The organism is Salinisphaera shabanensis E1L3A (assembly GCF_000215955.2).
Taxonomy (GTDB): domain Bacteria; phylum Pseudomonadota; class Gammaproteobacteria; order Nevskiales; family Salinisphaeraceae; genus Salinisphaera; species Salinisphaera shabanensis.
This window is the reverse complement of the sequence record NZ_AFNV02000007.1, coordinates 57,672-115,342: the sequence shown is the minus strand read 5'-3', so window position 1 is coordinate 115,342 and position 57,671 is coordinate 57,672. Positions and strand designations below refer to the sequence as shown.

Annotated in this window: 55 protein-coding genes (2 of these 55 cut by a window edge); 35 read left to right on the top strand and 20 right to left on the bottom strand. The window is 61.3% G+C overall.

The genetic code is table 11. The features are described from left to right. The 8 genes from SSPSH_RS06000 to SSPSH_RS05965 all read left to right on the top strand — a co-directional run. Positions 1-210, top strand: partial view of a L,D-transpeptidase family protein gene (locus SSPSH_RS06000; protein ID WP_021031486.1) — the 3' end only. The gene continues 318 nt to the left of window position 1, outside the view; only the last 210 of its 528 coding nucleotides appear in the window; the start codon falls outside the window, past its left edge; it ends in the stop codon at positions 208-210. Between the two features lie 39 nt (positions 211-249). After that, a complete protein-coding gene (locus SSPSH_RS05995; protein ID WP_006915076.1) occupies positions 250-1,233 on the top strand; it encodes a cation efflux transmembrane domain-containing protein in 984 nt (327 codons plus the stop codon). A gap of 85 nt (positions 1,234-1,318) precedes the next feature. Then, positions 1,319-1,729, top strand: a complete 411-nt coding sequence (locus tag SSPSH_RS05990) for a M67 family metallopeptidase (protein ID WP_021031485.1) — start codon at positions 1,319-1,321, stop codon at positions 1,727-1,729. 104 nt (positions 1,730-1,833) lie between these two features. Continuing rightward, the gene (locus SSPSH_RS05985; RefSeq protein ID WP_006915074.1) at positions 1,834-3,534 is read left to right on the top strand and encodes a proline--tRNA ligase; all 1,701 of its coding nucleotides are present in this window, start codon (positions 1,834-1,836) and stop codon (positions 3,532-3,534) included. 107 nt (positions 3,535-3,641) lie between these two features. After that, a complete protein-coding gene (locus SSPSH_RS05980; protein WP_006915073.1) occupies positions 3,642-4,262 on the top strand; it encodes a lytic transglycosylase domain-containing protein in 621 nt (206 codons plus the stop codon). Positions 4,263-4,334: 72 nt separating this feature from the next. Beyond that, on the top strand, positions 4,335-4,700 hold the full coding sequence (locus SSPSH_RS05975; RefSeq protein WP_006915072.1) for an ArsC/Spx/MgsR family protein: 366 nt from the start codon (positions 4,335-4,337) through the stop codon (positions 4,698-4,700). Next, the gene (gene wrbA / locus SSPSH_RS05970) at positions 4,697-5,314 is read left to right on the top strand and encodes an NAD(P)H:quinone oxidoreductase (RefSeq protein WP_006915071.1); all 618 of its coding nucleotides are present in this window, start codon (positions 4,697-4,699) and stop codon (positions 5,312-5,314) included. Before SSPSH_RS05975 ends, wrbA begins: the two co-directional genes overlap by 4 nt. Beyond that, entirely contained in the window at positions 5,314-5,664 is a 351-nt protein-coding gene (locus SSPSH_RS05965) for a DUF2069 domain-containing protein (RefSeq protein WP_006915070.1), read from the top strand. The genes wrbA and SSPSH_RS05965 overlap by 1 nt, the downstream gene beginning before the upstream one ends. Before the next feature lie 24 nt (positions 5,665-5,688). On the opposite strand, the gene SSPSH_RS17800 is transcribed toward SSPSH_RS05965, so the two are convergent. Genes SSPSH_RS17800 through SSPSH_RS05955 form a run of 3 tightly spaced genes read right to left on the bottom strand, consistent with a single transcriptional unit; the run spans position 5,689 to position 7,457 of the window. Continuing rightward, positions 5,689-5,913, bottom strand: a complete 225-nt coding sequence (locus tag SSPSH_RS17800; RefSeq protein WP_021031484.1) for an HdaA/DnaA family protein — start codon at positions 5,911-5,913, stop codon at positions 5,689-5,691. After that, positions 5,888-6,376 (bottom strand): DnaA ATPase domain-containing protein, encoded by a 489-nt coding sequence (locus tag SSPSH_RS05960; RefSeq protein WP_021031483.1) that lies wholly within the window; start codon positions 6,374-6,376, stop codon positions 5,888-5,890. Before SSPSH_RS05960 ends, SSPSH_RS17800 begins: the two co-directional genes overlap by 26 nt. Positions 6,377-6,404: 28 nt before the next feature. Beyond that, positions 6,405-7,457, bottom strand: coding sequence for an AI-2E family transporter (locus tag SSPSH_RS05955; RefSeq protein WP_006915068.1), 1,053 nt, complete (start codon positions 7,455-7,457; stop codon positions 6,405-6,407). A 366-nt stretch (positions 7,458-7,823) separates the two neighbouring features. On the opposite strand from SSPSH_RS05955, the gene purM reads away from it, so the two are divergent. From purM to SSPSH_RS05940, 3 genes are read left to right on the top strand one after another with little or no spacing between them, the layout of a single operon-like run. Continuing rightward, positions 7,824-8,867, top strand: a complete 1,044-nt coding sequence (purM, locus tag SSPSH_RS05950; protein ID WP_021031482.1) for a phosphoribosylformylglycinamidine cyclo-ligase — start codon at positions 7,824-7,826, stop codon at positions 8,865-8,867. Further along, entirely contained in the window at positions 8,864-9,556 is a 693-nt protein-coding gene (gene purN / locus SSPSH_RS05945; protein ID WP_021031481.1) for a phosphoribosylglycinamide formyltransferase, read from the top strand. The genes purM and purN overlap by 4 nt, the downstream gene beginning before the upstream one ends. Continuing rightward, complete coding sequence (locus tag SSPSH_RS05940) at positions 9,525-10,286, top strand: DUF3108 domain-containing protein (RefSeq protein ID WP_006915066.1); 762 nt, start codon at positions 9,525-9,527, stop codon at positions 10,284-10,286. Before purN ends, SSPSH_RS05940 begins: the two co-directional genes overlap by 32 nt. Here SSPSH_RS05940 and dcd read toward each other — a convergent pair. Next, positions 10,283-10,849 carry a dCTP deaminase gene (dcd, locus tag SSPSH_RS05935; RefSeq protein WP_006915065.1) on the bottom strand — a complete coding sequence of 189 codons (567 nt, stop codon included), beginning with the start codon at positions 10,847-10,849 and terminating at the stop codon, positions 10,283-10,285. The two genes, SSPSH_RS05940 and dcd, sit on opposite strands and share 4 nt — an antisense overlap. A gap of 120 nt (positions 10,850-10,969) precedes the next feature. Here dcd and SSPSH_RS05930 point away from each other — a divergent pair, with 120 nt between their 5' ends. Next, positions 10,970-11,977: a zinc-dependent alcohol dehydrogenase family protein gene (locus tag SSPSH_RS05930; protein ID WP_006915064.1), complete on the top strand. Its 1,008-nt coding sequence runs from the start codon at positions 10,970-10,972 to the stop codon at positions 11,975-11,977. 7 nt (positions 11,978-11,984) lie between these two features. On the opposite strand, the gene SSPSH_RS05925 is transcribed toward SSPSH_RS05930, so the two are convergent. Next, the gene (locus SSPSH_RS05925; RefSeq protein ID WP_006915063.1) at positions 11,985-12,299 is read right to left on the bottom strand and encodes a DUF1127 domain-containing protein; all 315 of its coding nucleotides are present in this window, start codon (positions 12,297-12,299) and stop codon (positions 11,985-11,987) included. A 138-nt stretch (positions 12,300-12,437) separates the two neighbouring features. Here SSPSH_RS05925 and SSPSH_RS05920 point away from each other — a divergent pair, with 138 nt between their 5' ends. Then, positions 12,438-13,310 carry a LysR family transcriptional regulator gene (locus SSPSH_RS05920; protein WP_021031480.1) on the top strand — a complete coding sequence of 291 codons (873 nt, stop codon included), beginning with the start codon at positions 12,438-12,440 and terminating at the stop codon, positions 13,308-13,310. 42 nt (positions 13,311-13,352) lie between these two features. On the opposite strand, the gene apbC is transcribed toward SSPSH_RS05920, so the two are convergent. Continuing rightward, complete coding sequence (gene apbC / locus SSPSH_RS05915; protein WP_006915060.1) at positions 13,353-14,444, bottom strand: iron-sulfur cluster carrier protein ApbC; 1,092 nt, start codon at positions 14,442-14,444, stop codon at positions 13,353-13,355. A 121-nt stretch (positions 14,445-14,565) separates the two neighbouring features. Here apbC and metG point away from each other — a divergent pair, with 121 nt between their 5' ends. From metG to SSPSH_RS05865, 10 genes are all read left to right on the top strand, one after another. Continuing rightward, positions 14,566-16,647, top strand: coding sequence for a methionine--tRNA ligase (gene metG, locus SSPSH_RS05910; protein ID WP_006915059.1), 2,082 nt, complete (start codon positions 14,566-14,568; stop codon positions 16,645-16,647). Between the two features lie 188 nt (positions 16,648-16,835). Further along, positions 16,836-17,492: an RnfABCDGE type electron transport complex subunit B gene (locus SSPSH_RS05905; protein ID WP_006915058.1), complete on the top strand. Its 657-nt coding sequence runs from the start codon at positions 16,836-16,838 to the stop codon at positions 17,490-17,492. Positions 17,493-17,559: 67 nt separating this feature from the next. Further along, positions 17,560-18,207 (top strand): endonuclease III, encoded by a 648-nt coding sequence (gene nth, locus SSPSH_RS05900; protein WP_006915056.1) that lies wholly within the window; start codon positions 17,560-17,562, stop codon positions 18,205-18,207. Beyond that, positions 18,204-18,869: a fumarylacetoacetate hydrolase family protein gene (locus tag SSPSH_RS05895; RefSeq protein ID WP_006915055.1), complete on the top strand. Its 666-nt coding sequence runs from the start codon at positions 18,204-18,206 to the stop codon at positions 18,867-18,869. Before nth ends, SSPSH_RS05895 begins: the two co-directional genes overlap by 4 nt. Continuing rightward, positions 18,866-19,576 carry a phosphoglycolate phosphatase gene (locus SSPSH_RS05890; protein ID WP_021031479.1) on the top strand — a complete coding sequence of 237 codons (711 nt, stop codon included), beginning with the start codon at positions 18,866-18,868 and terminating at the stop codon, positions 19,574-19,576. Before SSPSH_RS05895 ends, SSPSH_RS05890 begins: the two co-directional genes overlap by 4 nt. Positions 19,577-19,671: 95 nt before the next feature. Then, positions 19,672-20,781, top strand: coding sequence for a hypothetical protein (locus tag SSPSH_RS05885; protein ID WP_006915052.1), 1,110 nt, complete (start codon positions 19,672-19,674; stop codon positions 20,779-20,781). Beyond that, positions 20,771-22,096, top strand: coding sequence for a hypothetical protein (locus tag SSPSH_RS17795; RefSeq protein ID WP_006915051.1), 1,326 nt, complete (start codon positions 20,771-20,773; stop codon positions 22,094-22,096). The genes SSPSH_RS05885 and SSPSH_RS17795 overlap by 11 nt, the downstream gene beginning before the upstream one ends. Before the next feature lie 141 nt (positions 22,097-22,237). Further along, on the top strand, positions 22,238-23,893 hold the full coding sequence (locus tag SSPSH_RS05875) for a phosphoenolpyruvate carboxykinase (ATP) (protein ID WP_006915050.1): 1,656 nt from the start codon (positions 22,238-22,240) through the stop codon (positions 23,891-23,893). Positions 23,894-24,144: 251 nt separating this feature from the next. Next, a complete protein-coding gene (locus SSPSH_RS05870; protein ID WP_006915049.1) occupies positions 24,145-25,173 on the top strand; it encodes a putative solute-binding protein in 1,029 nt (342 codons plus the stop codon). Between the two features lie 16 nt (positions 25,174-25,189). Then, positions 25,190-25,792 (top strand): helix-turn-helix domain-containing protein, encoded by a 603-nt coding sequence (locus SSPSH_RS05865; RefSeq protein WP_006915048.1) that lies wholly within the window; start codon positions 25,190-25,192, stop codon positions 25,790-25,792. Between the two features lie 97 nt (positions 25,793-25,889). Here the strand turns inward: SSPSH_RS05865 and SSPSH_RS05860 are convergent, their stop codons facing one another. From SSPSH_RS05860 to SSPSH_RS05850, 3 genes are all read right to left on the bottom strand, one after another. Beyond that, on the bottom strand, positions 25,890-26,720 hold the full coding sequence (locus SSPSH_RS05860; RefSeq protein WP_021031478.1) for a BamJ family beta-barrel-assembly machinery protein: 831 nt from the start codon (positions 26,718-26,720) through the stop codon (positions 25,890-25,892). 79 nt (positions 26,721-26,799) lie between these two features. After that, positions 26,800-28,146, bottom strand: coding sequence for an MFS transporter (locus tag SSPSH_RS05855; RefSeq protein ID WP_006915046.1), 1,347 nt, complete (start codon positions 28,144-28,146; stop codon positions 26,800-26,802). Between the two features lie 255 nt (positions 28,147-28,401). After that, on the bottom strand, positions 28,402-29,610 hold the full coding sequence (locus SSPSH_RS05850; RefSeq protein WP_006915045.1) for an argininosuccinate synthase: 1,209 nt from the start codon (positions 29,608-29,610) through the stop codon (positions 28,402-28,404). Positions 29,611-29,784: 174 nt separating this feature from the next. Between SSPSH_RS05850 and rnt the strand changes: the two genes are divergently transcribed. Continuing rightward, positions 29,785-30,441 (top strand): ribonuclease T, encoded by a 657-nt coding sequence (gene rnt / locus SSPSH_RS05845; RefSeq protein ID WP_006915044.1) that lies wholly within the window; start codon positions 29,785-29,787, stop codon positions 30,439-30,441. A 166-nt stretch (positions 30,442-30,607) separates the two neighbouring features. Further along, entirely contained in the window at positions 30,608-31,429 is an 822-nt protein-coding gene (locus tag SSPSH_RS05840; RefSeq protein WP_021031476.1) for a lysophospholipid acyltransferase family protein, read from the top strand. On the opposite strand, the gene phaZ is transcribed toward SSPSH_RS05840, so the two are convergent. From phaZ to SSPSH_RS05825, 3 genes are all read right to left on the bottom strand, one after another. Further along, the gene (gene phaZ, locus SSPSH_RS05835) at positions 31,380-32,285 is read right to left on the bottom strand and encodes a poly(3-hydroxyalkanoate) depolymerase (RefSeq protein ID WP_006915042.1); all 906 of its coding nucleotides are present in this window, start codon (positions 32,283-32,285) and stop codon (positions 31,380-31,382) included. The genes SSPSH_RS05840 and phaZ overlap by 50 nt on opposite strands. Positions 32,286-32,472: 187 nt before the next feature. Next, positions 32,473-33,321 (bottom strand): alpha/beta fold hydrolase, encoded by an 849-nt coding sequence (locus tag SSPSH_RS05830; protein WP_006915041.1) that lies wholly within the window; start codon positions 33,319-33,321, stop codon positions 32,473-32,475. Continuing rightward, positions 33,305-35,011 (bottom strand): PHA/PHB synthase family protein, encoded by a 1,707-nt coding sequence (locus tag SSPSH_RS05825; RefSeq protein ID WP_006915040.1) that lies wholly within the window; start codon positions 35,009-35,011, stop codon positions 33,305-33,307. The genes SSPSH_RS05830 and SSPSH_RS05825 overlap by 17 nt, the downstream gene beginning before the upstream one ends. 149 nt (positions 35,012-35,160) lie before the next feature. Between SSPSH_RS05825 and SSPSH_RS05820 the strand changes: the two genes are divergently transcribed. From SSPSH_RS05820 to SSPSH_RS05810, 3 genes are all read left to right on the top strand, one after another. After that, entirely contained in the window at positions 35,161-36,534 is a 1,374-nt protein-coding gene (locus tag SSPSH_RS05820; RefSeq protein WP_006915039.1) for a YihY/virulence factor BrkB family protein, read from the top strand. Positions 36,535-36,576: 42 nt separating this feature from the next. Further along, positions 36,577-38,232 (top strand): AMP-binding protein, encoded by a 1,656-nt coding sequence (locus SSPSH_RS05815; RefSeq protein ID WP_006915036.1) that lies wholly within the window; start codon positions 36,577-36,579, stop codon positions 38,230-38,232. A gap of 132 nt (positions 38,233-38,364) precedes the next feature. Next, a complete protein-coding gene (locus SSPSH_RS05810) occupies positions 38,365-40,023 on the top strand; it encodes an AMP-binding protein (RefSeq protein ID WP_006915033.1) in 1,659 nt (552 codons plus the stop codon). Positions 40,024-40,387: 364 nt separating this feature from the next. Here SSPSH_RS05810 and SSPSH_RS05805 read toward each other — a convergent pair whose 3' ends face one another. From SSPSH_RS05805 to minC, 4 genes are read right to left on the bottom strand one after another with little or no spacing between them, the layout of a single operon-like run. Further along, positions 40,388-42,019, bottom strand: a complete 1,632-nt coding sequence (locus tag SSPSH_RS05805) for a GMC family oxidoreductase (RefSeq protein ID WP_006915032.1) — start codon at positions 42,017-42,019, stop codon at positions 40,388-40,390. Positions 42,020-42,061: 42 nt separating this feature from the next. After that, the gene (gene minE, locus SSPSH_RS05800; RefSeq protein ID WP_006915031.1) at positions 42,062-42,328 is read right to left on the bottom strand and encodes a cell division topological specificity factor MinE; all 267 of its coding nucleotides are present in this window, start codon (positions 42,326-42,328) and stop codon (positions 42,062-42,064) included. Positions 42,329-42,334: 6 nt separating this feature from the next. After that, the gene (gene minD / locus SSPSH_RS05795) at positions 42,335-43,141 is read right to left on the bottom strand and encodes a septum site-determining protein MinD (protein ID WP_006915030.1); all 807 of its coding nucleotides are present in this window, start codon (positions 43,139-43,141) and stop codon (positions 42,335-42,337) included. Between the two features lie 3 nt (positions 43,142-43,144). Next, a complete protein-coding gene (minC, locus tag SSPSH_RS05790) occupies positions 43,145-43,903 on the bottom strand; it encodes a septum site-determining protein MinC (protein ID WP_006915029.1) in 759 nt (252 codons plus the stop codon). A gap of 118 nt (positions 43,904-44,021) precedes the next feature. Here minC and SSPSH_RS05785 point away from each other — a divergent pair, with 118 nt between their 5' ends. The 7 genes from SSPSH_RS05785 (at position 44,022) to SSPSH_RS05755 (ending at position 54,418) form a co-directional block, all read left to right on the top strand. Then, positions 44,022-45,479 carry a circularly permuted type 2 ATP-grasp protein gene (locus SSPSH_RS05785; protein WP_006915028.1) on the top strand — a complete coding sequence of 486 codons (1,458 nt, stop codon included), beginning with the start codon at positions 44,022-44,024 and terminating at the stop codon, positions 45,477-45,479. A gap of 2 nt (positions 45,480-45,481) precedes the next feature. After that, positions 45,482-46,408 carry an alpha-E domain-containing protein gene (locus SSPSH_RS05780; protein WP_006915027.1) on the top strand — a complete coding sequence of 309 codons (927 nt, stop codon included), beginning with the start codon at positions 45,482-45,484 and terminating at the stop codon, positions 46,406-46,408. A 42-nt stretch (positions 46,409-46,450) separates the two neighbouring features. Further along, positions 46,451-47,521 carry a zinc-binding metallopeptidase family protein gene (locus SSPSH_RS05775; RefSeq protein WP_006915026.1) on the top strand — a complete coding sequence of 357 codons (1,071 nt, stop codon included), beginning with the start codon at positions 46,451-46,453 and terminating at the stop codon, positions 47,519-47,521. 37 nt (positions 47,522-47,558) lie between these two features. Then, complete coding sequence (locus SSPSH_RS05770) at positions 47,559-48,440, top strand: DMT family transporter (protein ID WP_006915025.1); 882 nt, start codon at positions 47,559-47,561, stop codon at positions 48,438-48,440. Continuing rightward, complete coding sequence (locus SSPSH_RS05765; RefSeq protein WP_006915024.1) at positions 48,437-49,318, top strand: alpha/beta fold hydrolase; 882 nt, start codon at positions 48,437-48,439, stop codon at positions 49,316-49,318. Before SSPSH_RS05770 ends, SSPSH_RS05765 begins: the two co-directional genes overlap by 4 nt. Positions 49,319-50,068: 750 nt before the next feature. After that, complete coding sequence (locus tag SSPSH_RS05760) at positions 50,069-53,410, top strand: Ig-like domain-containing domain (protein ID WP_006915022.1); 3,342 nt, start codon at positions 50,069-50,071, stop codon at positions 53,408-53,410. 78 nt (positions 53,411-53,488) lie between these two features. Beyond that, positions 53,489-54,418 carry an OmpW/AlkL family protein gene (locus SSPSH_RS05755; RefSeq protein ID WP_006915021.1) on the top strand — a complete coding sequence of 310 codons (930 nt, stop codon included), beginning with the start codon at positions 53,489-53,491 and terminating at the stop codon, positions 54,416-54,418. Between the two features lie 396 nt (positions 54,419-54,814). Here SSPSH_RS05755 and SSPSH_RS05750 read toward each other — a convergent pair whose 3' ends face one another. The 4 genes in view from SSPSH_RS05750 to SSPSH_RS05735 are tightly spaced (at most 25 nt apart) and all read right to left on the bottom strand, a layout consistent with a single transcriptional unit that may run on beyond the window. Beyond that, entirely contained in the window at positions 54,815-55,369 is a 555-nt protein-coding gene (locus SSPSH_RS05750) for a PqiC family protein (protein ID WP_021031473.1), read from the bottom strand. Beyond that, a complete protein-coding gene (locus SSPSH_RS05745) occupies positions 55,366-56,349 on the bottom strand; it encodes an MlaD family protein (protein ID WP_006915017.1) in 984 nt (327 codons plus the stop codon). Before SSPSH_RS05745 ends, SSPSH_RS05750 begins: the two co-directional genes overlap by 4 nt. Before the next feature lie 25 nt (positions 56,350-56,374). Beyond that, complete coding sequence (locus SSPSH_RS05740; RefSeq protein ID WP_006915015.1) at positions 56,375-57,172, bottom strand: ABC transporter ATP-binding protein; 798 nt, start codon at positions 57,170-57,172, stop codon at positions 56,375-56,377. A 3-nt stretch (positions 57,173-57,175) separates the two neighbouring features. Beyond that, positions 57,176-57,671 carry the end of an MlaE family ABC transporter permease gene (locus SSPSH_RS05735; protein WP_006915013.1) on the bottom strand. It continues 647 nt past the right edge of the window, so only the last 496 of its 1,143 coding nucleotides appear in the window; its start codon lies beyond the right edge, outside the window; its stop codon occupies positions 57,176-57,178.

Sequence of the window (57,671 nt, the reverse complement as noted above, 5' to 3'; positions counted from 1 at the left end):
ATCTCGTATCCGAACGCGCGGGACCGCGCGCATGCGTCTGCGCGCGGCGTGGACCCCGGCGATCTGATCATGATTCACGGCCAGCCCGATTACGACGATCGCGAGCGCGAAGGCGACTGGACCAACGGCTGTATCGCTGTCTCCAACGAAGCCATCGATACGATCTGGAAGCGTGTCACCGACGGCACACGCATTCATATCTATCCGTAAGCACCGAACAGCGTCGGGCGCGGGCACTAACATGCCGGAATGACACACCACGAACCGCGCCACCCGAATGGCTTGCCCCGCGACAAACAGCAAGCGCTGGCACGCGCCTGCCGTATCGAATGGCTCACGCTGGTTCTGCGCATCAGCGTAATCGCCGCGCTCTATCTTGCGCTGGGCACGACTCAGGCGCTCACGGCCATCTGGCTGAAAAGCCTCTGGGCCTTGTTGCCGCCGGTGGCTTTCCTCGTGGCCTGTCGGGTCGAGCGTTTGCAACCGCGGCCGCGTTTTCCTTTCGGCTTTTATCGGGCAGGCACCATCGCATTCTTGAGCGGCGCGCTTGCGCTGTCTGCGATGGGCCTGTATCTGCTCTATGTGGGTTTGCGCAGCCTGATGACGCTCAAGCACCCGGCTCTTGGCTCGTGGTGGTCGACGCCGGCGCTAGACTGGTCGGGCTGGCCTGTGCTCGCCGCACTGGCCTACAGCATGCTGGTACCGGTCGTCGCCGGGCGTTCACGCCAGCGTCTGGCTATCGCTCTGCACGACAAGGGGCTGTATGCCGACGCCACCATGGGTCGCGCGAGCTGGCTGGCCGGCGGCGCGGCCATCGTGGGTGTGCTTGGTATCGGGCTTGGCCTGTGGTGGGCGGATTTCATTGCCACACTGATCATCGGCGCCGATATCCTGCGTCACGGTTTGCGGCATTTGTATACCGCAGTCTGTGACCTGATCGACGAAGTGCCACGCAAACTGGGCACAAATACGATCGACCCGCTCGGCGCGACGATACGGAATCATCTGGAGTCGCAGCCCTGGGTATCAGACGCGCGGGTGCGCCTGCGTGAAGAAGGCCGCCGGCTGACCGGCGTTGCGTTCGTGTGTCCGCACACCGACACCGATGCGCTGGTATCAAGACTGGCGCGCGCCCGTGCCGATATCGAAGCGCTCGACTGGCGTCTGCTGGATTTCGAATTGGTACCGGTCAACGCCAACCGCTGTGCGAACGCCATTTACACACCGCGCTGACTTGAGCTCGCGCGCCCGCGCGCCGTCTCTCGTGCCGATAGGATGCGGGCGCTATCATGCGCGTCGATTTAATAAGGAATTAGGCGTGACCCCTGTAAAAATGAGTCGGATGCTGGCCACCCGCTTGCTTTTCGAAGCACAAAAACAGCCGGACGTCGAAGTCTGCGGTTTTCTGAGCCAACGCGACGGCGTGCCTTACGACATCTACCCGGTGGCCAACGTGGCGGCTGAGCCCGCGCGGCGCTTCGAAATGGATCCGGCAGGCCAGGTCGCCGCACTCAGGAACATGCGCGAGCGTGGCGAGGGAATGCTGGCGATCTATCATTCGCACCCCAGCGCACCGCCCGGGCCTTCCGTGCATGACCTGGCGGGCCTGGGTTACCCGGAAGCGCTGTATCTGATTATTTCGCTCAATATCAAAGGGGTGCTCGAGATGCGCGCGTGGCAGCGTGAAGACGACACCATGCGCGAGCGCGTGCTCACCATTCTGGACTGAGCGTCGGCGCGAAAGCACAGCGATCTTCAAGGCTTTCGGTCACCCGCCGCGCTTTTTTGTAGAATCGCGGGCTGATTCGTTCACCGACCCGACCGGCCCTGCCCATGCGTCTATCCGCTTTCGCCCTGTCCACCACCAAGGAAACCCCGGCCGATGCCGAAATCGTGTCGCACCAGCTGATGCTGCGTGCCGGCATGATCCGCAAACTCGGCGCCGGCCTGTATACCTGGACGCCGCTGGGCATTCGGGTCTTGCGCAAGGTGGAAAACATCGTGCGCGAGGAAATGGACGCGGCCGGCGCACTCGAAGTGCTCATGCCGGCCGTACAGCCGGCCGAACTCTGGCAACAAAGCGGACGCTGGGACGCCATGGGCGATCTCATGCTGCGCATGACCGATCGCGCGGAACGCCAATACTGCTTCGGGCCCACGCACGAAGAAGTCATCACCGACTACGCCAAGCGCGATATCAGCAGCTACAAACAGCTGCCGGTCAATTTCTACCAGATCCAGACAAAATTCCGCGACGAGATCCGGCCGCGCTTCGGCCTGATGCGCGCACGCGAATTCATCATGAAGGACGCCTACTCCTTCCATATGGACGACGCGGACCTGGACCGCGAATACCACGTCATGCGCGCGGCCTATGCACGTATTCTCGATCGCATCGGGCTGGATTATCGCGTGGTCGCAGCGGACTCCGGTGCGATTGGTGGCGCCAAATCCGAAGAGTTTCATGTGCTCGCACAGACCGGTGAAGACGAACTGGCGGTCGCCGAGAACGGCCGTTACGCGGCCAACGTCGAAGCGGCCCTCACCATGGCCAGCGAGACACCGCGCCCGGCCCCGGGCGGCGAATTGCGCAAGGTGGATACCCCCGGCGTGGCCACCATCGCCGATTTGTGCGCCGCACTCGATCTGCCGGCCGAAACCACCGCCAAGGCGATCGTGGTCATGGGCGACGACGACAAGCCGGTGCTCCTGGTGCTGCGCGGCGATCACAGCCTCAACGAAATCAAGGCCGAAGGCATCGACGGCATCGCCACGCCACTGCAATTCGCCGAAGAATCCGTCATCCGCGAACATTTCGGTGCCGGCCCTGGCTCGCTCGGCCCGGTGAACGTCAACGTGCGCGTGATTGCCGATTACGCCGTGCAGAACGCTGCAGACATGGCCGTGGGCGCGAACTATGACGGTGCCCACTTCGTGAACTTCAACTGGGGCCGCGACGCGATAGAGCCCGAGTTTGCCGACCTGCGCAACGTGGTCGCCGGCGACCCGAGCCCGGACGGCTCGCCGCTATCGATTCTGCGCGGCATCGAAGTCGGCCACGTATTCCAACTGGGCGACAAGTACAGCCGCGCGCTCGAGCTGAGCGTGCTGGACGAAAACGGCAAGTCGATCACACCGCAGATGGGCTGCTACGGCTTTGGCGTATCCCGTATCGTCGCCGCCGCGATCGAGCAGTGCTTCGACGATGCCGGCATCTGCTGGCCGACGGCGATCGCGCCGTTCGAGCTGGTCATCATTCCCATCAAGGCCGACAAATCCGCTGCAGTGCGCAAGGCCTGCGACAACCTGTATGCCGAATGCCGCAATGCCGGCATCGATGTCGCCCTCGACGATCGCGGCCTGCGTCCCGGACCGATGTTCGCGGATGCCGAGCTCATCGGCATTCCGCATCGCGTGGTCATCTCCGATCGCGGGCTCGAGGCGGGTACGCTCGAATACAAGGGCCGCCGCGACAGTGACAACAGCCAGATCGAATACAGCCTTGAAGCCTTGCGGCAAAAGTTGGGCCGCTAGGCGCCGATAACGTCGAGGATCGCCTACGATCAGCGCGTTCGTTCACGCGGCATCGGTGCACGCGGCGCGTATGGAAAAACGAGCCAGGCCGACGGGGGAATCAGACTTTGTCCGAGACGTATTCGCTAGCGCGCGCGGTCGCGTGGCTCGTACGGGTGCTGTTGCCCAGCGTAGTCTGGGCCGCAATGTTCGTGGGCTCCCCCGCGCACGGCGCTGCAGCCCAACCTGAAGCGGTGGATCCGGCTCTGCGCCGGGCGTTGATGAGCGCCGTACACGAGTCGGCCACGTTCTCGAATCGTTTCGAAGCCGAAGTCTGGTTGCTCGACATGTCGACCCGCCTGGAACGTCTCATGCCGGATGTCGGCCGGCGCATGGCTCTGCTCAAGACCGTACACGCCGAGTCGACGCGCGCCGGGTTGGACCCGCAGGTGGTGCTGTCGTTAATCCAGGTGGAATCTGCTTTCCAGCGTTTTGCGGTATCGTCGGCAGGCGCAATCGGGCTCATGCAGATCATGCCGTTCTGGATCGACGAAATCGGGCGGCCCGACGACAATCTCTTCGATATGCGCACCAATCTGCGCTACGGCTGCACGATTCTGGCGTTCTATCTCGACAAGGAAAACGGCGATCTCACCCGCGCCCTGGCCCGCTATAACGGCAGCCTCGGCCAGTACTGGTACCCATCGCGGGTCGCAAGCGCCTTGCAGGCACGCTGGTACGCCCGCTGATCGCAAGCCCGGCGTTGCGTTGTTGGCGCACGCGTCGCAGGATGAGCCGCCCATTCCAACCCCGTCGCCGTCATGCGTTTGTATTACAACCCGCGTTGTTCCAAGTCACGCACGGCGCTGTCCCTACTCGAGGACGCGGGACAGGTGGTGGAAGTCGTGGATTATCTGAAAGCGCCGCCTGGCGCCGCCGAACTCGCCAGCCTGATCGAAGCGCTCGATACGGCACCCGCATCGCTTGTACGTACCACCGATACCGCCTTTGCCGACAGTGGCTACACTGAAAACACACTCGATCGGGATAGCGTAGTAACGCTGCTCGTCGCCCAACCGGCGCTGATGCAGCGCCCGCTACTCGTCACCGATACCGCAGCACTCATCGCTCGCCCACCCGAGCGCCTATTCGAACTCATCGATTCCCGTCAGGACACGCATTCATGAGCAGCACTTCCACGAGCAACGAGATTCTCGTGCTCTATTACAGTCGCAACGGCGCCACCGCCGCACTCGCGAACGAAGTCGCGCGCGGCATCGCCAAAGCCAAACCTATGCAGGCTCGCGTACGCACGGTGCCCGAAGTCTCGCCCGATTCCGAGGCCAGCGCGCCATCGGTGCCTGAACACGGCGCACCCTATGCGACCCACGACGATCTCGAGGACTGTGCCGGCCTGATCATCGGCTCGCCGACACGTTTCGGCAATATGGCCGCGCCTTTGAAGTATTTCATCGATACGCTGTCAGGCCAGTGGCTGTCGGGCACACTCGCCGACAAGCCTGCGGCAGTGTTCACATCGACAGGCAGTCTGCACGGCGGTCAGGAAACCACACTGACGAGCATGATGTTGCCGTTGCTGCATCACGGCATGCTGATCGTCGGCCTGACCTATACCGCCGACAATCTGCTGGCCGAAACCGACAGCGGCGGCACCCCGTACGGTGCCAGCCATGTATCCGGCGTGATCGGCGACAAGGCGCTCACCGATATCGAAAAGCAGCTCGCCCGCAATCTCGGCGAGCGTGTCGCACGTACCGCACTCAAACTGGGCGATCCCTGATGCGCTGGTCTCGTTATGCCCTGCTACTCGCCGTAATTTCCAATATTGCGCTGATCGTGAGCCTGTTCTGGATTGCCGGCGTTCATACCACCGAGCGGCTACTACTGGCAGGGATCTTCAGCCTGCCCCTACTGGCCTCGCTCAACGGGCTGGCGCGTGCACGCATTTATACCGCGGCCTGGGCCTCAATGGCCGCCCTGTTCTATATGGCCTATGCGATGGTCGAATATATTTCCGGCGTCGCCACTCTGGCCGTGGACCTGTGCCTGGGCGCCAGTATCGCGATGTTCGTGGGCACCGTGGTGTTCGCCAAATGGGATGCGCGCGAACGCGAAGCGACACGCTCTTAAGGCCGCAAAACGGCCCACAGGAAATCAGCCCAGAATCTGTTTGACGAACGGAATGGTCAGCCGTCGATGGGCAGCCAGTGAGGCGTGATCCAGCGTATCGAGTGCGCGCATCAGTGCCGGCACGTCGCGCTCGCCGTGGCGCAGCAGCCAGCGGGCTGTCGCATCGGGCATTTCCATACCGCGCTGGGCGGCACGCTCGACGAGCAATGCATGCTTGTCGGCATCATCGAGTTCGGTGGTCGCGATCACCCCGCCCCAGACCAGTCGGCTGGCCAGATCGGGGTAGCGCCAGACCCAGTTCCGCCGGCGGCTGTCGATCGGCTGCCAGCAAACGTCCGCCGCGCGCGCGCAGTCCGTCGGTGAGACTCAATAGCGCGATTTCAGCGTCGCGGTCGCCTGCGATCGCCGCTACATCGTCGATACAGACACAGTCCATATCCTGTAACCCGGCCAGTAGCGACTCGGCTTGATCGGCGACCTGATCCAGCGGCACATAGACACTGCGATCGCCGGCATCGCCGGCTGCACGACACACCGCCTGGAGCAAATGCGTCTTGCCGCTGGCTTCGGGGCCGTGCACGAACAGGCGCTCGCTGCGGCCATCGGCAATCTGGGTCACGGCTGCGCGTACGGGCGCATTCGTTTCGCCCACGAATGCGTCGAGCGTCGCGCTCTGCGGCAGCTGAACCCCCAGAATGAGCTGTGTCGCCATTATCGCGACCTCGTCGAACACACAGACATCAATGGTCGAGATAGGCTCGGCTGGAGCGCCATTGTCGACCACCGTAGCGCACGATCACAGCCACGGCCGCGGCCACCGGCAAGGCAATGAGCACACCGACGAAGCCCAGGATCTGACCGCCGGCCAGTACCGCGAAAATGACCCACACCGGATGCAGGCCGATGGCATCACCCAGCAGCAGCGGCTGCAGAATCACCTGTTCGAGCACCTGACCGATACCGAAGACGATGAAAACCCAGACCAGCTGGAACGGGTCGCCGGTCTGTACGAGCATCGCAATGCTCGATACCAGCAAGCCGCTGATTACGCCAACATAAGGCACGAAGCTCACCAGCCCCGCGCCCAGACCGATCACCAGCGCCAGATCGAGGCCCGCCAGCCACAGACCGACGATATAAATCGAGCCGAGCACGGTCATCACCAGAAGCTGGCCACGGATGAACTGGCCCAATACCTGGTCGGTTTCCTCGGCGAGTTCGGTGATCGTGCCGACATAGCGGCGCGGCAACTGCGACTTGATCCAGGCGACCATGTGGTCCCAGTCGCGCAGCAGATAGAACATGATCACCGGGATGAGCAGCAGGTTCATGGCGATCGCCATGAGCGCGGTACCCGAAGAAAACGCTTTCTTGGCGACTGTAGAAGCAAAGCCGCCCGCGGTGCCCCAGTTGTCGGCAATCAGGGTCTTGATCGACTCCACGTCGAGCGACTGGCCATTACGCCCGAACGAACCGAGATACGGCGCGGTCGTCTGCTGAATCCAGTCCAAATAGCGCGGCAGGTTCTGTACCAGCGTATTGAGCTGCTTTTGCAGTGGCGGCAACAGCAGCAACATCAGAAGAGACAGCACCACTGTAACTACGGCAAAAACCACCACGACCCCGCCGGTGCGCGACATGCGCATCCGTTCGAGCCGATCGACGATGGGATCGCAGACATACGCCAGGCCGGCGCCGATGAGAAACGGCGTGAGGATCGAGCCCAGCAGCCAGATCGTGAAGACGACGAACGCGAACACGCCAATCGCGACATTGCGCTGGCTTTTCACCATGACGGGTATCCGGTCGATCGATTCATCGATATGCCATTCACGCTACCGGCGCGGCACATGAAAATGCGGGCGCGCGCGCCGCGATCCTGACTCCTGTGGTGTTGCACGAATACCTCGGCATGAAAACGACGATAACGGCCCCTCAACCCTGAAAATCCCAGCGCCCGATGACACGATGCGCGTGGTCGCGACACGGCAGCCACGGCCCGTACAGAGACACCCGGTTCGTATGCCGGCCACGTTGCGCAAAACAGTAATAATCGATACGACCCACACCGCTGGCAACAGGGCTGGATACCCGCGTTACAATAACATGCGCTGCCCGGCCCGACGGGCTCAATCTCTTTCAACCGTGAGCGATTCCACGTGAGCCAACGCCCTTCTCTGACTTATGCCGACGCCGGCGTGGATATCGATGCCGGCAATCGTCTGGTCGACGAAATACGCGGCCCGGTCGAGGCCACCCGCCGGCCCGAAGTGATCGGCGGACTGGGCGGTTTCGGCGGCCTGTTCGAGCTGCCGGTCGACCGCTATCGGCGCCCGGTGCTCGTCTCCGGCACCGATGGCGTGGGCACGAAGCTGCGCCTTGCGATCGATGCACACCGTTTTGACGGTATCGGTATCGATCTGGTCGCCATGTGTGTAAACGATGTGCTGGTGACCGGCGCGGAACCGTTGTTCTTTCTCGACTACTACGCCACGGCCCATCTCGACGCCGCCGTTGCCGCGCCGGTCATCAAGAGCATCGCCGAAGGCTGTCGCCAGGCAGGCGCGTCGCTCATCGGCGGCGAAACAGCCGAAATGCCCGGCATGTATGCCAGCGGTGATTTCGATCTGGCCGGCTTCTGTGTGGGCGTGGTCGAATACGATGCCCGTATCGACGGCAGTCGCCTGAGCGAAGGTAGCGTCGTGCTTGGGCTGGCCTCTTCCGGCGCGCATTCCAACGGCTATTCGCTGGTACGCCGTATTCTGGATGTGGCCGGGGCGACACTGGAAACCCGTCTCGGCGACCAAAGCCTGGCCGATGCGCTGCTCGCGCCGACTCGTATTTATGTAAAAGCGATTCAGGCGTTGCTTGCGCAGGTCGACGTGCAGGCCATGGCGCATATCACTGGCGGCGGTCTGGCCGAGAATTTCGCGCGCGTGATTCCCGACCATCTGGCCGCCACCATCGAACGCAGCGCCTGGACGCGCCCGCCGGTCTTCGACTGGCTCGCCGATGCAGGCAATGTCAGCGAAGCGGAGATGGATCGCACCTTCAACTGCGGTATCGGCTACTGCGTCGTGGTGCCAGCCGACCAGGTCGCCCAGGCCATCGATGTACTCACCGGGGCGGGCGAGCAGGTTTTCGAACTCGGGCGCATCCACGCGCGCGAAAACGCCGAAGACGACGCCGTTCGCCTGGTTTGAGTATCGCCCGCCCCGACAGCACGAGCGAAAAGGCTCGCCTGGTAGTGGTCATTTCCGGGCGCGGGCGCAATCTGCAAGCGATCATTCAGGCAATTGAAGCCGGTGAGCTCGCTGCCGAGATCGCGCTGGTGATCAGCAACCGCGCCGACGCGCCGGGCATGCAGATCGCACGTCTGGCCGGCCTCAACTGTGTCTGTATCGAACCGCGCGGTTTCAATCATCGCGAGGATTTCGATCGCGCGCTGGCTGCCCGTATTGCCGCTGCCCGTCCGGACTGGGTGGTGCTCGCTGGCTTCATGCGCATATTGAGCCAGGCCTTCGTCGAACGCTTCGAAGCGAAACTGATCAATATTCATCCTTCGCTGCTGCCGCTCTATAAAGGGCTGAACACGCACGAACGCGCACTGTCGAATGGCGACGCGCGCCACGGCGCGAGCGTGCATTTCGTTACCCCCGACCTGGACGACGGGCCGCTTATCCGTCAGGGCAGTATCGCGATCGAATCAGACGATACGCCGGATACGCTGGCCGATCGCGTGATGGTCGAGGTCGAACAACGTCTTTACCCGGCCGCGCTTGCAGAACTGGTCGCCGGCCGCGTGTATTTCAAGGATGGCGTGGTATGGCGTGACCATGGCTTACAGGATCGCTGCCCGCATGACGAATACGACCGGCTGGCGCTTTCATGACCGCCGCTGTAAACGATACGGCGCGCTGTGCCTGCTGCTCGTTGCCATGCTGGATTCCCCCATCGCCGGAGCCGATGTGATGCAAACCTTCGATGCCCAGTTCAAGGTGAAACGGGGCGCAGTAACGCTTGGCACCACCCGCTTTTCGCTGTCCCGCGAGGGCGCCGACAACTGCTACGTATTCCGCGGCGAAGCCAATCCGAACGCCATCGTGCGTGTCTTCGTTGGCCAGGTGATCGACGAAAGCCGATTCTGTATCGAAAATGGCGTGGTACGACCGCAGCGCTTTGCGCACCATATGGAAGGCAATACCGACGACAGCTATAGCCTAGAGTTCGACTGGGCAAGCCACGAGGTCGTATATCGCAGCGAAGCCGGCGCCACGAAAAACCTGACCCTCGGCGAAAGCGCATTCGATCCGTTATCGATCCAGATTGCGGCGCGCCGCTGGGTGGCCGAACACCCCCAGCCCGACGCCGCGGGCGAACGCGATTTCGTCCTGATCGATGAAAAGAAACAAAAGACCTATCGCCTGCGTGCCAGCGACGGCGGTCGCATCAAAACACCCGCCGGACGCTACGACACGGTCAAGATCGAGCGCATAGACGACCCCAAGCGCGGTCTGCGCTTCTGGCTGGCCCCCGATGCCGACTGGATACCGATCCAGGTCGAACACGAAAAACCCAAGACCGGCGTTTTCCGTATGCAGATCACCGCGCTCGATCGCTAGGTGCGCGGCAACGTGACCCCGCGCTGGCCCTGATACTTGCCGCCCCGATCCTTGTAGGACGTTTCGCAAATTTCGTCCGATTCCAGAAACAGCATCTGGGCGACGCCTTCATTGGCGTAGATCTTGGCCGGCAAGGTCGTCGTGTTGGAAAACTCCAGTGTCACGTGGCCTTCCCACTCCGGCTCCAGCGGCGTGACGTTGACGATGATGCCGCAGCGCGCGTAGGTCGACTTGCCCAGGCAAATGGTGAGTACGCTGCGCGGAATGCGGAAGTACTCTACCGTCGAGGCCAGCGCGAAGGAATTGGGCGGGATGATGCAGGTGTCGCCTTCGAAATCCTGAAAGCTCTTTTCATCGAACGCTTTCGGATCCACCACCGCCGTATTGATGTTGGTGAATATCTTGAAATGCGGCGAGCAGCGCACGTCGTAGCCATAGCTCGATACACCGTAGGACACGATTCGCCCCGTCTCATTTTCCTTCACCTGGCCGGGCTCGAACGGCTCGATCATGCCCTGTTCGGCCGCCATGCGGCGGATCCATTTATCGGATTTGATACTCATCGACTCGACTCTGCGCGGCGGGCAAAGCGCGCAGTTTAGGGCCTACGCCCGGGCTGAGCCAGCTGCCCTGATCGCGTATCATTGACCCGTCAATGAATCAAACGCTTTCAGGAGCCTAATATGCAGGTCCAGCTCATTCGCGAATTCGGCGCGCCCGATGTATTCGAGTCCGCCGAGATCGATACACCCACGCCGGGCGCGGGCCAGTTGCTGGTACGTCAGATCGCCTCCAGCGTGAACCCGGTCGATACGAAGCTGCGCGCCGCAGGCCCGCCGATCGCGCCGGAACTGCCCGGCGTGCTCGGCTGCGATGTGGCCGGCATAGTCGAGGCGGTCGGCGAAGGCGTCACCCGCTTCAAGGCTGGCGATGCCGTTTATGGCTGTGCCGGCGGACTGCGCGGGCGCGGCGGTGCTTATGGCGAATATATCGCGGTCGATGCCGCCTTCATGGCGTTCAAGCCGGATGCGCTGGATTGGCGCGAAACTGCGGCCCTGCCGCTGGTGACCATCACCGCCTGGGAAGCGATGGTCGATCGCACCCGCATCGCGCCCGGGGATCATGTGCTCATCCACGGCGGCGCCGGTGGCGTGGGTCATATCGCCATTCAGCTGGCCAAGGCGCAGGGCGCACGTGTGGCCGCAACGATTTCCTCAGCGGCCAAAGCTGATATCGCGCGCCGCATGGGCGCCGACGAGACCATCAGTTATCGTGAGGAAAGCGTCGAAGACTATGTCGATCGCCTGACCGCAGGCCGCGGCTTCGATGTGGTCTTCGATGCCACCGGCGGCTCGGATATCGCCACCTCGTTTGCGGGCGCGCGAGTCAACGGCCAGGTCGCGACCATCGTGTCGCAGTACGAGGCCGACCTCACGCCCATGCATACCAAGAGCCTCACGCTGCATACCATCTTCATGCTCACCAGCATGCTGCATGGCGTGCACCCCCAGCACCACGGTGAGATTCTGACCAAGGCCGCGGCACTTGCCGCGACCGATCAGCTCAAGCCTTTGCTCGACGATCGCCGCTTCACGCTCGGCGATGTAGCAGCTGCGCATTCGCATCTGGAAGCGGGCGCGGCCGTCGGCAAGATCGTGATCGATATCGCCGACGAGGCGCGCTCGTTGTAAAAACCTGTCAACGGCTCGGCCCATCGCCGAGCCGTTTTTCACCCGGTGGTACACAGGCCGCCGTCGCTGACGACCGCTTCAAGGCTTGCAGCTGCTGGTGCAACTCAGCACGGCTGTAGCCCAGATCACGAAGGATACGATCGTCGCGCTCGAGTAGCTGTCGCAGACTTCGGCTCGGACGCCGGCGTTCGAGCCACCGGTCCAGCCGCGCGAACAACCATAGCGGCGGCATTGCCGGCATATAAATACGCTCGATCGCCGGTTGCGTCGGTGCCTTAGATCGAACCGGCGTCTTGCGGGTTGAAGAAAAAACGTCACGCATATCGCTTCTCCGTAGAGCCCGGGAAGGGCCGTTTACTGATCGCCGCTATTGGCGGGCGTAATCAGCATGAAAGCGCGCGGCTGTTCAAACCAGCGAAAAGATCTATACTCAACGTTCAATTTTTCTTAATTGAATCCGATGACGAGACTGCCAGGCCAAACCACGAGCGCCACAGAGCGGCTGCTCGATACCGAGGTGCTTAAAAGTTTCGTTGCTATCGCCGAGCACGGCAGTTTCACCCGTGCGGCCAAAGCCGTGTTTCGAACCCCTTCGGCCTTGAGCATGCAGATCAAGGGGCTGGAGACGATGCTCGACAAGCGTCTGTTCGTACGCGAGGCGCGTCGCGTGCACTTGACCGAACACGGCGAACTGCTGCTGCGCTACGCCCGCCAGCTGCTACAACTCAATGCCGAGGCCGTGGCCTGCTTTCTGGCGCCGGTACTCGATGGCACGGTACGCATCGGCTCGCCGGATGATGTCGGCGGACGGATTCTGCCGCGGGTACTGGGCGCATTCGCTCGCTCCAATCCGGCCGTACAGGTCGACGTCATGACCGGCACCAGCCGCCTGCTGCTGCAGCGCCTGGACGCCGACGAAATCGATTTCACGCTGGTGACGACCGGCAAGCACGATTTCGATTCCAAGCGTGGCGAAATCGTGCATACCGAGCCTCTGGTGTGGGCCGCACGCCGTGGCGGCAGCGCACGGCTACGCGAACCGTTACCGGTCGCACTCGCCGAGCCGGCTGCGCGTGGCGCGCCAGCGCTGTCGACGCGCTCGACCATGCGGGCCGACGTTACCGGGTGGCGTACAGCAGCGATCACAGCGCCGGCCAGCGCGCGGCGGTACTGGCAGACCTGGCGGTTGCGCCATTCCCGCGCCCACTGGTCGATTCCGCGGATCTGGAGATCATCGATGATCCCGAGCTACCGCCGCTGGCAGAAACCCATACCGCGCTTGTGTTCGGTGCCCAGTGTTCCGAGGCCGGCAAGGCACTCGCACAGCATGTGATTGACGCGTTTCGCGCGCTGCGCGCCTGAACACGCGCAGGACCTAGGTGCTTTCAACCTTGATATTCGGGAACTTGCTGGCGTAGTCCTTTTTCTGTTGCGACAGGCGGGCCGCGGTACGGCGCGACATATCAAAATAAGCACTGGCGATATTGCCTTGCGGATCGGCAACGACGCTGGGATGCCCCGCATCGGCGTTTTCGCGAATCGAGATGTCCAGCGGCAGCTCACCCAGCAGGCCGACATCGTATTCGTCGGCCAGGGTCTGGCCGCCGTGGGCGCCGAAAATCGCTTCTTCGTGGCCGCAGTTCGAACAGATATGCGTGCTCATATTCTCGACGATACCCAGGACCGGCACGTTTACCTTCTTGAACATTTCCACGCCCTTGCGCGCGTCGATGAGGGCCAGATCCTGTGGCGTCGTGACAACAACTGCGCCGGACACCGGCACTTTCTGCGCCAGAGTGAGCTGAATATCGCCGGTGCCCGGCGGCAGGTCGATGATGAGATAGTCGAGGTCGTCCCAGGCGGTCTGAAACAGCATCTGTTGCAGCGCCGAGGTCACCATCGGCCCGCGCAGAATCGCGGGTGAATCCTTTTCGATGAGATAGCCGATCGACATCGTCTGCATGCCGTGCGCTTGCATCGGCAGCAGCGTCTTGCCGTCCTTGGCCTGGGCCCGGCCTTCGATGCCCATCAGGCGCGGCTGGCTGGGCCCATAGATATCGGCATCGAGCAGGCCGACCGATGCACCATCGGCCTTGAGCGCCAGCGCGAGATTGGCGGCCACCGTCGATTTGCCCACGCCGCCCTTGGCCGAAGCCACGGCGATGATGTTGCGCACGCCTTCCACGCGCTTGAGCGACGGCTGCACCGCGCGCGCCGCCACCGAAAAACCGACGGTCACATCGGCACGCTCGATACCGCTGACCGCTTCCAGCATGGTGCGTACCTGCTCAGCCAACGTCTGGCCATAGTCACCGCAGGGGAAGCCGAGGTCGAGCTCGAGCGTCACTCGATCGCCCTTGATATCGAGCGTACGCACGGTGCGCGCGCTTATCAGATCCGTATCCAGATAAGGCTCGTGGAAGCGACCGAGCTCGGTTTCGACAGTCTGCTTGAGGGCATCGCTCATGGCGGGTTCCCGGTGTTGAATCGCTAAATTGAAACGGCCCCGATGATAGCAGCCAAGGCCGGCCACCCGTTGCAGCTGTGGCATACTGGCCGGCTTTCGACAGCCGACAAGACAGCCTGTTATGGCGCGCGATATTCTCGTTACTTCTGCTCTGCCCTATGCCAATGGCTCGATCCATCTGGGCCATCTGGTTGAATACATCCAGACCGATGTCTGGGTGCGCTTCCAGAAGCTGCGGGGCAACCGCTGTATCTATGTCTGCGCGGACGATGCGCACGGCACGCCGATCATGCTCAAGGCGCGCGACATGGGTATCGAACCCGAGCAGCTGATCGCCGACGTGGGCGCGGAGCATAAACAGGATTTCGACGACTTCCTGATCGGCTTCGACAACTACCACTCGACCCATTCGGACGAGAACCGCGAGCTGGCCAGCGAGATTTATACACGCCTGGACAAGGCCGGCCATATCGCGCGTCGCACCATCTCGCAGGCCTTCGACGAAGAAAAACAGATGTTTCTGCCGGATCGCTTCATTCGCGGCGAATGCCCGAAATGCGGCAGTCCCGAGCAGTACGGCGATGCCTGCGAAGTCTGCGGTGCGACCTATCAGCCGACCGAGCTCAAGAACCCGGTATCGGTGCTGTCTGGCGCCACACCGGTCGAGCGCGACTCGGAGCATTATTTCTTCCAGCTCGCCGACTTCGAGAAATTCCTGCACGACTGGACGCGCAGCGACCATCTGCAGGACGCGGTCACGCGCAAACTCGATGAGTGGTTTACCGCCGGCCTTAAGGACTGGGACATCTCGCGCGATGCGCCTTATTTCGGCTTCAAGATCCCCGGCACCGACGACAAGTATTTCTATGTCTGGCTGGACGCGCCAATCGGCTATATGGCCAGCTTCCTGAACCTGTGCAAGCAGCGCCAGGCCCAGGGCGAGGAGCTGGATTTCGACACATTCTGGAAAGCCGACTCCGACGCCGAGCTGTACCACTTCATCGGCAAGGACATCGTCTATTTCCATGCCTTGTTCTGGCCGGCCATGCTTAAGGGCGCGGGTTACCGCACGCCCACGGCGATTCATGCGCACGGTTTTCTGACCGTCAACGGCGAGAAGATGTCCAAGTCGCGCGGCACCTTCATCAAGGCCCGCACCTGGCTCAAACACCTGCCGGCCGAGTTTCTGCGCTACTACTTCACCGCCAAGATGTCCGGCAAGGTCGAGGATCTCGATCTGAACCTCGACGACTTCCGGTCGCGAATCAATTCCGACCTGGTGGGCAAGTACGTCAACATCGCCAGCCGCTGCGCAAACTTCATCACCAAGCGCTTCGACGGCGAATTGGCGGGTACGCTGGACAACCCCGAGCTGTTCCAGCGTTTTGCCGCGGCCGCCGACGAGATAGTCGAGCACTACGAGCAACGACGCTTTGCCCAGGCGATCCGCCAGATCATGGCGCTCGCCGACGAGGCCAATGCCTATGTCGCCGAGCGCGCACCCTGGCAAGTGGCCAAGGAAGACGGCCGTGAAGACGAGCTGCAGCGGATCTGTACGACCGCGCTCAATCTGTTCGCCCAGCTCACGATTTATCTCAAGCCGGTACTGCCGGAAACCGCCGCCCGCGCTGAAGCGTTCCTGCAGGTCGATGAGCTGCAGTGGGCCGATCTCGACACGCCGCTTACCGGCCACGAGATCGCACGCTTCAAGCCGTTGCTGCGCCGCGTGGAACAGCCGGCCATCGACAAGATGATTGCGGCGAGCCAGGAAGATCTCGCGGCCAAGGCAGCACCACAGGACACCGCCGAGCCCGAGCCTGAAGCACCCAAGAAAGCAGCCGAAAAACCCGCGCCCAAGGCGGCCGAAACGGGCGCCGACAGCGATACGATTGAAATCGGCGACTTCGCGAAAATCGATTTGCGCGTGGCGCGTATCGAAGCAGCCGACCATGTCGAGGGCGCCGACAAACTATTGCGCCTGACGCTCGATGTGGGCGCACTCGGCAAGAAGCAGGTCTTTGCCGGCATCAAGTCCGCTTATGAGCCGTCTCAGCTCGAAGGCCGGCTTACGGTGATGGTCGCCAACCTCGCGCCCCGCAAGATGCGCTTCGGCCTGTCCGAAGGTATGGTGCTGGCGGCCGGCGATAGCCCGCGTATTCTTTCGCCTGACGAGGGCGCGAAACCTGGCGACAAGGTCAAATAGCAAGGCGAGTTTCCTTGGCCTTGTTCGCCCACACAGTCCGCAGATTGCGCATAGTGCTTATCGGAAAATTCGGGACGTTGGCGCCAACCCTTCGAGATTCACTGGTTGACGCTTTGAATATCGAAATTCAGGTTCTTGAATCGACGTAATCTGCGGATAAAGCTTGTAACCATTCCGGTAGCGCGAACATGACCATGGCTTACATCGACGATATCGATGCGCTACTGCCGCAAACCCAGTGCCGGCGTTGCGGCTATGACGGATGTCGGCCTTATGCCGAAGCCATTGCCGCGGGCGAAACCGATATCAATCGCTGCCCGCCCGGTGGCGATGAAACCGTCGTACGGCTGGCCGGGCTGACCGGCAAATCGATCAAGCCGATTGACCCGGAATGCGGCGACGCCAGCGTGGCCAAGGTCGCCTTCATTCGCGAGGACGAGTGCATCGGCTGCACACGCTGCATTCAGGTGTGTCCGACGGATGCGATCATCGGCGCAGCCAAGCAGATGCATACGGTGATCGAATTCGACTGTACCGGCTGCGAACTGTGTGTACCGGCGTGTCCGGTGGATTGTATCGACATGCCCGAGTCCGATGCCGAAAGCGGCCAGCCCGTCTGGCCGCCAGAGCGGGATATCGACGCGGATCGAGCCGCCCGCGCGCGCCAATTGTTCGAAGCGCGCCAGAAGCGTCTGAATCGTCAAACCAGCCGCCGGCGACGCACAACACGACACGAAGCGACGGTCGACGCGCGCGAAGATGCAGTCGCGACGTCGGACGCAAAGAAATCGACCATTGCCGATGCCATCGCGCGCGCGAAGGCACGCCGCGCAGGCCGCGAATGAGCCTTTTACGACGGCATCTCGATAGAGAGGGCGCGTCGAACGAGGCGCCACGCAACAGCCTCACCCTATGAACAAAGACAAACGCACGGAGATTTTCGAACGTCTGCGCGACGCCAATCCGAACCCGCAGACCGAATTGCAATACAACTCTGCCTTCGAGCTGTTGGTGGCCGTGATCCTTTCAGCCCAGGCCACCGATATCGGCGTGAACAAGGCCACCGCGAAGCTGTTTCCGGTCGCGAATACGCCACAGGCGATTCTCGATCTTGGCGAAGACGGGCTCAAGGACTACGTCAAGACAATCGGCCTGTACAACAGCAAGGCGGCGAACATCATGAAGACCTGCCGCGCGCTGGTCGACGAACACGACGGCGAAGTGCCGGATACGCGCGAAGAACTGGTCGCCCTGCCCGGTGTCGGCCGCAAGACGGCCAATGTCGTGCTCAACACCGCCTTCGGCAAACCCGCCATGGCGGTGGATACGCATATCTTTCGTGTATCCAACCGCACCGGCATTGCGCCCGGCAAGACGGTGCGTGCCGTCGAAGACCGGCTCATGCGATTGGTGCCGAAAGCATTTCTTCTCGATGCGCATCACTGGCTCATCCTGCACGGGCGCTATGTCTGCAAGGCACGCAAGCCATTGTGCGACGACTGCCGAATCGTCGATTTATGCGAATATCGGCACAAGAATTTAAGCGAGCAGACCTCATGAGCGATACCCGCAACCGCCCCGCCGATGCCTTTGCCGCCCGCCATACGCCACGCATATTCTGCATCGGCCGCAATTACGCCAAGCACATCGAAGAACTCGGCAACACACTCAGCGGACGAGAATCGGTGGTCTTCATGAAACCCGTCAGCTGTCTTGTCGCACCGGGCGAGGCAATCACATTGCCTGACGATGTGGGCGCCATTCACTACGAAACGGAACTCGTGGTCGAAATCGGCACAGGCGGGCGGGATATCGCGCCCGAGGCGGCTCGAGAACATATCTCGGGTATCGGGCTTGGCCTGGATCTGACCTTGCGCGATGTCCAGACCGACCTGAAAAACACCGGAGAGCCCTGGGAAAAAGCCAAGGCCTTCGATCACAGCGCACCGCTGGGGCCACTCGTTTCGCTGAGCGACGATATCGATCTCGCCGATCTGCATTTCGAATTGGCGATCGACGGCCAAACCCGGCAGCACGGACATACGGCGCATATGCTGGCCGGCGTCGCCGATCTCATCGCCATGCTCAGCGCTCATTGGCAACTGCTGCCCGGCGATCTGATCTTTACCGGCACACCCGAGGGCGTGGGCCCGCTGCAGCCGGGCATGCGTCTGTCGCTGAGCGCTGACCGGCTCGCCGGTGCCGAGTGGACGGTCGCTTGAAAACGCCCGCCCCCGAATCTGCGGCAAACGCACTGCATCCCGCGCTCGAGCATATCGCGCTGGTGGTATTCGATCTCGACGGTACGCTAATCGATTCGGTGCCGGATCTGGCCGCCGCGATCGACACCACGCTCACCGAGCGCAGCCTGGAGGCGCCCGGTATCGAGCGCGTACGCGACTGGGTCGGCAACGGCAGCCACAAACTTGTCGAGCGCGCACTCGCTCATGCGCAAGCCATCAGCGAAGAGGCAGTCGATCGCGAAACAGTCGACGCCGCTCACGCACGTTTTCTCGAACATTACGCGGCTGCGCCCTGTGCGCGGACCCGACCTTATGACGGGGTGCGTCAGTGCCTAAGCAACTTAGCGACGCGCGGCGTCACCTGTGTGCTCGTAACCAACAAGCCGATCGCATTCGTCGGTCCGATCCTCGAGCATTTCGAACTCGAGCGTTTCTTTGCGCTAACGCTTGGCGGCGACAGTCTGAATGAGAAAAAGCCACACCCGGCACCGCTGCTGTACAGCGCGCAGCAAATGGACATCGACCCGGCGCACGCACTGATGATCGGCGATTCTCGCCACGATATCGAAGCAGGAAAGGCGGCCGGTTTTCGCACACTTGCTGTGAGCTACGGCTATAACCACGGCGAACCGGTCAGCGCCAGCGAGCCCGATTATATTATCGACACGCTTGCCGAGCTGCGCTGATTGACCGGCCATGCGTTTCTAAAAAGATCGGTTGTCATTTAATCGCCTTTACGGGACGATGCAACGAAATAACGACGTGCGAGGAGAAAGCGTCGATGGCAACGAAGAAGAAGAAGGCCGGGATCGCGATCGTCGCGGTTCTGGTATTGACCGCCGGCGCTGTCATCGCCATGAAAGCGGCTCAGCCCGAGGCCGCCGAATCGGCCACGCTCGTATCCAACAAACACGCCCAGCTGGCTTCGATCGAGAGCTACAACGAAGGCCAGAACAGCTTTTCGGAGAGTTTCAACCCGATCATCCGCGATCGGACGCTGCGCGATTCGGGACGCAAATCGGTCGGGCTGTTCATCAAGAACGTCTACTTTCGCGTGGTCGGCGATGTGGCATTCGACACCAAGCAGTTGTCCGCGGTGTTGATACCCCGCAATGCGGGTGACCCGATCGTGCTCGACGACCCTACATCGTTCATCTTTCACCCCCTTCACGGCCAGGTCACGTTGCCGCCGAAAGCCTTGTCGGCGTTGTTCAACCAGTATCTGGCCGACTATTCGGGTTCGCAGCTGCGCAAGATCGAAGCCTCGACCAGCGACGACGGCCGTCTCGTTGTCGAAGGCGAAGCCGCGAAAATACCCGGTGTATGGCTGCCGTTTTATATGGCCGGCACGGTCGAGCTGAAACAGGGTCATTTGTTCGTCTACAAACCCGACGAGATCAAGCTCGGGCCTATGGAAGCCAAGGGCCTGCTCGAAGCGATCAATCTGCAGCTGTCGAAACTGCTGCAGATCGAATCGCAGGGCGCCGGATTTTCAGGCAACAACGTGGTGCTCGATCTCAACCATGCCTTGCCGCCGCCCGAACAGAGCGTGAACGTCGAGCGCATGCAGATCGATAGCGCGGGCGTGCATCTGGATATTACCAGCGACCAGAATCCCGACTTTCCGGAACCGGTGGTCAACAGCGATAGCTACGTCATGCTTCAAGGCGGCGATGTGCGTATCCAGCGAGCAGTAATCACCGATGCGCGCCTGCAACTGATGGCGCGCGATGGCGGCAAGCTCGACGCGTCGCTCTACAACTATCGCGCGCAATTGGTTAACGGCGTGCTCGATGCCACACCGTCGGGCGAAATCGCGATTTACCTCGGCAGCTATGTGCCGGAAGACTATATCGAGTCTGCTTTGCCGGAGGACAGCGATGCGTCCTGATACCCGCCTCCAGACGATGAACCGCTTTGTGCGCAATCCATTATCTGCCGTATTGATCGCTGTTCTGCTGGCCGGCGTTTGCGGCAACGGTTGGGCCCAGGGGCAGATGCGCAAGTCGCTCGGCCCGGAACCGGGTCGACTCGCCCCCACCCTGAACGACGACGACGACGAGACCGAAGACAGCGAAAGCACCGAGTCACAGGCTCAGGCAAGCGACAAGGACACGGCTTCCGGCGAGACCTCGGCCGAGAGTCCGGCAGACGCCAACGACGACAGAACCGTCCAGCCGGATGTCGTGACCGCACAGCAACAACGCTATGCCACGCTGCGGGATACCTGGAGCCGGCGGCTGTTACCCGATGCGCTCAAATCGGATGTCGGCACCTTCACGCTGCGCGATTCGGGCGTGCGCGCTATCGCGCTGCAAGCACAGAACGTCGAGTTCTATCTGGACCAGAACATCGGTTACTACGTCAAGAACCTGCGCGCCCTGCTCGAACCCAGACAAGCCGGCGAGCCGGTCAATTTCGACGACCCGGAACAGTTCGATATTCATATTCTGTCCGGCGAGTTGCTCGTGCGGCCGAAAGATCTCGATGCCCTGTTCAACAACTACCTGCTGGACTATCAACCGCGCTCGCTGTCGAGTGTGACCAACAAGACATCCAAGGACACGCTGACCGTCGAAGTGGGCGCCCGCCTGTTCGAATTCATCCCGCCGGTGGGCGGATTGCCGACCACGCTTGAAGGCCCGATTACGGTTACCGACGACAATAAACTGGTTTATGCGCCCACCAGCGTCAAACAGTTCGGCATGCCAGTGAAATCCTTGCTTTCGGGCGCGGGGCTTGATCTGCAGACACTTACGCCGTTCTCTCGCGAAGGCATAAAACTCGAGAAAGATCGGTTGATCATGGATCCCGAAACGCTTTTTCCGCCGCCGCATGTCAAGATCGACAACCTCGAAAGCGCGACCCTGGGCGACGACGGGCTTACGCTCAAGTTCTCCAGCGACGCCTCCGACGGCGGTTTCAGTGATCCCCCGGTGGCCACCGACAGCTATATCTGGTTGCAGGCCGGCGATGCCCGCTTCTACTCGACCCTGCTGGTTAATGCGAACCTGCAATTGATGGGCGATTCCGACGAGCCGCTACGCTTCAATCTCTATCACTATCGGGCACAGAGCGCGGAAGGCACGATCAGCGCACAAATGGACGGCGCACTGATTGTACGGGTGCCCAACGAGTTCAAGATCGACGATGAGGATGTCCACCAGTACAGCGGTCTGACCCCGCGCTCGGCCTCGGCGGACTAACGCCGCCTCGATAATCGTCATATCTACCCGCAAGTTGGCTGGCTGCGCACGCCCGCGCGCGTGTTGCCAGTCATAAACCTTACCGGTAATCTGCGCGTTTTTGCCGGCCTGTCAGGTCTGCCGCCCTCAGGACAAGTGCATATGAGTTTGAATGCCGAGTTGAAACAGACGCTGGGCTTGGATGGCCTTGAGTATCGCCACAATCTCGGCAAGGACGAGCTCTTTCGCGAAGCACTTGCGAACGACCGCGGCCGTATCCGAGCCGACGGGCCGGACGATGAGCCCAAAGCTTATGAGACCGCATTAGGCCTTGGAGGCCCACTGGTCTACTACTCCGATCCCAGCTGCACCGGTCGGCCCGTACAGGACACTTTTGCCGTGGCCTGGCCCGAAATCGTCGATAAGGTGTGGTGGAAATCCGATTTCCAGCAATTCGCGCCCGAGCATTTCGAACCACTGCTCGAGCGGGTGGCGGCGCATCTGAACGAACGCAGCCGGCATTTGTATGTGCAGGATGTCTACTGCGGGTGGGATCCCGTTTATGCCGTGCCGTATCGTTTCGTGGGCGAATTTGCCACCCACGCACTGTTCGCCAAGAACATGTTTGCCGACGGCGTGGATGTCAAAAACCCGGACGACAAGCGCTGGACGCTGCTCAATGTCCCGAGCTTTCATTGCGATCCCGAGCGCGACGGTACCAAATCGAATCGTGCCGTGATCATCGATATCCGCAACCGTATCGGTCTGGTGCTGGGTCGCGCGGACTACTGTGGCGTCGTCAAGAAGACCATGTTCACGGTCATGAACTACATGCTGCCCGAAATGGGCGAAATGCCGATGCACTGCTCGGCGAACGTCGGCGCGCGCGGCGACGGCGCAATTCTTTTCGGCCTGTCCGGCACCGGCAAGACCACGCTATCGGCCGATCCTGATCGCGAACTCATCGGCGACGACGAACATGCCTGGACAGAAGACGGCGTTTCCAATTTCGAGGGCGGCTGCTATGCCAAGCTTATCGATCTGGACAAGGAAGCCGAGCCTGTCATTGCCGGTGCATTGTCGACGCCGGGCTGCGTGATCGAGAACGTCCCTCCTCTGCCGGGCAAGGCGTTGACCGATACCGACCCGCAGGATCTCGACCTTACCGACGGCTCGATTACTGAAAACACCCGCCTTTCCTACCCGCTCTCGGCCAACCCCAACGTCGCCGACGGCGCACGCGGGCCGCATCCGGAAACGATCGTACTGCTCACCGCGGATGCCTTCGGCGTACTACCGCCGGTATCGCTGCTGGACACGAAAGACGTGATGTATCATTTCGTATCCGGCTTCACCTCCAAACTTGCCGGCACGGAAGTCGGTGTGACCGAGCCCAAGGCCGCGTTTTCTGCCTGCTTCGGCGCGCCGTTCATGGCACAGAAACCTTCGGTCTATGCCGAGATTCTGGCCGAGAAGATGCGTACCCATAAGGCACGCTGCATTCTGCTCAACACCGGCTGGTCAGGTGGCCCGCATGGCGTGGGCAAGCGCATCTCCATCAAGCATACGCGCGCCCTGCTCAACGCCGCGCTCGCCGGCGATCTCGACCCGGAAAATACCGAGTACGAAAATCACCCGATCTTCAATCTCGCCATGCCCAAGAGCTGCCCTGACGTGCCCAGCGAGATACTGAATCCGCGTAATACCTGGGACGACAAGGCCGCTTACGATCGACAAGCCGAAAAGCTTCGCGACATGTTCCGCGAAAACTACAAAACGAAAGGTTTCGACCAATTGGGTATCGAAGCGGTCATGTAATACGGTGCCGCGGCTGGCGGCTGCGGTTTATTGGCGAGTTCGCTGCGCCCTCATGTGGCGCGGCGTTGGCTCATACCCCGTCGCGATCGGTGGGCCAACGCCTGTGAAATACTGCCCGACAGGATCGTCGACACCACCCGGCGACATACACGTCTGATCATGCCAGTCTGCGATGTGAACAAGTGTTGACTTGATGCGTATCCGACTCTAATGTGTACAACTGTTCACATAGAGTATCTCGGGCGTATCCCATGAAACGATTCGTTGCTTTCGGCCTCATCGCCGCGCTTTCGCTGGCGTGCATGAATGTGTGGGCCGACTCGGTGCAAGAGCGTGTGGCCTGTGTATTCGACCCGGTTGGCGCCGACGGCTTCGTGTACGAGCTGTTCAGCGACTACGCCCTCCAGGCACGCGACTGGGGCTACGCCCTCCAGCCGCGCGCGTATACCGACGAAGCCGTTGCTGCGAACGATTTCAAGGCCGGCGAATGCGATATGGTCGTACTCTCGGGCGTACGCACGCGCGCGCTAGTACCGTTTGCCGGCAGCCTGGACATGGCCGGCGGGCTGCAAACCTACGCCGGCCTAAAACGCGCGATCAAAGCCATGGCGGCGCCAAAGGCGGCCCCACTCATGCAGGCAAACGGCAACGAAGTTGTCGGCGTCGTACCGATGGGCCGGGTTTTCCTGTTCGCCCGCGATCGCGACGATCTGCAAAGTCTTGACCGACTCGCCGGCAAGCGTATTGCCATCCTGTCCTACGACCGCGCTTCGCGGCGCGTGGTGGAAGCCGTCGGCGCTTCTCCGGTGCCCGCCGATATCGTCTCTCTCGGGCCGCTTTTCAATAACGGCAGCGCTGATCTCACCTATGCGCCGGCGATCGCTTACCAACCACTCGAACTCGAACACGGCATCACCCCGAACGGCGGCTTCGCCAATTTCGTGCTGGGCACGCTGTCGGGTCAGATCGTCGTTCATCAGGATCGATTCGCCCCCGAATTCGGGGCCCGTTCAAGAGCGTGGGTCGCCGACACCCTCTCCCTCAGCATGATCGAGCGGCTGGAAAAGGCGGAAGCAAGGTTACCGCTCGCGCGGTGGGTCGTCATCGATCCGCAGCGCAGCGAGCGCTATCAACGCATGTTCCGCGAAGTCCGAGAGCAACTCTGGCAGGAAGACTGGTACAGCCACCGTATGCAGCGGCTGCTCAAGAAGCTCCGCTGTGCCGAGACGCCGGCGCTGGCTGAATGCAGCCTCGATTCCGAGGGCGGGCCGGTCTACTAAGGCGCGGTTTTCGTAAATGAAGAAAAGTATCTCTCTCGACCCCGGTCGTATCCGCTATTGGCGCGAGCAACGCGGTTTGACCCAGCAGGCACTGGGCGACGAGGTGCTCGGATGGGGCAAGCCAGCGTCTCGTCTGCGACGCATCCAGGCATGGGAGCGTACCGGCCGGGTCTGGGACCGCCTCGCCGCGAACCTGGCACAGGCACTCGATGTCGGGCTCGCCGATCTCGAGTATTCGGATGCCGATATCGCCGGCCTATGGCTGTGCTGGTGCAACCGCAGTTTGCCGCCACGCTCGGCCGTACTCCAATCCAGCCTGCATGGGGCGTTCGATCATATCCGGTCGCAGATCGAGCATACGAGCGATCGGCACCAGCGCCTGCAGGCCACGCTGGTCGATGCCGACACGCTTTTTCGTATCGAACTGCTCGCCACGGGCCCCGCCGGCCTGGTCCCGATCGAGCCGCTGTTTTTACGCCGGGTGCGCTGGACCGCACGCCATGGTCTGCTATGGCGCAGGCCGAGCCCGCTTGAACGTCAAGGTTTGCGGCGACTGTTCGACCAGGCCATCCATACCCATCCGTCTATCGAGCCGCGCAACGTACACGCCTTGCGCTAGGACAGCAGGCCGCCGATCACTCACACATAAAAAAGCCGCCGGCAGTACTGCCGGCGCCTTGGATAGTCATAGCCTTTGAAGGCTGCTGACTGGCAGCTTAGGCGTCGCTGTCACCCTGCTGGGGCTGCTCGCTACCCTGCGCGCCCGCATCGTCGCCCTGGCCTTCATCAGCGCCGACCTTGATCAGTTCGACGTCGAAGATCAGCGTTTCGTTCGGGCCGATCTGGGCACCAGCACCCCGTTCGCCGTAGGCGAGCTCGGCGGGAATATAGAGCTCGTACTTCGCACCCTGCTTCATCAGCTGCAGCGCTTCCGTCCAGCCGGGAATAACCGCATCGACCGGGAACGTTACCGGTTCGCCACGTTCACGCGAACTATCGAAGACCGTACCGTCGATGAGCTTGCCGGTGTAATGCACGGTCACGCTGTCTTCGGCAGTCGGGGTCGGGCCGTCGCCTTCTTCGAGCACCTTGTACTGCAGCCCGCTATCCGTGGTCTCGACGCCTTCCTTGTCCTTGTTTTCGGCCAGGAACTTCTGTCCCTTCTCGAGATTGTTCTGCGCCTGCTCGCTGGCTTTCTGCTGCTGCGCGGCCTCCATCTCCTTGACGAAGCTCTGCATCACGCTATCGAGCTCGTCCTGGCTCAGGCGCGTTTCCTTGCCGCTGACCACATCGCTCACGCCTTCCGAGAGCTCATCCACCTGAATATCGACCGGCAGCTCTTTGAGCGAGTTACCGATATCCATGCCCAGCGCATAGCTACGACGCGCTTTTTCGTTCTCGAAATCACCGGCCTTGTCGGTGCTGGCGGCGCCACTATCGCTGCCGTTAGAAGCACCTGCATCCGACGATGCGTTATCGGCGTCCGACTGGTTACCACATGCCGTAAGCGCGAACAGACACGCCAACAAAGCCATATATCGTTTCATTGAGATCATCCATGTCCATTTCTTGGAAACCGCAAGCCTACGCTAAAGGCCCAAGGAGAAAAAGCCGCTTTCACTTTGGTCAAACGCCCGGCCGACCAGCGCTTGGCGGCAATTCATCACGTTGCGACTCGGGCTGTGCATGCGCGGTCCCGGACCCGCTGTGCAACTCGTCGAACACATGCGGCGTTTCCATATAGAGGTCGTGACGCGGGTCGAGTTCCAGAATCGCTGGACTGGTATTCGCGGCCACAATAGGTACGAAGCGGCTCTGATCGGCGACCGGCACGGACGGCGTGGTGAAACCGCGCCAGAACACGAACAGCGAAAACAACGCGAACACTCCCGCGAGAAACACGAACAGACCGGCTGGGCCGAGCGACTGCATGGCAAGCGCGCCGGCCACCGGCCCGATACAGGTCCCCACGCCATAGGCGAGCAGCAACCCGGCGCTGGCGGCGATCGGATCCCCGCTGTCCATATAGTCGTTGATCATCGATAGGCTGATCGGATACAGGCACGCCGCCAACCCGAACAACGGTGCGGTCGCGATATAAAGCACACGCATATCCGCCGCGCCCGCCACGGCAGCCACGATACCGGCGAGCGTGGCGATACTGCTGATCACGGCGATGGTCAGACGTCGATCGAAATGATCGGAAAGGCGGCCCACCGGCCACTGCACGGCCATCGTGGCAAGCACCGCGAACGCCATATAGCGCGAGACGTCGGACAGACTCATGCCAATATCGCTGGCATAAACCGGTGCGAGCGTACTGAAGCCGGCCACCAGCGCGCCGCCGGCGATGCCGCCGAACAACCCACTGGGCGATAACGCATAGAGCTGGCGAAAACGAAGCCGGCTGGCGGTATCCGGCGCCGGCGCTTCCGAACGCGTCAGCGCCAGAGGTACGAGCGACATGACGATCAAGATCGCCACTATCGTATAAATCGGATAGTCATCGGTTTCGCCCAGCGAAACCAGGTACTGACCGAGCGCCGCGGCAAAGAAGAACACCACCTGATAGATGCCTAGCAACGCACCCCGGATCGCGTGTGTCGCACGCCCGGAAATCCAGCTTTCCAGCACCATAATGAGTCCCGCTGCACAGAACCCCACCAGCACGCGCAACACCGCCCAGAGCACCCCGTCGAAAAACAACGGATGAATCAGCGATGCCGAACAGGCCACTGCCGCAAATGCTGCAAACGACCGAATCTGGCCGACACGGCGCACCAGGCGCGTCGCGAACAGAGACCCGATCACAAAACCGATGCTATGACACCCCAGCACCAGGCCGATCTGCAGCGTCGACAGCCCATCGGAACCCAATTCGACGGCCACGACCGTCGTTAACAGCGACGTGCCTGCAATGAACAGGGTAAGACTGGCGAACATTGCCGCCAGCGAGATAATCACCTGACCCATGATTGTGCGCTCTTGCGGACGGGAAAAGACGCTGTATGCGCATCGACCCATTCGGCGCGCGCGCTATTCTATGTGCGGATCATGTGCTGCGATAGCGCCGATCGCGCACGAATACATCGCACGCTGCACACCCGAAACTAACGGCAGCTGAAGACGCGTCTTGCGCGCTTTACGCACTCGGATGCAAAAAAAGCGCGTCGCTGGATGACGACGCGCTTTTTGTTCATCGCGCAGTGATTGCCAGCGCCGGCATGGCTAGCGCTGGCGATGCCCCAGCCGCAGCCGAAGCGCGTTGAGGCGGATAAAGCCCGCCGCGTCTTTCTGGTCATAGGCACCGCGATCGTCTTCGAAGGTTGCGATCGCCTCATCGAACAGGCTATCGCTTTCCGACGCGCGCCCGACAACCGATACGCTGCCCTTGTAGAGTTTCACGCGCACTGTGCCATTCACATGCGCTTGCGACTTGTCGATCGCAGCCTGCAGCATTTCCCGCTCGGGCGAGAACCAGTAGCCGTTATAGATCAGCTTGGCATAGCGTGGCATCAGTTCATCCTTGAGATGCGCGGCTTCGCGATCCAGCGTGATCGACTCGATCGCGCGATGCGCACGCAGCATGACCGTACCGCCCGGTGTTTCATAGCAGCCACGCGATTTCATACCGACGTAGCGATTTTCGACGATATCGATACGACCGATACCATGGGCGCCCGCCAGCTCATTGAGCCTGGCCAGCACCTGATACGGCGTGAGTTTTTCGCCGTCGATGGCGACGATATCGCCCTTTTCGAACGTCAGATCGATTTCCTGTGGGGCATCGGGCGCATCCTCGGGTGCGACGCTCCATTCCCACATGGAATCCTCGGCCGGCGTCCACGGGTCTTCCAGTACGCCCCCTTCGTAGGAAATATGCAGCGCGTTCGCATCGGTGGAATACGGCGAGCCGCCATCCACCTTCTTGCGGATATCGATGCCATTTTCCTCGGCATAGGCCAGCAGCTTCTCACGCGAGTTCAGATCCCACTCGCGCCAGGGCGCAATCACTTTGATACCCGGCATGAGCGCATAGGCCGACAGCTCGAAGCGCACCTGATCGTTGCCCTTGCCGGTCGCACCATGGGCGATGGCGTCGGCGCCGGTTTCTGCCGCGATCTCGACCAGACGCTTGGAGATGAGCGGCCGTGCGATCGAGGTGCCGAGCAGATATTCGCCTTCATAGATCGCATTGGCACGAAACATCGGATAGACGAAATCACGCACGAACTCTTCGCGCAGGTCGTCGATGAAGACTTCCTTGACGCCGAGTTTCTCGGCTTTGGGACGAACTTCATCGAGTTCCTCGCCCTGGCCGATATCGGCGGTGAAGGTCACCACCTCACAATCGTACTCGTCCTGAAGCCACTTCAGGATGACCGAGGTATCCAGGCCGCCCGAATAGGCCAGCACTACTTTATTGACGTCGCTCATAGGATTGATGTTCGGCTGTTCGCAGTAAATGGCGTAGCAAACCGCGCATTATACGCACGCCTGACCGTACAGCCATCGGCCGGTGCGGCCCGCTATCCTGCCCGTGGGCAAATTTACTCGCCTGCCGGCGCTGATATCGCCCCTGTGGCGCTGCCAGACTGCTAGTATCGCGCCATGACAGATTTTCAATCTCCAGAATCCGCGTTGCCCGTGATGGCGCAGCGCTTTCGCGGCTTTCTCCCCGTCGTGATCGACGTGGAAACCGGCGGCTTTAACAACGCAACCGATGCCCTGCTCGAAATCGCCGCGGTTACGGTCGACTTCAACGCCGACGGCGAACTGGAGCTGCGCGAATCGGTGTCGTATCACGTCGAACCGTTTGAAGGCGCGAACATTGAACCCGCGTCGCTCGAGGTCAATGGTATCGACCCGCATCATCCGCTACGCCCTGCGCTGCCGGAACGCGAGGCGCTGGCCCGGGTATTTCGCGTGGTGCGCACCATGGTCAAGGACACCGGCTGCAAACGCGCGGTTCTGGTCGGGCACAACGCGCATTTCGATCTGGGTTTTCTCAACGCAGCAATCGCGCGCACTGGAATAAAACGCAGCCCGTTTCATCCTTTTTCCTGTTTCGATACCGCGACTCTTGCCGGTGTCGCGCTGGGGCAAACCGTGCTGCGCCGTGCAGCAACGGCTGCGGGCATGAGCTGGGACAACGATGCCGCCCATTCAGCCCGTTACGACACCGAACAGACTGCCAAACTTTTTTGCACTATCGTCAATCGTTTCCGTCCGATCTACGAAAACATCCCGCCGCTGCCGCAGGACTAGGTAGAGGCTGTTAGCGGCCCGAGTGGGCTGCAACCACTGGCCGCTGCTGAACACGTGTCGATCCGCTAGAGGGCGATGCTCGACATGGTGCAGCATTGTTAAAAAATCGCTTTCCCAATCGCGGGCTTGCCCGGGCCACGCCAAGCCGCTAACTTGTGCCCGCGATATGGTCGACTCTTCATTCTCTGCTGCCCCGCGTCCGCTGATCGGCCGCCTGGGGATGTGTCTCAAAGCAGCACACCTGACCGGTTTGTTGCTGCTGGGCATCGTCTTGTTACCGTGCGTGCCGCTGATCGGCAATCGGTCGTGGAAGCTGGTGCGCTGGTGGCACGGGCGCATGCTGCGCGTGTTACGCGTCGAGCTCGAAATCGACGGCGAACTGCCGGCAGGCCCGACGCTGATCGTGGCCAATCACTGTTCCTGGCTAGATATCATCGTGCTTGGCCATGCGTTCAATGCCTCGTTCGTTTCCAAAGCGGAAATCGGCGGCTGGCCACTGGTCGGCGCGTTCGCCCGGGCTGCCGGCACGCTGTTCCTGAGCCGCGGCGCCGGTAAGACGTCGGAAACATCGGCGCGGATTCGCTCGGTACTCGACGCCGGCCGTTCGGTGCTGTTCTTCCCCGAAGGCACGACCACGACCGACCCGATGCCGCGCCGCTTTCATGCACGCCTGTTCGCTGCGGCCATCGAAGGCGAATATCCGGTACTACCGGTGGCATTGCGCTATTGCGACGACACCACGCCGGCCGATATGCACCACGCACTCGCGCCGTGGGTGAACGAGGCCGCACTCTGGCCACATTTCCGCGATCTGTTTCGAGTCCACGACATGCGTGCACAGGTTCGGCTTTGCGCGCCTATCGACCCGCGCGGCTACGACCGCCGCAGTCTGGCCGAAGCCAGTTATCTGGCTATCAGCCACCGGCAGTCGATGGCGGCTATAAAGGCTCGGCGCCGGGCAATGCCCGGGTCGCGCTCAGCGGCTTGAGCGTGCCGTCCGGCGGCAGATTCTGCGCAGAGTAATAGTCCTGCCCGTCCGTACCATCGTAGCGACGCTCGTTGATGAAGCGTTTGATCACGGCTGCACTTTCGTTCGCGCGCACCAGAAGAAACAGATGCCCGCCACCACGCACGATATGCAGATACGATTTCGGAATCAGCCAGTAAAGTAGCCGAATATTGACCAGCGGCATGACCGGGTCATCGTCGCCACCCATGATCAGAGTCGGGCAGCGCAGCCGGTGCAGCCGATGCACACTCGTCCAGCCCAGCCCTGCGATCAGCTGGTTGAAATAGCCCCGGGTCGACGGATCCGGCGAAAAATGACCGTTACGCTCCAACAGTTCCGGCCGGCGCCGCATCAACCCGCCATACAAAGTCGGCGCGAGCTGCGCCAGGTTTTCGTTCTTCTGAAACCGTCGGGCGTTGGTCAAACGCTTGAGCACGTTCGAGCGTGCCGGTAGCGCCAGCATCCCGGTGGAGGTGGCGGCCAAGACCAGCCGATTGGTGCGAGCGGGAAAATCGAGCGCGAACTGCTGGGCCAACGCCCCGCCCCAGGATACGCCGGCGATATTGAGCGGCATGTCGTAACCGAGCCGGTCCAGCAGCTTCGCCGAGAGCTTCGCCAGCCACCGAAAGCGGTGCGGCACGTTAAGCGCCGGCGAATCACCGGCACCCGGCACATCGAACACGATGACTTCGACATCGTCGAGCGCATTGACCAGCGGCAGCGTCATATCGAGATTGGCGCCGATACCGTTGAACAGCAGCATGGGCCGGCCGCGTCCGCGCCGTACGCCAACGCGCAGCTCAACGCCGTCCACGTCGATGAACTCGACCTGCATTCTCGTGCGCCGGCGCAGCACGCTCAGGTTAGGCGGCAGGCTGCGTCGGGGCGCGGTTTTTTCAGCGACGACTGCGCTCACTTGCTCCCCTCCCCGTCACGGCTCGAATGAGTATGCCGCAACGCGGCACGGTTTCGTCTACGACTTTTGCCGCAGTGCAATAAAAATTGCAAGCGCACATCAAATCTCAGAACGTACTATTTTGATCGGCGGCGCTGATCGCAACCTTAGCTTCAAGAAATTCGTCGAGCAGGCGTACGACCTCGTCGGTACGCTCGAGCACGAACCAGTGCCCGCCTCCGCGTACGATCTCCAGGCGCGCCTGGGGCAACAGCAACGCCATTACACGCGCGTTGACCGTGGGCACGATCGAATCGTCATCGCCGGCGATGACGAGCGTCGGTACGTTCAGCCGATGCAGCCATGGCAGGCTGCTGAAACCAGTCAGCGCATAGATCTGTGCAGCATAGCCGCGCCGCGTGGGCGCGCTCGCGCGGCTCATGGCGCTGGCGATCTCACCGCATTCGTCGTTGCGACGCCCGCCGAAGACGGTCCGTGCCTGTTCGCCATCGGGCGCGACGCGGCTTAGCGCACTGGGCCGTGCCAACCGGACGAGGCTTGCCAGGCGCCCGGGAAACATCAGTTGGCCGCTCGCCGTGGCGGCCAGTACCAGCCGCCGCACACGATCGCGATGCGAATGCGCGAATTGCTGGGCCAGCAGTCCGCCCCAGCCGATGCCCATGACATCGACCGGCTGGGAAAGCCCGAAGTGATCGAGCAGGCCGGTAAGCAGTCGCGCAAGCGCCGGCATGCGGCGCATCGTCGTGACCTCGGCCGACGTGCCCACGCCCGGCAGATCGAAGCACAACACCGGTCGACCGAGCGCGCCAGCAAACTCGTCGAGTATCTCGAGATTGGCAACAAAATCGTTGCACAACAGTAATGGGGTCCCAGCGCCGGGCAAGAACACCGTATGCAGGCGCTCGCCATCGAGCGCGATATGTTCTATCTGGCGCAATTCAGACTTGGCGGACATAACGTCCCGGCGCCGGGTCGAGCGCTTCGTGGGTTTCGTTGCCATAGACGATGGGCGCTTCAACGTGCTCGCCCCCGTGACACTGCGCCCAGCGTACCCAGGCCGGCCACCATGACCCTTTCTGTTCGCGCGCGCCGCGACGCCATGCGGCCGGATCGAGGCTGTAGTCGTCATTCACGTAGAAGCGCGTACTGTCGTCGCCCGGCGGACACAGTATCGATTGAACGTGCCCGGCCGACCCCAACACAAAGCGCATGTTGGTACGAAACATCTGCATCGAGCGGTAACAGGCCTGCCAGGGCGTAATGTGATCGCGTGCACCGGCCACGACGAACACGTCGCGATCGATGGCCGCGATATCGATGTTCACCCCGTCGATGGCGTAATCGGAACCACGACGCAGGCGATTGCGCCGATAGATCATCAGCAGATCGGCATGCAGCGCGGCCGGCAAACGCGTGGTATCGGTGTTCCAGTACAAGACATCGAACGCCGGCGGCTCGTTGCCCAGCACATAGTTATTGACGACGAAATGCCAGATCAGATCATTCGGGCGCAGCCATGCGAAGGTCCGCGCCATATCGGCGCCGTCGAGCACGCCGGAAAAGCGCGAACGGGCGAGCGCCGCCGTCACCGCGGCATCGTCGGCCACGCGTGCCAGGCGCCGACTGCGCGGCGAATCGAGCATGGTCACGAACAACGACAGACACGACACCTTCTCCTGTTCGCCGCGACCAGCCAGCCAGGCCAGCGTCACCGCCGCGGTCAACCCGCCGGCACAGGCGCCCATCAACTTGACCGGCTGTTCACCGCAGATCGCGCGCACGATATCGATCGCCTCGGCGGTTGCACGCACGTAGGCGCCCAAATCCCAGTCGCTCTGGGTCGCGGTCGGGTTGCGCCAGGAGATGGCAAACATCTGCTGCCCCGCCTCGAGCGCATGGCGCACGAAACTCTTTTCAGGCGATAGATCGATCACGTAATACTTGTTGATCTGCGGCGGGCAGAACAGTACTGGCTGAGCATCGACTTCGGCCGTGCGCGGACTGTACTGAATCAGCTCGAATATCTCGTTGCGATAAACGATCGCGCCCTCGGTCGCGGCGATATTGCGGCCCAGTCGAAAGGCGCTGGCATCTACCTGCCGCGGCAGGCCGCGATTGGTGCGAATATCCTCGAGCAAGTGCCGGATGCCGCGGATGATGGACACGCCGCGGGTATGGGCGGCGGCATCGTAGAAGCCTGGGTGCGTCACAAACAGGTTGCTCGGTGCACCCGCAGCGACCAGATGCTCGGCCACGAACAGCAACCGCCGCCGCTGATCCGCGCCGATGCGCAAACCGTGAACGAGTTCGAGCAGCGCGCTGGACCACGCAAGATAGCCTTGCAACAGTCGGCGAAACGCCGGGTTCTCCTGCCAGGCCGGGTGCGTAAAGCGTCGATCGTCCGGCGCGGGACGCAAGCGCGACCGACCGAGCGCGATACGGGTCATTTCTAGCGATAGCGAAGCCTGCGCGCGCGCCAGTGCTATCGGATGCAGCGCGAGCACGCGCAGCAGCTCGGCCCCCGACGACAATGCTTCGCCCCAGCGCGAGCCAACGAATGCCTGTGCGCCGTTGAGATCGCGCAAGGCGCGCGGCGAACCATCGCTGGCGCGTGTCATTTCGGTATCGATAGCGATTGCATTCATGACGAAACGGTACCGGACTTTAAAGCCTCGCAGCAGGCCTGCGGGTCGCCGCAAGTCGCAAACTTGCGGGCTATGCCAACAGCCGAACGAGCGTGACGACTGGAGATGGTTACAATGCCTATGGATCGCTTCCCAGGGCAACTCGACGCATGCTGACCCGGATTCGCAACCGCTTCAACGAAGCCATATGGCAACCAGAGCCGGAAGAGCTACCCGTACTGAAACGCTGGGGCGTCACGAGTGTGCGGATCGGGCAGATACTGGTTCGCGACTTTCAGAACGGTGAAATCACCCTGCGCGCCATGGGGCTGGTGTATACCACGCTGCTGTCTCTCGTTCCCCTGCTCGCGCTCGCGTTTTCGATGCTCAAGGCATTCGGGGTCGATAACGCGTTGCGTCCCGTTCTACACCGCTTTCTGGCACCGCTAGGCGCTCAAGCCGACGACATCATCAACAAGATCGTTGGTTTCGTCGAAAACGTGCAGGTCGGTGTACTGGGCGCGATCGGCGTGGTACTGCTGATGTATTCCGTCGTGTCGCTGATCCAGAAAGTCGAAGCTGGCTGCAACTACATCTGGCAGGTACGAAAGCTTCGCTCGCTGGGCCGCCGCTTTACCGAATACCTGAGCATACTCATCGTTGGCCCGCTCGTGGTGCTGGCGGCCAGCAGCATGACGGCCTCTCTGACCAGTAATACGGTCGTCGAGTATCTCAGCACGATCGAACCGTTCGGCACATCGCTCTACATCGCCGGACGCCTGGTGCCGTACGTGCTCTACAGCATCGGTTTTACATTGCTGTATGCCTTCATGCCGAACACCAAGGTGAACTGGCTGCCCGCCCTGGGCGGCGGCATATTCGCTGGCGTACTCTGGCAGACGGCCAGCCTCGGATTCGCCGTCTTCGCGTCCAACTCCAGCAACTACAACGCGATCTATTCCAGTTTCGCGATCATCATTCTGCTGCTGGTATGGCTGTATGTGTCCTGGCAGATCATGTTGCTGGGCTGCCGCGTGGCTTTCCTGCTCCAGCATCCCGAGCAGCTCACGCGCAAGCCTTACCCGCCGCAGCTGGGGAGCGACGATCGCGAACGAATTGCCCTTCTCATGATGGGGCTGATCGGCTACAACTTCATGCACGCCAATCCGCCGTGGCAGATCGCCCGGCTGGCGCGCTATCTGCGCGTCGCCCCCGATCATATCTACTCGATCGTCGATCAGTTGGTCGACGCGAACATGCTCATCGAAAGCGGCGACACCACGATCACGCTCTTGCCGCGTCAGGATATCGAGTGTCTCAAGGTGGACTCGATTCTGGCCGCCGTACGCAGCGGCGATGCCAGCGCGTCGCCCACACCACGCGACGATCGTCTACATGATGAGGTAGACGGCTGGATTTCGCGTAATCTGGAGGCCAGAGCACAAGTGTTCGGGCAACTGTCGCTGCGCGATCTCGTCCGTGCGAGCATGCGCGAACGGGGTACGACGACGACAGATCAGAGGGGGATGCGACCGGTCGGCTAATTATCGCGCCGTCGGTCGTACCAGACGCCAGAGGGAGGGCATATGGAAAAGAACTGGTTCGACAACTATCCGATCGGGGTCAAGCAAGACATCGATACCAACGCGTTCGATTCGTTGGCGCATATCATCGAGCACAGCTGTCAGCAGTACACCGACCGCGCCGCGTTTTCCAACATGGGTTACACATTGACCTACAAGGAAATGGAGGCAAAATCTCGCGCCTTCGCGGCCTATCTGCAACAGACGCTGGACATGCGCCGTGGCGAGCGCATCGCAATCATGATGCCCAATTGCCTGCAGTACGCGACCGCCTTGTTTGGCGCGCTGCGAGCCGGGCTGGTCGTGGTCAACATCAATCCGCTCTATACCGCGCGCGAACTCGAACATCAGCTCAAGGATGCCGATGTCCGCACCCTCGTGGTTATGGAGAACTTCGCGGCAACGCTCGAAAAGATCTACGACAACGTCCCTGTCGAGACCGTGATCACCACGCAACTCGGTGACATGCTCGCGCCCATCAAGCGCGTGCTTACCAACTTCGTCGTCAAGCGCGTAAAGAAAATGGTTCCCAGCTGGGAGTTACCCGGCGCGATCGATTTCAATACCGCGCTGAGCACCGGCGAATCGCAGCAGTTCGATCATGTCGAACTCAATGGCGAGGATCTCGCATTTCTGCAATACACCGGCGGCACTACCGGCCCGGCCAAGGGCGCGATGCTCAGCCATGCCAACGTCGTCGCAAACGTATTGCAGTGTCAGGAGTGGTTCAAACCCGAGATGAGCGACGAGGGCGAACTGATTATCACCGCCCTGCCGATGTATCACATCTTCGCGCTTACCGTGAATACGCTGGTCTATTTCTCGGTAGGCGGGCACAACGTGCTCATTACCAATCCGCGTGACATGCCCGGATTCGTCAAAACGCTGAGCCAGTATCCGTTTTCTGCGATCACCGGCGTAAACACGCTCTATAACGGCCTGCTCAATACGGACGGTTTCGCGGAGCTGGATTTTTCCACGCTCAAGTTTTCGATGTCCGGCGGCATGGCCACCCAGGAGCCGGTCGCCGAACGCTGGGCGCGCGTGACGGGCAAACCCATCATCGAGGGCTATGGCTTGTCCGAGACCTCACCGGTTGTCAGCTGCAATCCGTTGAATATCGAACAATTCAACCACTCCATCGGCCTACCTCTGCCTTCCACCGAAGTTGATATCCGCGACGACGACGGCCGCAGTTTATCGCTGGGCGAACCCGGCGAATTGTGTGTACGCGGGCCGCAGGTGATGAGCGGTTACTGGCGTAAGGATGACGTCAACGCCGAGGCCTTTACCGAGGACGGTTTTTTTCGTACCGGTGATATAGCGCGGCAGGATAGCGACGGCCTGTTCTATATCGTCGATCGCAAGAAAGACATGATTCTGGTGTCCGGTTTCAACGTCTACCCGAACGAAATCGAGGATGTCGTCGCAGGTCATCCGGATATCCTGGAAGCTGCCGCTGTCGGTGTGCCTGACGAGAAATCCGGCGAAGCGGTGAAGCTGTTCGTAGTGAAAAAGCGTGCCGGCCTGAGCCTCGATGCCGTACGCGAGTATTGCCGCGAAAATCTGACTGCCTACAAAGTGCCCAAGCACTACGAGTTCATCGACGAGGTGCCGAAATCCAACGTCGGCAAGATATTACGCAAGGAACTGCGGTAAAAGAGACAATCGCGCAGCGATCGCGTCGCTATAATGCATTTTTCCATGCATTCGCGGCCTGACTGCGATAACGTAGATAGCGCCCGCGCGCGAGCTCGCGCAGGCGAATATTGCCGATCATGAGGAGAATTCGTGAATAAAATATGGCTGGACCGTTACCCCGAGGGCGTCGCCAAAGAAATCGATATTGACTCGACCGAAACATTGGTCGACCTGATCGAGGGCGGCTGTCGCGAGTTCAACTCCGCCGTTGCTTTCAGCAACATGGACTGCGAGCTCACCTATGCCGAGATCGAGGCACGCAGCCGCGATTTCGCTGCTTATCTGCAGAACGATCTCGGCTTTTCCAAAGGCGATCGCGTCGCGATCATGATGCCCAACCTTCTGCAGTATCCGATCGCGTTGTTCGGCATCCTGCGAGCAGGCATGGTGGCAGTCAACGTCAATCCGCTCTACACCGCGCGCGAACTCGAGCATCAGCTTTCGGATTCCGGCGCGCGTGCCATCGTCATTGTCGAGAACTTTGCCGCCACCCTCGAGGAAGTAGTCGACAAGGTTCCGCTGGAAGCCGTGATCACGACCCAGATCGGCGATTGCCTGCCCACCGTCAAGGGCGCAATCGTCAACCTGGCCGTCAAGTATGTAAAACGCATGGTGCCGAGCTTCAATCTGCCGGGCGCGGTGAAGTTCAACGACACGCTCAGCAAAGGCGCCAAGCAGACGTTCAAACCGGCCGACGTCAAGCCTGACGATATCGCGTTTCTCCAATACACCGGCGGCACCACCGGCCTGGCGAAGGGCGCGGTCCTGCTTCACAAGAACATGGTCGCCAACATAGCCCAGGCCCAGACCTGGCTCGACCCGTGGACGGATAAAGGCAAGGAACTGATCATCACGCCCCTGCCCCTGTATCACGTGTTCGCACTAATGGCGAACTGCCTGGTGTTCTTCCAGCAAGGCGGCAAGAACGTGTTGATCACCAACCCGCGCGATATTCCAGCGCTGGTCAAGGAATTCGAAAAGCACCAGCCGACCGCGTTTACTGGCGTGAACACCCTGTTCAACGCGCTGGTTAACGATGACGGCTTCGCCAAGCTGGACTTTTCTCGCCTGAAGATCACGCTCGGCGGCGGCGCCGCTGTACAGCGGGCGGTTGCCGAAAAGTGGAAGAAGGTGACCGGGATACCGCTGATCGAGGCCTACGGTCTGACCGAAGCTTCGCCTGGTGTGTGTATCAATCCGCTCGACCTCGACGACTACAACGGCTCAATCGGCCTGCCGTTGCCTTCGACGGAGGTCTCGATCCGCGACGACGACGGTAACGAGGTAGGCGCCGGCGAACCGGGCGAGCTTTGCGTCAAGGGTCCGCAGGTCATGGCGGGTTACTGGAACAAGCCGGAAGAGAACGAAAAGACCTTCTTCGGCGAACACCTGCGTACCGGCGACGTCGCCAACTACGACGAAGAAGGCTTTTTCTATATCGTCGACCGCAAGAAGGACATGATTCTGGTGTCCGGCTTCAATGTCTACCCAAACGAAATCGAAGACGTTGTCGCCCAACATCCGAAAGTGCTCGAAGCGGCCTGTATCGGTGTGGACAACGAAAAGACCGGCGAAGCCGTAAAGGTATTCGTGGTCAAGACAGACGACAGTCTCACCGAGAACGAACTCATCGAGTTCTGCCGCAAGGAACTGACCGGCTATAAGGTACCCAAGCAGGTCGCCTTCATCGACGAGTTGCCGAAGTCCAACGTCGGCAAGATTCTGCGCAAGGATCTGCGCGACCAGTAATCGACGGCGAGCACGTCGATTGGAAAAGGCCGCTGTGCGTTAGCCAGCGGCCTTTTTTTATCAATAGCCCAGGCGAACATACCTTGGCCCGTAGGCAATACCGGAATCACCGACTAGCGCGCGGCGAGAACGGCGTCTCCCAGCGCCCGCTCTATGGCCGGGAACCATGCCCGTCACGAGCGTCAAGGACATGACAGCCGGGGACGGGGCAGCACGTAGCCAGCGCAAGCAAGCGCAATAAAACTGCAGGGAGATCGGCTTGAGGCGCCGGTTTGTTCGAATCCGGCAGGTGCGCGGCCGACCACCCGGGTCGCAGCGCATCGGAGTCAATCACCGTGCCGCCGAGTAGCGGCGTTACGACTCCTCAGGCCGTGAGGCGATCCTCTAGAATCATGTCGGCCGCTTTTTCTGCGATGGCTGTCGTGGGCGCGTTGGTATTGCCGCCAACCAGCGTGGGCATGATAGACGCATCCACGACCCGCAGCCCTTGCATGCCATGCACGCGCAGACGGTCGTCGACGACGGCCTCGTCGTCATGGCCCATCTTGCAAGTGCCTACCGGGTGATAGATGGTCTCGGCACGGTTACGAATGAATGCTTCGATCTCGGCATCGCTCGCGACCGTTTCACCCGGCTCCAGCTCGCGCTCGCGGTGACCGGCGAGGGGTTCGGCACGCAGTATCTTTCGCCCCAGCTTGACTGCCTTGACCAGTTGGGCGAGATCGTCCGGATGATCGAGATAGTTCGGATCGATCAAGGCATCGGCCATCGGATCAGCGCTTTTCAGGCCGATATAGCCGCGCGACTTCGGGCGCAGATCGCACACCCGCAGCGTATAGCCGTAGTGCTTGATCGTATTCCAGAGATTGTGGCCATGATCCTGTTCGATCGTGGCGATGAAGTGCAGCTGGAGATCGGCGCGCGGCTGGCTTTCATCACTGCGCGCGAAACCGCCGGATTCGGCGACATTACTCGCCAACTGGCCACGGCCATGGGCGAAATACTCATAGACCGCTTTCGGCGCCTCGATCAGCAGGAACTTCGGCCCCAGCCGCAGGCTCAGCTTCGTCTTCTCGATATCGATTACGCTGACATCGAGATGGTCCTGTAGATTGCGGCCCACGCCCTTGAGCTCATGCACCACCGGGATACCGTGCGGCTCGATTTCGGATTTGGGCCCGACCCCGGATAACAACAGCAGCTGGGGCGAATTGATGGCGCCGCCACACAGCAGCACTTCACACTTGGCCCGCAGAGAATGGTCGCCACCGAACCAGCCTTTCTTGTAGGTCACGCCCACAGCGCGCTTGCCCTCGATCAGTACTTTTTTGGCACGCGCACGCGTAATGACGGTCAGGTTCTTACGGTCTGCAACAGGATGCAGAAAGGCATCGGCATTGCTGCAGCGTCGGCCATTATCCTGTGCCACGCTGTAAAGCCCAACACCTTCTTCGGTTGCACCGCCAAAATCGTCATTGCGCGGCAAGCCACAGGCTTGCGACGCTTCAATGAAAGCACGGTTGAGTGGGTTTACGTGGCGAGGTGCACTGACACAGTAGGTGCCTTCGCTACCATGGTACTCGCTTGCACCCGACTCGAATTTCTCCGAACGGCGAAAATAGCCGAGCATCTCCTCGAAGCCCCAGCCGCGATTGCCCAGCTCGGCCCAATGATCGTAGTCCCAGGCGTTACCGCGGGTATAGCACTGCGCGTTGATCGAACTGGAGCCGCCCAGCGTCTTGCCGCGCGGCCAGAACATCTCGCGCGAATTCATATTTTTCTGGGGCGCGGTGTAATACGCCCAGTTGAACATCTTCGACCACATCAGACCGATGATGCCGATCGGTATATGAATCAGCGGATTCCAGTCGGCCGGCCCGGCCTCGAGCATGCAGACCGATACATTCGGGTCGGCGCTCAGCCGGTTGGCAAGAACACAACCGGCGGAGCCGCCACCCACGATAATGTAATCGAACGTCTGCTCTGTCGTGGGCATGCCAGCTCCTCCGGCTGTTTCATATTGTTCTTATAACTATTTTTAGTGCTTGGCGTCTTCTGGCAGCGTGATGTTGAGTTCCAGCACCTCGAGATCGCCTTCGCGCTCGATTTCCATCTGGACCGCGTCGTCACCGACCTGAACATACTTGCGCAGTACTGCCAGCAGGTCCTGCTGCAGCTGCGGGAAATAGGCCGGATGATCGCCGCCGCCACCGCGTCGATGCGCGACCACTACCTGCAAGCGTTCCTTGGCCGTCTGGGCCGAGGTCTTCTTTTCGTTGCTACGGAATACGTCGAGCCAACCCATGGTCCGTTACCTCCCCATCAGCCGGTCGAGAAACTTCTTCTTGGCCTGGGTGAAACGCATGGGTCGATTTTCACCCAGGAAGCGCGCCACCAAGTCCAGATAAGCCTGACCTGCATCGGCGTTGTCTTCCATTGCCACCGGCATACCCGAGTTGGAGGCGTTGAGCACCTTCTCCGATTCCGGAATCACGCCGAGCAGCGGAATACCCAGAATATCGTTGATATCGTCGAGCGACAGCATTTCGCCCTTGCCCACACGGCTGGCCGCATAGCGGGTGACCACCAGGTGTTCCTTGACCGGCTCGCCGCCTTCCTTGGCGCGCTTGGTCTTGGACGACAGCATGCCCAGCACGCGATCGGAGTCGCGTACCGACGAAACTTCGGGATTGGTCACCACCAGCGCTTCGTCAGCGAAATACATCGCCATGATCGCGCCCGTTTCGATACCGGCGGGCGAATCACAGATGATGTACTCGAAGTCTTCTGCAAGCTTGTTGAGCGTGCGCTCGACACCTTCCTGGTTCAACGCATCCTTGTCGCGGGTCTGCGATGCGGCAAGGATATAGAGATTTTCGTGACGCTTGTCACGGATAAGCGCCTGCTTGAGGTTCGCCTCACCACTGATGACGTTGATGAAGTCGAACACCACACGGCGTTCGCAGCCCATGATCAGATCGAGATTACGCAGACCGACATCGAAATCGATGACGACGGTCTTGTGCCCCCGCATGGCAAGGCCGGCCGCAAAAGAGGCGGCGGTCGTGGTCTTGCCGACCCCGCCCTTGCCGGACGTGACGACGATGATCTTTGCCACTCTTTACTCCTGCAATTCGATGCTCAAGTTATCGTTATCCAGGCGAACCGATACGGCCCTGGAACGTACCCCCTCTTCGATCGCATCGGCTACTTTGTAGCAACCCGCGATCGCTACCAGATCCGGTTCGAAGCGACGGCAGTAGATGCGCGCTTCGGTGTCGCCGGTCGCGCCGGCCAGCGCGCGGCCGCGCAGCGCGCCATAGATATGAATATGCCCGTCCGCGAGTACTTCGGCGCCTTCCGATACCGACGTCGCGATGACCAGATCGCCACCACGCGCATAGATCTGCTGGCCTGAACGCACCGGCTTGGTCACCAGCCGCGTCGGCGTGCGTGGCGGCTCGTCCCGGCTGACCGGTTCGTCCGCATTCTGCGAACTGGCTTGCTGCTCGACGGGCGCGTCGCTTGCCGCGGCTGGCTCGGCAGCCGCCTTGGCAGCGCCGCGCGCCGGCGAATCCATCGTGGCCAGATCGGCGGCTTCGGCAGCCTCGCGTACTTCCGGGCTCGGATCGAGCACGCCAACCGGGACCATCCCGGCCTTGCGAATGATACCGCTCAACGCGACGAGATCGGGCACGCTGTTCGGCAGCGATAGCAATACCGGCATCCGCTCGAAAAAACCCGGCGCCCGCGCTATTTGAGCGTCAATCTGTTCTTCAATACGTGTACTGTCGGTCTCGCGGACCTCGAGAACCGTCAGGGTCATCATGCGACCCTTGAACACGACGCCGGTACCGGCTGCGGTTGTTGTATCCGCCATGCCCGAATAACTCTCAAAAACAAGCCGGGGAGTCTAGCACGCTGTTTGTGCATTACGGTCTGTGTCTTGCATAGAAATACGTGACGCGCGTTGTTTCGTCGATTGGAAGCATCTATTCATGAATGACTTGTGGCGGGATTATCGGAGCCCTGGCTTTTTCGATGAAGCCTTCGACGACTCGGGCCAGGCGCGTAGCGCCGCCAATGCGCTGGTGCGCTATCTCGGCGAGTTTGGTCGTACGGAACTGGAAACGCGGCGCGCAGCAGCGGATCTGGCGATCAAATCGATGGGCATCACGTTTACGGTGTACTCCGACGCCGGCATGATCGATCGTGCGTGGCCATTCGATATCCTGCCGCGACCGATACCCAAGCACGAATGGGATCGCGTGCGCGAAGGTCTGCAGCAGCGTGTAACTGCGCTCAACATGTTCGTGGCCGACCTCTACGCCGATCAACGCATCGTTGCCGACGGCGTCTTTCCGCGTGAAGTGCTCGCGCAGTCGGCCAATTTCCGGCCCGAATGCGTTGGCATGCGTCCGCCCGGCGATATCTGGGCGCATATCTGCGGCTCGGATCTGGTACGCGACGGTGCGGGCGAGTTCTATGTCCTGGAGGACAACCTGCGCGTGCCCTCGGGCGTGTCGTACATGGTGGAGAATCGTCTGGTTTCCAAACGGGTGTTTCCCGAGCTGTTTGCCCAACATCACATCCTGCCGGTCGACGACTACGCCAGCGAGCTGCTCGATTCGCTCAACGCGCTGTCGCCGCGCAAGGATGTGACGCCGAATGTCGCGGTCCTTACGCCAGGGGTGTTCAATTCCGCCTTCTTCGAACATGTCTGGCTGGCCGGCCAGATGGGCGCCGAGCTGGTTCAAGGCAGCGACCTGTTCGTAGACAGCGACGACTGCGTGTATTCCCGCACCATCTACGGCCCGCAGCGCGTGGACGTGATCTATCGTCGCGTCGACGATGCCTTCATCGACCCGGAGGTATTCCGGGCCGATTCCATGCTGGGCACCCCGGGCCTGATGCGTGCCTGGCGTGCCGGCAATGTGGCCATCGCCAATGCGCCCGGCGCGGGCGTGGCCGACGACAAGGTCGTCTATGCGTTCGTGCCCGAGATCATCCGCTACTACCTCGACCAGGAAGCCAAGCTACCGAATGTACCGTCATGGCTGTGCATGAACGACACGCATCGGGAACACGTACTGGCCAACCTGGATTCGCTGGTGGTCAAGCCGGCCAACGAATCCGGCGGCTACGGGATGCTGATCGGGCCACGCTCGACGGCGGCCGAACGCAAGCAGTTCGCCGATCTGATTCAACGTAACCCACGCAACTATATCGCCCAGCCTACGCTGGCCTTGTCGACCGCGCCGACGCTTATCGACGGCAGTGCACGACCGCGCCATGTGGATTTACGGCCGTTCATCGTTTCGCGCCCGGATGACGATGCATTCGTGACCATGGGCGGGCTCACCCGTGTCGCCCTGCGCGAAGGCTCGTTGGTCGTGAACAGCTCTCAGGGTGGCGGCAGCAAGGACACCTGGATCGTCGCGGACGAGGAGGTCTGAGCATGCTCTCGAGACTCGCACAGAACCTGTTCTGGGCCGGACGCTATATCGAGCGCGCTGAATCCACATCGCGCCTGATCAACGCAACCAGCCTTTTGTTGCTCGATATGCCACGCGCCACGGCTTTCGACTGGCGCGCGCTGGTCGAGATCGTCGGCGCCGAGGATCTGTTTGCGCAGCGCTACCCCGACGACAGCGAAGCCAACGTCATGCGTTTTCTGGTGGCCGACCGGCTGCATCCAAGCTCGATCGCCAGCTGTCTGGCCAGCGCACGCGAAAATCTGCGCAGTGCCCGCGATCTCGTGCCGCGGGAAGTCTGGGAGGATATCAATGGCCTGCATCTGTTCATCGCCGATGAAGGCCAGCACATCGAAAGTCGGCTCGCCCGATCGCGGGTAATGGACCATGTCGTGCGCAACGCACGGCACATGGCCGGGCTGATCGAGTCCGGCATGAGTCGCGATGCGGCATACGACATGTTCATGCTGGGCCTGCAGCTCGAGCGTGCGGACATGACCACACGCATCATCGATGTGCGCAGCGCGGACCTTCTGGACGAGGACATCAGCGAACTGCGGCCCTACCAGACCGTCCAATGGATCAGCGTCTTGAAATCGCTGAGCGCCTTTCAGATGTACCGTCGTCACGTACGCGTGCGCGTCACCGGCGCCGGCGTGATCCGGTTTCTGCTCGCCGACAGCGCGTTCCCCCGCTCGGTACGCTTTTGTCTGAACGCCGCCACCGATCGGCTGGTTCGACTGCCCACCTCCTCGCGTTGCGTGGGCGCCGTCGACAGCGCAGTCCAGGTACTCAACGATGCCGACCCGGGCACGCTCACCGGCTACCGACTGAGCGAATTCCTCGACCGCATGCAGATTGAACTCAGCGCAATCAACGACACGATCCAAAGCCGCTATTTTCAGCAATGATAGTGATCTGCCCTTTCAGCCGGCGAGGCGACGTTCGACGCCATGCGTGATTTCTACTGCCAGTGCGGTAATTCGATCTTCTTTCGCAATACGCGGTGCCTGGTCTGCGAGCGAACCCTCGGCTTCGCCCCGGAAGCGATGCTCATGACCGCGCTGGAAGCAATCGGCGACGGCCGCTGGCGCGTGCCCGCGTCCGGCAGCATCAACGGGCGCATCTATCGGCTTTGCCAGAACTATACGCAGCACAACGTATGCAACTGGCTCGTACCCGACGAATCGCCGCACCATTTTTGTCCGTCGTGCCGGCTCACGCGCACCATTCCGGATCTCGATGCGCCTCGCCACCTGGAGCTTTGGGCACGACTGGAAAATGCCAAGCGGCACCTGATCTTCAATCTTCGCCAGTTGGGCCTGCCGATCGTCGGCCGTGCGGAGGATCCCGAGTTCGGCCTGTGCTTCGATTTCCTGGCCGACGCCGATGCCGAAACCGAATTCACCGAACCGCTCGCAGGCCAGGCACAGGTGACCACCGGCCATGCCAACGGTGCGATCACCATCAACATCGCCGAGGCCGATGATGTGGCGCGGGCACGCATGCGCGAGCAGATGGGCGAGCACTATCGGACCCTCATCGGCCATTTCCGTCACGAAGTCGGCCACTACTACTGGGCGCGGCTGATCGAAAAGACGGAATGGCTGGACGAATATCGCAGCTTGTTCGGCGACGAGCGCGCCGACTATGGCCAGTCATTGCAGCGGCACTATGCCAACGGCGCGCCGGCAGACTGGCAGTCACACTTCGTAACCCCCTATGCTTCGGCCCATCCATGGGAAGACTGGGCCGAATCGTGGGCACATTATCTGCACATTCGCGACACGCTGGACACCGCCACCGAATACCAGCTGGTGGCAAGACCGCCCTGGCAGAAACAGGCCACGGAGTTCGAAGCGCTGATGCATCGTTGGACCCACTTGGCGATCGGCATGAATGCTGTCAATCGCAGCATGGGGCTGGCCGACGCCTATCCGTTCGTGCTCAACGCCGGTGCGCGGCGCAAGCTCGAATTCATCCACCGGGTGATCGCCCCCTACGAAGCTCGCACGAACCCATAGCGCCTCCGAGGGCCGGCGCAGACGCCGGCCGCCTGTTTTGAGCGGGCGTCTATACGGGATTCTGATTACCGGGCTGGGCGTACTCATCCTCAGCCCGGATTCGATCCTCATTCGGCTGCTCGATGCCGATATGGCGACGACGCTTTTCTGGCGTGGTACTGCGCTGGTCATGGGTCTTGGCCTGTATCTGTTCTGGCGGGAACGCGGGGATTCAAAACCCATTATCGACGCACTGCGCAGCCCGCTCGGCTGGGGCCTCGGGGTGCTTTTCGCGCTCAGCAATGTCCTGTTCGTGTTTACCATCGAACATACGACCATTGCCGACACGCTGGGCTGTCTCGCCACAGCATCGATCTTTGCGGCGTTATTCAGCGTCGTCTTCCTGCATGAACGGGCACCGCTACGAACGTGGCTGACCGCGGCCGCCATCGCAGCCGGACTACTGCTCATTGCGTTCGGCGGCGCCGGCAGCCTCATCGGACGCGTCGCCGGCATCGCCACCGCCATGGTTTTTGGCGCAACGTTTGTGATCATGCGCGCGACCGGCCAGGGCGACACCCTGCCCGGACTCGCGCTTGGCGGCCTGATCATGGCCCTCGTCACCGTCTTCTTTGCGACGCCGTTTTCGCTCACGACGCCGGGCATGGCAGCACTCGCAGGTCTGGCCGTGGTGCTGCCACTGGCGTTTGCGCTCATCGGTCGCGGCCCGCGTTATCTAGCCGCCCCTGAAGTCAGTCTGCTCATGCTGCTGGAAACCGTCTTCGGCACCTTATGGGCCAGCGTGTTTCTCGGAGAAATTCCCACGCGGGCAACGCTCGCGGCCATTGCAATCATTCTGGGCGTGCTCGGCGTCTTTTACTGGCGCCAGGCGATCGTGCATGCGCGTGATGCGCGACATTCTCAACAGGTCAAAACATGAACTTAGGCAATCTGATTCGCTCGGTACGCATCGACGAGCTCGACTACGCCGTGCGCGAAGCCGGCAATCCGAATGGTCAGCCGCTAGTGCTTCTTCACGGGCTCATGGATACCGGCGCGAGTTTCGAGCCGCTGGTTGACGCCATGCAGGCGATAGCGCCCGACCGCTATCGCTATATCGCGCCGGACTGGCGTGGCCATGGCGCGACGACGGCAATTCATGACAGTTACTGGTTCCCGAGCTACCTGCTCGACCTGGAACGACTTCTCGACATCCTGGTCGGCCAGGATCAACCGGTCACGCTGATCGCACACAGCATGGGCGGCCAGGTGGCGAGTCTATATGCCGGCACCCGGACCGAACGCGTTTCGCATCTGGTGACGCTCGACAGCCTGAACGTGCCGGACAGCGCTACAGCCAACGTGCCCGACCGCTATCGCCGCTGGCTGGATGCCCATGCCAACCCGCCGGCGACAAAGGTGTATGACGACCTGCAAACCGCGGCCTCGCGCATCGCCAAGCGCTACCCCGAACTCAACGATGACGTCATCGAGCAGCTTGCCGCTCAATGGACCGAGAGAGAAGACGAACACGGTCGGCGGCGTATGCGCGTCGACCCATGGCATCGCGTGCCCTTGCCCTATGCCTTCCGCGCGGCCGAAGCCAAGGCATTATGGCGAGAAGTACGGGCCCATGTTCTATGCATCGACGGCGGCGACTCGCCGGCGAAATACTTCTGCGGCGAGGCCGAAATGGCCGAGCGCCGCGCCTGTTTCAGCGATCTGCGCCATGTGGTCGTCGATGGCTGCGGACATATGCTGCATCTGCAGAAACCGCAGAGCATAGCCGGCCACATCGCGGCATTTCTTTCGGCTTGAGGCGCCCATACAGACGAGCCGCGTGATCGCCATCGGCGGGTTTACGGCGTCGATCACAGCGCTGACACGAACGTCCCATCAGCCAGCGAAGAAGCCACTCGCGTTCATCGTAAAACAGTTGCTTACGATCGATTTCTCGACACGGCCGCAGGTCTGAAAGGAAAACCATTATTACCGGCGAAGTTTTGCGCGTTTTCGCGCGCGCCAGCCGCTTTTGAGACGAAGCGGCTGGCTGATCTGCGATATGAATCGTCGCGCCCCAGGCAACCGATCGCTATCGGCTGAGCGCTCGAAGCCTTGAATTCACGTGCGATTCGGCGTCATTGGGAAGACAGCCGCACGTTTGCTGCAATGCGGCAAAAGCCGAGCGTATTCAATATATTCCTGTGGCGTATGGCGTGTACTACCAATCTCGTTTATCGTCAGAAACGGGAGTATTCTAAAAAGACCACGTGTCGCAATGAGACGTGTATACAGCCAGGGAGACAAACCGTGCTATCGATGCATTCTCGTCGGACGCGTTGCGCCGATTCTGCCCAGAATTCGGACACCGCAACGCTCGTCGGCGCGCACAGCGCGCGCCATCCACGCCGGAGCCGCCTCGCGGTTGCAGCGCTTTTCATTGCAGCGGCCACCGTTCTGCCCGCTTGCTCTAGTGGAGGTGGCGGCGATAACGGCGAGCCCAACCCTCGAAGCGAAGTCACTGCTAGCGGACTGAACTTCACCTATCCGTTTAACGGCCAGCACGACGTGCTCCTCGATACGCAGATCGTGGTGAATTTCGATGGCACCGTCACCGATAGCGCCCTCGCTTCGCTGGCCCTACAGGTCAAACCGGCCGACGCCGACGATGATCAGTATCAGCCGGCCGAGTTGGGTGTGACGTTCGATCGCGATGCCCAGCAATTCAATCGCAAGGACAACCAGTTCAACCCCGTACGGTTGAACCTTGACGGCGCGCTCAAGCCGAACAGCACCTATGCAGTGACGGCCACGGGCGATATCACGGTCGGCAACACGACGTTCAGAGATGGCAAGCCGCTATTCAGCTTCACGACGCGCCCCGGTGAAGGTCGCCCCGCCAACGGCGATTTCCAGGTCACGACAGTAACCCCAGGCGAAATCAATCCGGCAACCCAGGAACCCACCGTTTTCACGCAGTTCAATGCGATCCGCGTGATCCTCAACGAGCCGGTCAACCCTGCCACGGTCAACGAAAACACCTTTTTCGTAGAAGATTCGAATGGCAACCGCGTAACCGACGCCCGGCTAACCGCCCTGGGGCGTTATATCGTCTTCGATCCCAATGAGGATCTTGCGCCCGGGGATTACACCGTGAGCTGGACGTCCGACATTACGTCGGTATTCGGCAAGTCGCTGACCGAGGGTAGCGAGCCGCGCACCGTGCTGACCCTGGGCAATCAGCCGACCGACCAGACGCTGATCATCGAGGACGGAAGCTCAGCCCAGGAAAGGGTCAATCTGCCCGATAGCTTACTGAGCGGTCTCAAGGTCAATAACGTCAATATCGATTCCCAGTTGATCGGCAGCAACGACCAGCCGGTACTCGGCCCCGAAGACGTCCCCTTTAGCGTGTCCCCGCCGCTGCGCAACCGGGTTGCGACAACTCTCGCCACGCCCGGCACCGCCGGCTATGGCGACGTTATTCCGGCCGTCATTCCCGCCGGCCAGAAGTTCCAGCTCAAGGGCCTCAAGCTATTCCTCGGCGGCGAGGAAGCAGGCGTCGAGACCCCGATCGACAGCGGCCCGATCGACGTCAACTTCATCAACGACGTCAGCGTCTATTTGATGGCCAACGACTATCGCAACGTAGTCACGCCGACGGCGGTACAGCTGCGCTTTGACCTGGGTATCGGCACCCTGGTGACCGCCGCGCTCGGCTCTGACCCCGAGAACTTCGTCATCCAGCAGCTGGCCAACGGCGTGTTCAACCAGAGCGTGCTCAATATTCAAGGGGCCGGCCTTGCGATTCCGCGCGGCAATGGCGACCTGGAAATTCAAACGCTGGGCACCTTCCCGATCAACGTAAACCGCACCGATAACGCCACCGTCAACTTCCAGCTGACGCTGGTACTGCCGGCCAACCCGGACGACGCCGAAGTCGCAGGCGCGAGTGACACTCAGGACTCGGTGGGCCCGGTCATCACCGCGCGCTCGCCCAGCGCCTGCCTGTACGCTTTCGGCTCGCCGCTCTACGACGCGTTCTATACCGGCGCTGCGCCGACGGCATTCCCGGAACCCTTCTGCACAAACTTCCAGACCGCGCCCGGCGGCCAGCCGCTGCCGCCCACGCAAGGCGGCGGACTGGGTGTAGCCGTTAACAGTTTCCCGATCGAATCCAGCCCGGCGATTGTGTTTTCTTCGCCGATCGATCCGAACACGGTCAATGCGCAGAGCATTCAGCTTGCATCGAGCGGGGGAACGCCGCTCACCGAGGATGAAGTAAACTACCGTGTCGAAGGTTTCAGCGTGGTTATCGATCCGGTCGATCTTCTCGCGCCGGATACGGATTACACCATCTCCCTTCCCAATAGCCGCACGGAGAACCAACTCAGAGATCTCGACGGCAACCCGCTCAGCGACAACGCCGGCGGGCCGGGCCTGACCATGAACTTCCGTACCGAGCCTCAGGTCGCCACCGACAGCGCGCCCCCGCTACTGGGCACGCTCTCGCCCGGCATACCCTGTGCGCTCGAGACGGATAACGTGGGTGACTCCTTCGTCACCGGTGGCGACACGGCTGGCAACTGCGTAGGCAGCTCGACCGATAATGCCGCGTTCAATTACCCGGTGTTCCAAAGTCCGGTCAATGTCCCGGTTGATGCCGTCCTGTCAAAGTTCGTGGACGCGAGCACCATCGTATTGGCCGACGGCTGTCTGACGGCCGGTAGTGGCGAAGGCAACGGCGTGGAAGGCGCCAGCGTGGCGCTACAGGAAATGGACGGCAACGGGCAGTGCGTGGGCGCGGTCGACGCGGACATCGCCCTGGCCAACCCCGGCGACGCCCAGACCCGCTCCTTCACGATTCGTCCGACCGACTATCTTGAGCAGGGCACGCGCTACTGGATCGTCGTCTGCGGTACCGAAGGCGACCGTTGTACCGGTGGGTCGGTGCCGGCGGGCGTTATTGCCGACCTCAACGGTGCGGCCGTCAATACCGATCCGCTCAACGGCACCGGCTCGACCGACTCGTCGACCGGCACCGCGGGCGGTCCGGATATCGTCATGCCCTTCGACGCGATTGCGGCCAACAACGACTACTACACCACCCAATTCACGCTGCCGGAAACCGACACCAACGGTAATGGCCGTGTAGATGATGGCGAACGCCTGCAGCCGGGTAATCGAGCCTTGCTGTCGCTGGAAGCCGGCGGCATCGGCGCTCTCGCTACAATCGAGAGCCCGGATCGGCCTGATGGCAAGTATGCGAACTATCTGTCGCTCGCCCGCCCGATTGCGATTCGTGAAGCGACCAGCGACTGCGCGCGCGTAGACGCCGTTCAATTCGGCGAGGGCAACACGCCCAACGCCGGATCGGCCGTGGGCGAAACGCCCGAGACGTGTGTGCCCGTGTCGCTGCTGCCCGGCGGGATCACCAGCCTGACCGGCGTTGAGGCTACCGCGACGTTGGCTGGTGCACCGTTGCTGACGATCAACACCGGCCGCATACTGCTGCGCTTCCCGAACGACCAGGACGCCAACCCGACCGGCACGCCGAATCAGACCGGCTATATCGTGGAACGCTGTACGGGCCAGTTCCCGGGCGGCGTTGAATACGACTTTGAGCCCTGCTTCGCGGCGTCGCTGAATCTGGTGGCCAACGCGCCGGACGGTGAAAACGTCACGCTCGACCAGCAGCAATTTGCTGCCAATCTGGTGGGGCCGGTTACGTTCGAACAGAACGGACGCCTGGTCATTTCGCTGCGTAACGCGAACCAGATCGAGCTCGACGCCACGGCCAGTTTGCTTGGAGCACCGATTCCCGCAACCGCCACTATCGAGCCTGCCGAACTCACGTTCCAGCTCGTGGGTAACGCGGTCCATGGCGGTCGCGCGTTTCCGAACCGCTAGCAACTGAGTGCAGCCGCGCCGGGGGAGACCGGCGCGGCGCCCTCCAACACGAACAAGAATCTAACAGGGAGACGGGAGATGATTCACCAAACCAAGCCAGCGCGCCGGCGGTTGAGCCAGCACGCGGCAAAACTGCTGGGCGGCGCGAGTCTTATGCTGCTGGCCGGCACTGCGCTTGCCCAGGGCACGAGTCAGAACGCCCAGACCGATACCGTCGACGATAACGGCGGCTTCTTTGAGCAGGCACTCCAATACGCGCACGACAACACCTACTACCGCGTCGGCGTGCTGCATCTGAGTTACGAAGGCGACAGTTCGCCGTTGAGAATCGATAACGCAAACGGTCTGGCGGCCCAGCCGTTCGGCGTGGGCTCAAGCGAACTTGAAGGCACCGGCTCGTCCGTTGGCGACAAGACGACGCTCGGCGGCACCATCGGCATGTATATTCCGAAAACCGGTCGTCATCTGGCCGCGGAGATAACCCTGGCGCCGCCGTTGAAGCTCGACTTCGAAGTCAGTGGCCGTGCTATCAACGAATCGATCGCACCGGAAACGCAGAGCGGGATTCCGACCGGTGTGCCCGCCCTGGGTCGCAAGATCGGTACGCTCAAGGCGCTGCCGCCGAACTTGACCATCATCTACCGCCCGTGGGTGGACACCATGTTCCAGCCCTATATCGGTGCCGGCGCGATGTATCTCTATACCTTCGATACCGACGTCACCAATGAGGTTCTCAACGCCTACGGTAACGAACCCACGCTCAACCTGAGCAAGCCGGTCGCCTGCGTCGGTCAGATCGGCATGGACGTGAATCTCAGCGAGAAACTGTTCGTCACCGCTGACGTGAAGTACGTGGGTTGTGCGGAAGTCGAAGCAAAGGTCAACAACGTCGTCGTCGAAGCGCCGGCGCTCAGCCCGACGGTCGGCCCGGTCAACGTGGGTTCGGTAAGCTCGACCAACGATTTCAAGGCCGTTCTCTATCAGCTGTCGATGGGCTTCCGCTTCTAATCGAAAACGCTCCAACGGCGAGCCGGTAACAAGCCGCCCCTCGGTTTCGAGGGGCGGCTTTTTTTTGTCCCTACCCGGCTACCAGTGCGGTCAGTCTGCTGGCTGGTGCAGCCACGGCACAAACGGCCGGCGCAGCGGTATCCTGCTACCGATCAAAGAACGCAATGCCCGAAGCCCAGGCGGCCTTCGGGCCGCCTATCATCAACCGACATCAACAATACGCGCTCAGGTGGCCAGCCGGAGCCACCACCGTGGCTCGCGGAGACCGTTGGATGCAAGCCTAGCCTGCGGCTCAGCGGGCCTGGTTCGCCGTTACGAGCACGGCAATGCCACGCCAATCAGACGCTCACGCGCGTACCGGTAAGCACGATATGGCCGCCCCTGAGCTGGCCCGACTCAATGACTGGTATGGGCGACGATCTCGAAGGCGAGTTCGCGTACGGCGTCCGACATGGCCTGGCCGATCGCCGCGGGATCACGCGGTTTGGCAGGCAGCGATTGCTGAATCACCGTGTTATCGCGAGCAACCACGGTATGGGTATTGGCTTGGGTGACCTTCCAGCGCGCCGCTAGCACGACCTGCCCCGAAGGCTGCGGCTCGAACGAATCAACCACCACGTCAACGTCATAGTCACGCCCGCGATCGGAGACGAGCTTTTCATCGATGGTCTGCTGTAGCAGGCGTGTCATGGCCGCAGGAAGTCGCTCGGCCCACTTGGCGTTCGGCATACGTGTGAGCACGTACTCGTCGGTACGCAACTGGATATCGTAGTTATCGAGATATTCGGGTACGTGCACTCGCCGCACCTGCCAGCTGCTTGGCTGACTGGCCGCACGCGAGGCCTGCGGCGGGGACAGCAACACCTGTTGCAGTGGCGCCACGCTACTGCACGCCGTAGTCGCGACTACAAAGACCGCGGCCATCGCGCCGCGTACAAGGTTGGTCATCATCGCTGGCCTCCGCCGAACAGCAGTGCATTCGGGTCACGTTCGATTGTTTCTGCAAACCGGCGCATGGACGACGCCCCGGCCGAGATATCGCGTATGGCACTTTCCATATCGCGTCGGGTACTCGAGTCCGGGTCGGTCAGGTTCTCGAGGTTTTGCGACAACTGCTCAAGATTGGCACTGGTTGCCTCGGCGTTGTTGAGCAGGCGTGTGAGTTGCTGATCGCGTGATTCGAGCTGTGTGTTCACGTTGTCGGTCAACGCGCGCACGCTTTCGAGCGTCTTTTCGAACTGACGGCTGTTCATGTAAACCGCGTCGCGTGCAGCAGCAATGGCTTCGCGCGTTGTGTCGGTGGTGCGTTCGAGGTTCGGGCCCATGCGGTTGAGCAACTGGTCCATGTCGTTGGCCAACGTCACCACCGAGCCCATGGTCTCGTTGACCGTTTCCAGCGTCTCTTTCCACGGCAAACCGGTGACCGTGTCCTTGAGCTGCTCGATCTGGGACGGCACTGCCGGGATTTCCGGCAACTCGACATCATCGCGATTGATCGCGAACTGCGGCTTCGTATCCGGCTGAAAATCCAGATTAACCGCCAGCTGCGACGTGACGTAACTCCAAACCACCAGCTGAGCCCGCAAGCCGCGCGCTACGAGCTCTTCCGTACTCAGCTGGGTGTTGGTCGGATCACCATTCATCATCACCGTGTTGTTGCCGGCCATTTCGATAGTGACACCGATACGCGCCTTGCCCACGTTCGGGTCGAGACGCAGCTGGACGTTCTTGACGGTACCCACCTGCACGCCGCGGAACAGCACTTTCGAGCCATTGGTCAGCCCGAGCACGGATTGATCGAAGAAGATCACGGCCTGGCGGCTGTTCGAAAAAATACGGTTGCCACCCAACGCGAGAATACCGACCACGGTCAGCACGATCGCGCCGAGCATGAACAGGCCGATGACCGTATAGCTGCGGTTGCTTGCCATTAGAAAACCTCGGATCGGCCAGACATCACGGCGCGGCGTCTTCGGCCGCGATCGGCTGGCGATTGAGAAAAGCGCGTACGCGCGCATGTTCGGCATGCTCGGCGAGCACGCGCGGATCGCCGTGTGCTATGGCGCATCGGCTTTCATTGTCGAGATATATGCTGTCGTCAGCAATGGTAAAGATGCTGGGCAACTCGTGGGTGACCGCAATCACGCTCAGCTGCAACGCATCGCGCAGACTCATGATCAACGCATCCAGGCGCTGCGAGGTAATCGGGTCGAGCCCGGCGCTCGGTTCGTCCAGAAACAGATAATCCGGATCGAGGGCGATCGCACGGGCCAGACCGGCGCGCTTTTGCATACCGCCCGACAGTTCGCTGGGCATTCGTGATTCCTGACCGGCGAGGCCGACGAGGGCAAGCTTGAACGCCACCTGATCGCGAATTTCGGCAGCACTCAAGCGCGTATGCAGCTGCAACGGCAGGCCGACGTTCTCGCCGACGCTCATCGAGCTCCAGAGTGCCGTGCTCTGAAACAGCACACCGATACGACGCTGCAACGCGGCGCGTTCGGCGCTGTCGTCGGTCCATAGCCGGTGGCCATCGAACACCACATCGCCCTGCTCGGCCTGTTCCAGGTCGATCATGTGGCGCAGCAACGTACTCTTGCCACAGCCCGAGACCCCCATGATCACGAAGATACTGGCCGGGCGCACATGAAACGACAGCGACTGCTGTACGACCGTATCGCCGTACGCAAGCGTAAGATCGCGTACAACGACTCCTTTCTCGGGCAACGGCTGTGACGGATCGAGTTCGGCCATCGCCTAGACTCCCAGCGCGTTCGTACACAGGGCAAAGATGGCATCGATCACGATGATGCCGATAATCGACACCACGACCGTGCGCGTGGCGGCACGCCCGACTTCGGCCGCATTGCGCCCTGCGCGCATGCCCAGGTAACAACTGGCCAGGGCAATCAACACACCAAAACAGACCGCCTTGATGAAACCGATCACGAAATGCCGCATGGCCACGGCATCCTGCAGGCGGCCGAGAAAACTCGCGGGCGAGGTATTGAGCACGACATCGGCCACGATCATGCCGCCGCCAATGCCCAACGCCGCGGCATAGAGAAACAGCAGCGGCATCATCAACGTCAACGCCGTCAAACGTGGCAATACCAGGAATTCGAACGGCGACACGCCGATCATGCGCAGCGCGTCGATCTCCTCGTTGGCTTCCATCGTCGCCAGATGCGCAGCGAACGTGGCACCGATGCGCCCGGCCATGATGAACGCCGTCATGATCGCCGCCATCTCG

Excerpts from the sequence above, each read along its gene's own strand:
- SSPSH_RS05995 (WP_006915076.1), top strand. The coding sequence starts at position 250 with ATGACACACCACGAACCGCGCCACCCGAATGGCTTGCCCCGCGACAAA.
- SSPSH_RS05985 (WP_006915074.1), top strand. The coding sequence starts at position 1,834 with ATGCGTCTATCCGCTTTCGCCCTGTCCACCACCAAGGAAACCCCGGCC.
- SSPSH_RS05975 (WP_006915072.1), top strand. The coding sequence starts at position 4,335 with ATGCGTTTGTATTACAACCCGCGTTGTTCCAAGTCACGCACGGCGCTG.
- wrbA (WP_006915071.1), top strand. The coding sequence starts at position 4,697 with ATGAGCAGCACTTCCACGAGCAACGAGATTCTCGTGCTCTATTACAGT.
- SSPSH_RS05965 (WP_006915070.1), top strand. The coding sequence starts at position 5,314 with ATGCGCTGGTCTCGTTATGCCCTGCTACTCGCCGTAATTTCCAATATT.
- SSPSH_RS05960 (WP_021031483.1), bottom strand. The coding sequence starts at position 6,376 with ATGGCGACACAGCTCATTCTGGGGGTTCAGCTGCCGCAGAGCGCGACG.
- SSPSH_RS05955 (WP_006915068.1), bottom strand. The coding sequence starts at position 7,457 with ATGGTGAAAAGCCAGCGCAATGTCGCGATTGGCGTGTTCGCGTTCGTC.
- SSPSH_RS05940 (WP_006915066.1), top strand. The coding sequence starts at position 9,525 with ATGACGAATACGACCGGCTGGCGCTTTCATGACCGCCGCTGTAAACGA.
- dcd (WP_006915065.1), bottom strand. The coding sequence starts at position 10,849 with ATGAGTATCAAATCCGATAAATGGATCCGCCGCATGGCGGCCGAACAG.
- SSPSH_RS05930 (WP_006915064.1), top strand. The coding sequence starts at position 10,970 with ATGCAGGTCCAGCTCATTCGCGAATTCGGCGCGCCCGATGTATTCGAG.
- SSPSH_RS05925 (WP_006915063.1), bottom strand. The coding sequence starts at position 12,299 with ATGCGTGACGTTTTTTCTTCAACCCGCAAGACGCCGGTTCGATCTAAG.
- SSPSH_RS05920 (WP_021031480.1), top strand. The coding sequence starts at position 12,438 with ATGACGAGACTGCCAGGCCAAACCACGAGCGCCACAGAGCGGCTGCTC.
- apbC (WP_006915060.1), bottom strand. The coding sequence starts at position 14,444 with ATGAGCGATGCCCTCAAGCAGACTGTCGAAACCGAGCTCGGTCGCTTC.
- metG (WP_006915059.1), top strand. The coding sequence starts at position 14,566 with ATGGCGCGCGATATTCTCGTTACTTCTGCTCTGCCCTATGCCAATGGC.
- SSPSH_RS05905 (WP_006915058.1), top strand. The coding sequence starts at position 16,836 with ATGACCATGGCTTACATCGACGATATCGATGCGCTACTGCCGCAAACC.
- nth (WP_006915056.1), top strand. The coding sequence starts at position 17,560 with ATGAACAAAGACAAACGCACGGAGATTTTCGAACGTCTGCGCGACGCC.
- SSPSH_RS05895 (WP_006915055.1), top strand. The coding sequence starts at position 18,204 with ATGAGCGATACCCGCAACCGCCCCGCCGATGCCTTTGCCGCCCGCCAT.
- SSPSH_RS05885 (WP_006915052.1), top strand. The coding sequence starts at position 19,672 with ATGGCAACGAAGAAGAAGAAGGCCGGGATCGCGATCGTCGCGGTTCTG.
- SSPSH_RS17795 (WP_006915051.1), top strand. The coding sequence starts at position 20,771 with ATGCGTCCTGATACCCGCCTCCAGACGATGAACCGCTTTGTGCGCAAT.
- SSPSH_RS05875 (WP_006915050.1), top strand. The coding sequence starts at position 22,238 with ATGAGTTTGAATGCCGAGTTGAAACAGACGCTGGGCTTGGATGGCCTT.
- SSPSH_RS05870 (WP_006915049.1), top strand. The coding sequence starts at position 24,145 with ATGAAACGATTCGTTGCTTTCGGCCTCATCGCCGCGCTTTCGCTGGCG.
- SSPSH_RS05865 (WP_006915048.1), top strand. The coding sequence starts at position 25,190 with ATGAAGAAAAGTATCTCTCTCGACCCCGGTCGTATCCGCTATTGGCGC.
- SSPSH_RS05860 (WP_021031478.1), bottom strand. The coding sequence starts at position 26,720 with ATGAAACGATATATGGCTTTGTTGGCGTGTCTGTTCGCGCTTACGGCA.
- SSPSH_RS05855 (WP_006915046.1), bottom strand. The coding sequence starts at position 28,146 with ATGGGTCAGGTGATTATCTCGCTGGCGGCAATGTTCGCCAGTCTTACC.
- SSPSH_RS05850 (WP_006915045.1), bottom strand. The coding sequence starts at position 29,610 with ATGAGCGACGTCAATAAAGTAGTGCTGGCCTATTCGGGCGGCCTGGAT.
- rnt (WP_006915044.1), top strand. The coding sequence starts at position 29,785 with ATGACAGATTTTCAATCTCCAGAATCCGCGTTGCCCGTGATGGCGCAG.
- SSPSH_RS05840 (WP_021031476.1), top strand. The coding sequence starts at position 30,608 with ATGGTCGACTCTTCATTCTCTGCTGCCCCGCGTCCGCTGATCGGCCGC.
- phaZ (WP_006915042.1), bottom strand. The coding sequence starts at position 32,285 with ATGCAGGTCGAGTTCATCGACGTGGACGGCGTTGAGCTGCGCGTTGGC.
- SSPSH_RS05830 (WP_006915041.1), bottom strand. The coding sequence starts at position 33,321 with ATGTCCGCCAAGTCTGAATTGCGCCAGATAGAACATATCGCGCTCGAT.
- SSPSH_RS05825 (WP_006915040.1), bottom strand. The coding sequence starts at position 35,011 with ATGAATGCAATCGCTATCGATACCGAAATGACACGCGCCAGCGATGGT.
- SSPSH_RS05820 (WP_006915039.1), top strand. The coding sequence starts at position 35,161 with ATGCTGACCCGGATTCGCAACCGCTTCAACGAAGCCATATGGCAACCA.
- SSPSH_RS05815 (WP_006915036.1), top strand. The coding sequence starts at position 36,577 with ATGGAAAAGAACTGGTTCGACAACTATCCGATCGGGGTCAAGCAAGAC.
- SSPSH_RS05805 (WP_006915032.1), bottom strand. The coding sequence starts at position 42,019 with ATGCCCACGACAGAGCAGACGTTCGATTACATTATCGTGGGTGGCGGC.
- minE (WP_006915031.1), bottom strand. The coding sequence starts at position 42,328 with ATGGGTTGGCTCGACGTATTCCGTAGCAACGAAAAGAAGACCTCGGCC.
- minC (WP_006915029.1), bottom strand. The coding sequence starts at position 43,903 with ATGGCGGATACAACAACCGCAGCCGGTACCGGCGTCGTGTTCAAGGGT.
- SSPSH_RS05785 (WP_006915028.1), top strand. The coding sequence starts at position 44,022 with ATGAATGACTTGTGGCGGGATTATCGGAGCCCTGGCTTTTTCGATGAA.
- SSPSH_RS05780 (WP_006915027.1), top strand. The coding sequence starts at position 45,482 with ATGCTCTCGAGACTCGCACAGAACCTGTTCTGGGCCGGACGCTATATC.
- SSPSH_RS05775 (WP_006915026.1), top strand. The coding sequence starts at position 46,451 with ATGCGTGATTTCTACTGCCAGTGCGGTAATTCGATCTTCTTTCGCAAT.
- SSPSH_RS05765 (WP_006915024.1), top strand. The coding sequence starts at position 48,437 with ATGAACTTAGGCAATCTGATTCGCTCGGTACGCATCGACGAGCTCGAC.
- SSPSH_RS05755 (WP_006915021.1), top strand. The coding sequence starts at position 53,489 with ATGATTCACCAAACCAAGCCAGCGCGCCGGCGGTTGAGCCAGCACGCG.
- SSPSH_RS05750 (WP_021031473.1), bottom strand. The coding sequence starts at position 55,369 with ATGATGACCAACCTTGTACGCGGCGCGATGGCCGCGGTCTTTGTAGTC.
- SSPSH_RS05745 (WP_006915017.1), bottom strand. The coding sequence starts at position 56,349 with ATGGCAAGCAACCGCAGCTATACGGTCATCGGCCTGTTCATGCTCGGC.
- SSPSH_RS05740 (WP_006915015.1), bottom strand. The coding sequence starts at position 57,172 with ATGGCCGAACTCGATCCGTCACAGCCGTTGCCCGAGAAAGGAGTCGTT.